This is a genomic window from Nocardioides lianchengensis, assembly GCF_900101465.1.
In the GTDB taxonomy this organism is placed as follows: Bacteria; Actinomycetota; Actinomycetes; order Propionibacteriales; family Nocardioidaceae; genus Nocardioides; species Nocardioides lianchengensis.
Map to the genome: position 1 here is coordinate 1 of NZ_FMZM01000012.1, position 55,516 is coordinate 55,516.

60 protein-coding genes and 2 pseudogenes (1 of these 62 cut by a window edge) are annotated in these 55,516 nt (G+C 69.8%); 17 read left to right on the forward strand and 45 right to left on the reverse strand.

The features are described 5' to 3' along the window. From BLT76_RS19760 to BLT76_RS19800, 9 genes are all read right to left on the reverse strand, one after another. On the reverse strand, nt 1-447 hold a 447-nt coding region (locus BLT76_RS19760; RefSeq protein WP_244509497.1), incomplete at its 3' end, for an AAA family ATPase. Between the two features lie 78 nt (nt 448-525). Continuing rightward, nucleotides 526-1,755, reverse strand: a complete 1,230-nt coding sequence (locus tag BLT76_RS19765; RefSeq protein ID WP_425287098.1) for an ABC transporter ATP-binding protein — start codon at nt 1,753-1,755, stop codon at nt 526-528. Further along, nucleotides 1,755-2,852 carry an ABC transporter ATP-binding protein gene (locus BLT76_RS19770; protein ID WP_090860031.1) on the reverse strand — a complete coding sequence of 366 codons (1,098 nt, stop codon included), beginning with the start codon at nt 2,850-2,852 and terminating at the stop codon, nt 1,755-1,757. The genes BLT76_RS19765 and BLT76_RS19770 overlap by 1 nt, the downstream gene beginning before the upstream one ends. After that, nucleotides 2,849-3,856 (reverse strand): ABC transporter permease, encoded by a 1,008-nt coding sequence (locus tag BLT76_RS19775; protein WP_244509498.1) that lies wholly within the window; start codon nt 3,854-3,856, stop codon nt 2,849-2,851. Before BLT76_RS19775 ends, BLT76_RS19770 begins: the two co-directional genes overlap by 4 nt. A gap of 99 nt (nt 3,857-3,955) precedes the next feature. Continuing rightward, a complete protein-coding gene (locus tag BLT76_RS19780; RefSeq protein ID WP_090860033.1) occupies nt 3,956-5,707 on the reverse strand; it encodes an ABC transporter substrate-binding protein in 1,752 nt (583 codons plus the stop codon). A 65-nt stretch (nt 5,708-5,772) separates the two neighbouring features. After that, complete coding sequence (locus BLT76_RS19785) at nt 5,773-6,798, reverse strand: ABC transporter permease (RefSeq protein ID WP_090860034.1); 1,026 nt, start codon at nt 6,796-6,798, stop codon at nt 5,773-5,775. 156 nt (nt 6,799-6,954) lie between these two features. Further along, nucleotides 6,955-8,733, reverse strand: a complete 1,779-nt coding sequence (aspS, locus tag BLT76_RS19790; RefSeq protein ID WP_090860035.1) for an aspartate--tRNA ligase — start codon at nt 8,731-8,733, stop codon at nt 6,955-6,957. Beyond that, nucleotides 8,730-10,085 (reverse strand): histidine--tRNA ligase, encoded by a 1,356-nt coding sequence (gene hisS, locus BLT76_RS19795; RefSeq protein ID WP_090860036.1) that lies wholly within the window; start codon nt 10,083-10,085, stop codon nt 8,730-8,732. Before hisS ends, aspS begins: the two co-directional genes overlap by 4 nt. A 16-nt stretch (nt 10,086-10,101) precedes the next feature. After that, nucleotides 10,102-10,812 (reverse strand): MBL fold metallo-hydrolase, encoded by a 711-nt coding sequence (locus BLT76_RS19800; RefSeq protein WP_090860037.1) that lies wholly within the window; start codon nt 10,810-10,812, stop codon nt 10,102-10,104. A gap of 148 nt (nt 10,813-10,960) precedes the next feature. Between BLT76_RS19800 and BLT76_RS19805 the strand changes: the two genes are divergently transcribed. Continuing rightward, a complete protein-coding gene (locus BLT76_RS19805; RefSeq protein WP_090860038.1) occupies nt 10,961-12,190 on the forward strand; it encodes a DUF349 domain-containing protein in 1,230 nt (409 codons plus the stop codon). A gap of 433 nt (nt 12,191-12,623) precedes the next feature. Here BLT76_RS19805 and BLT76_RS19810 read toward each other — a convergent pair whose 3' ends face one another. The 18 genes from BLT76_RS19810 to BLT76_RS19895 all read right to left on the reverse strand — a co-directional run bounded on the left by BLT76_RS19810 (nt 12,624) and on the right by BLT76_RS19895 (nt 28,293). Further along, nucleotides 12,624-14,972 (reverse strand): RelA/SpoT family protein, encoded by a 2,349-nt coding sequence (locus BLT76_RS19810; RefSeq protein WP_373366986.1) that lies wholly within the window; start codon nt 14,970-14,972, stop codon nt 12,624-12,626. Between the two features lie 20 nt (nt 14,973-14,992). Further along, nucleotides 14,993-15,553, reverse strand: coding sequence for an adenine phosphoribosyltransferase (locus BLT76_RS19815; protein WP_090860040.1), 561 nt, complete (start codon nt 15,551-15,553; stop codon nt 14,993-14,995). Continuing rightward, on the reverse strand, nt 15,550-16,791 hold the full coding sequence (secF, locus tag BLT76_RS19820; RefSeq protein ID WP_090860041.1) for a protein translocase subunit SecF: 1,242 nt from the start codon (nt 16,789-16,791) through the stop codon (nt 15,550-15,552). The genes BLT76_RS19815 and secF overlap by 4 nt, the downstream gene beginning before the upstream one ends. Next, the gene (gene secD / locus BLT76_RS19825; RefSeq protein WP_090860042.1) at nt 16,791-18,623 is read right to left on the reverse strand and encodes a protein translocase subunit SecD; all 1,833 of its coding nucleotides are present in this window, start codon (nt 18,621-18,623) and stop codon (nt 16,791-16,793) included. Before secD ends, secF begins: the two co-directional genes overlap by 1 nt. 1 nt (nt 18,624) lies before the next feature. Then, on the reverse strand, nt 18,625-18,912 hold the full coding sequence (yajC, locus tag BLT76_RS19830) for a preprotein translocase subunit YajC (RefSeq protein ID WP_244509499.1): 288 nt from the start codon (nt 18,910-18,912) through the stop codon (nt 18,625-18,627). 136 nt (nt 18,913-19,048) lie between these two features. Next, nucleotides 19,049-20,122: a Holliday junction branch migration DNA helicase RuvB gene (ruvB, locus tag BLT76_RS19835; RefSeq protein ID WP_090860043.1), complete on the reverse strand. Its 1,074-nt coding sequence runs from the start codon at nt 20,120-20,122 to the stop codon at nt 19,049-19,051. 3 nt (nt 20,123-20,125) lie between these two features. Beyond that, nucleotides 20,126-20,722 (reverse strand): Holliday junction branch migration protein RuvA, encoded by a 597-nt coding sequence (gene ruvA / locus BLT76_RS19840; protein ID WP_090860044.1) that lies wholly within the window; start codon nt 20,720-20,722, stop codon nt 20,126-20,128. Further along, on the reverse strand, nt 20,719-21,240 hold the full coding sequence (ruvC, locus tag BLT76_RS19845) for a crossover junction endodeoxyribonuclease RuvC (RefSeq protein WP_090860045.1): 522 nt from the start codon (nt 21,238-21,240) through the stop codon (nt 20,719-20,721). Before ruvC ends, ruvA begins: the two co-directional genes overlap by 4 nt. A 116-nt stretch (nt 21,241-21,356) precedes the next feature. After that, a complete protein-coding gene (locus BLT76_RS19850; protein WP_244509507.1) occupies nt 21,357-22,088 on the reverse strand; it encodes a YebC/PmpR family DNA-binding transcriptional regulator in 732 nt (243 codons plus the stop codon). After that, entirely contained in the window at nt 21,985-23,007 is a 1,023-nt protein-coding gene (locus BLT76_RS26450) for an acyltransferase family protein (RefSeq protein WP_139175705.1), read from the reverse strand. Before BLT76_RS26450 ends, BLT76_RS19850 begins: the two co-directional genes overlap by 104 nt. A gap of 36 nt (nt 23,008-23,043) precedes the next feature. Next, nucleotides 23,044-23,622 carry a pyridoxal 5'-phosphate synthase glutaminase subunit PdxT gene (pdxT, locus tag BLT76_RS19860; protein WP_090860048.1) on the reverse strand — a complete coding sequence of 193 codons (579 nt, stop codon included), beginning with the start codon at nt 23,620-23,622 and terminating at the stop codon, nt 23,044-23,046. A gap of 28 nt (nt 23,623-23,650) precedes the next feature. Next, on the reverse strand, nt 23,651-24,088 hold the full coding sequence (locus tag BLT76_RS19865) for a hypothetical protein (protein WP_090860049.1): 438 nt from the start codon (nt 24,086-24,088) through the stop codon (nt 23,651-23,653). After that, nucleotides 24,085-24,708: a TasA family protein gene (locus tag BLT76_RS19870; RefSeq protein ID WP_090860050.1), complete on the reverse strand. Its 624-nt coding sequence runs from the start codon at nt 24,706-24,708 to the stop codon at nt 24,085-24,087. The genes BLT76_RS19865 and BLT76_RS19870 overlap by 4 nt, the downstream gene beginning before the upstream one ends. After that, nucleotides 24,689-25,237: a signal peptidase I gene (locus BLT76_RS19875; protein WP_090860051.1), complete on the reverse strand. Its 549-nt coding sequence runs from the start codon at nt 25,235-25,237 to the stop codon at nt 24,689-24,691. The genes BLT76_RS19870 and BLT76_RS19875 overlap by 20 nt, the downstream gene beginning before the upstream one ends. Before the next feature lie 5 nt (nt 25,238-25,242). Next, entirely contained in the window at nt 25,243-25,761 is a 519-nt protein-coding gene (locus BLT76_RS19880; protein ID WP_090860052.1) for an alternate-type signal peptide domain-containing protein, read from the reverse strand. Nucleotides 25,762-25,965: 204 nt separating this feature from the next. Continuing rightward, on the reverse strand, nt 25,966-26,898 hold the full coding sequence (gene pdxS, locus BLT76_RS19885; protein WP_425287099.1) for a pyridoxal 5'-phosphate synthase lyase subunit PdxS: 933 nt from the start codon (nt 26,896-26,898) through the stop codon (nt 25,966-25,968). A 12-nt stretch (nt 26,899-26,910) separates the two neighbouring features. Next, a complete protein-coding gene (gene pgsA / locus BLT76_RS19890; protein ID WP_090860054.1) occupies nt 26,911-27,525 on the reverse strand; it encodes a phosphatidylinositol phosphate synthase in 615 nt (204 codons plus the stop codon). A gap of 12 nt (nt 27,526-27,537) precedes the next feature. Further along, nucleotides 27,538-28,293 (reverse strand): inositol monophosphatase family protein, encoded by a 756-nt coding sequence (locus BLT76_RS19895; protein WP_090860055.1) that lies wholly within the window; start codon nt 28,291-28,293, stop codon nt 27,538-27,540. Between the two features lie 94 nt (nt 28,294-28,387). Here BLT76_RS19895 and BLT76_RS26625 point away from each other — a divergent pair, with 94 nt between their 5' ends. Then, nucleotides 28,388-28,519 (forward strand): hypothetical protein, encoded by a 132-nt coding sequence (locus tag BLT76_RS26625; RefSeq protein ID WP_090860056.1) that lies wholly within the window; start codon nt 28,388-28,390, stop codon nt 28,517-28,519. Between the two features lie 10 nt (nt 28,520-28,529). Here BLT76_RS26625 and BLT76_RS19905 read toward each other — a convergent pair whose 3' ends face one another. Further along, nucleotides 28,530-29,078, reverse strand: a complete 549-nt coding sequence (locus tag BLT76_RS19905) for an HIT family protein (RefSeq protein ID WP_090860057.1) — start codon at nt 29,076-29,078, stop codon at nt 28,530-28,532. A 22-nt stretch (nt 29,079-29,100) separates the two neighbouring features. Between BLT76_RS19905 and BLT76_RS19910 the strand changes: the two genes are divergently transcribed. Continuing rightward, on the forward strand, nt 29,101-29,583 hold the full coding sequence (locus BLT76_RS19910) for a GNAT family N-acetyltransferase (protein ID WP_090860058.1): 483 nt from the start codon (nt 29,101-29,103) through the stop codon (nt 29,581-29,583). Nucleotides 29,584-29,586: 3 nt separating this feature from the next. Here the strand turns inward: BLT76_RS19910 and BLT76_RS19915 are convergent, their stop codons facing one another. The 15 genes and pseudogenes from BLT76_RS19915 to BLT76_RS19970 form a co-directional block, all read right to left on the reverse strand. Further along, a complete protein-coding gene (locus tag BLT76_RS19915; RefSeq protein ID WP_090860059.1) occupies nt 29,587-29,802 on the reverse strand; it encodes a hypothetical protein in 216 nt (71 codons plus the stop codon). Between the two features lie 9 nt (nt 29,803-29,811). Continuing rightward, nucleotides 29,812-29,967: a hypothetical protein gene (locus tag BLT76_RS25880; protein WP_170867165.1), complete on the reverse strand. Its 156-nt coding sequence runs from the start codon at nt 29,965-29,967 to the stop codon at nt 29,812-29,814. A 134-nt stretch (nt 29,968-30,101) separates the two neighbouring features. Continuing rightward, nucleotides 30,102-31,355 (reverse strand): HNH endonuclease, encoded by a 1,254-nt coding sequence (locus BLT76_RS19920; protein ID WP_090860060.1) that lies wholly within the window; start codon nt 31,353-31,355, stop codon nt 30,102-30,104. Nucleotides 31,356-31,702: 347 nt separating this feature from the next. Continuing rightward, nucleotides 31,703-32,137: a hypothetical protein gene (locus tag BLT76_RS19925; protein ID WP_090860061.1), complete on the reverse strand. Its 435-nt coding sequence runs from the start codon at nt 32,135-32,137 to the stop codon at nt 31,703-31,705. After that, nucleotides 32,134-32,844 carry a TIGR03943 family putative permease subunit gene (locus tag BLT76_RS19930; protein WP_211753093.1) on the reverse strand — a complete coding sequence of 237 codons (711 nt, stop codon included), beginning with the start codon at nt 32,842-32,844 and terminating at the stop codon, nt 32,134-32,136. The genes BLT76_RS19925 and BLT76_RS19930 overlap by 4 nt, the downstream gene beginning before the upstream one ends. Then, nucleotides 32,841-33,836: a permease gene (locus BLT76_RS19935; RefSeq protein ID WP_244509500.1), complete on the reverse strand. Its 996-nt coding sequence runs from the start codon at nt 33,834-33,836 to the stop codon at nt 32,841-32,843. Before BLT76_RS19935 ends, BLT76_RS19930 begins: the two co-directional genes overlap by 4 nt. 143 nt (nt 33,837-33,979) lie before the next feature. After that, a complete protein-coding gene (locus BLT76_RS19940; protein ID WP_090860064.1) occupies nt 33,980-35,092 on the reverse strand; it encodes a DNA glycosylase AlkZ-like family protein in 1,113 nt (370 codons plus the stop codon). After that, entirely contained in the window at nt 35,092-35,445 is a 354-nt protein-coding gene (locus BLT76_RS26215) for a hypothetical protein (protein ID WP_211753095.1), read from the reverse strand. Before BLT76_RS26215 ends, BLT76_RS19940 begins: the two co-directional genes overlap by 1 nt. A 72-nt stretch (nt 35,446-35,517) precedes the next feature. After that, a pseudogene (locus tag BLT76_RS26695) lies at nt 35,518-35,697 on the reverse strand (cation:proton antiporter); the annotation flags it as partial. A 161-nt stretch (nt 35,698-35,858) separates the two neighbouring features. Then, nucleotides 35,859-36,776 (reverse strand): annotated as a pseudogene (locus BLT76_RS19945) (cation:proton antiporter); the annotation flags it as partial. Nucleotides 36,777-36,794: 18 nt separating this feature from the next. Continuing rightward, nucleotides 36,795-37,739, reverse strand: coding sequence for a glycoside hydrolase family 25 domain-containing protein (locus tag BLT76_RS19950; RefSeq protein ID WP_244509501.1), 945 nt, complete (start codon nt 37,737-37,739; stop codon nt 36,795-36,797). A 131-nt stretch (nt 37,740-37,870) separates the two neighbouring features. Next, nucleotides 37,871-39,874: a threonine--tRNA ligase gene (thrS, locus tag BLT76_RS19955; protein WP_090860065.1), complete on the reverse strand. Its 2,004-nt coding sequence runs from the start codon at nt 39,872-39,874 to the stop codon at nt 37,871-37,873. A 74-nt stretch (nt 39,875-39,948) separates the two neighbouring features. Further along, nucleotides 39,949-40,641 carry an NADPH-dependent F420 reductase gene (locus tag BLT76_RS19960; protein ID WP_090860066.1) on the reverse strand — a complete coding sequence of 231 codons (693 nt, stop codon included), beginning with the start codon at nt 40,639-40,641 and terminating at the stop codon, nt 39,949-39,951. A 44-nt stretch (nt 40,642-40,685) separates the two neighbouring features. Then, on the reverse strand, nt 40,686-41,372 hold the full coding sequence (locus tag BLT76_RS19965) for a hypothetical protein (RefSeq protein ID WP_090860067.1): 687 nt from the start codon (nt 41,370-41,372) through the stop codon (nt 40,686-40,688). A gap of 65 nt (nt 41,373-41,437) precedes the next feature. After that, entirely contained in the window at nt 41,438-43,615 is a 2,178-nt protein-coding gene (locus tag BLT76_RS19970; RefSeq protein WP_090860068.1) for a glutamine synthetase III family protein, read from the reverse strand. A 279-nt stretch (nt 43,616-43,894) separates the two neighbouring features. Here BLT76_RS19970 and BLT76_RS19975 point away from each other — a divergent pair, with 279 nt between their 5' ends. Both BLT76_RS19975 and BLT76_RS19980 read left to right on the forward strand, forming a co-directional pair. Next, nucleotides 43,895-44,431, forward strand: coding sequence for a hypothetical protein (locus BLT76_RS19975; protein ID WP_090860069.1), 537 nt, complete (start codon nt 43,895-43,897; stop codon nt 44,429-44,431). Nucleotides 44,432-44,734: 303 nt separating this feature from the next. Next, on the forward strand, nt 44,735-45,880 hold the full coding sequence (locus BLT76_RS19980; RefSeq protein WP_211753099.1) for a tyrosine-type recombinase/integrase: 1,146 nt from the start codon (nt 44,735-44,737) through the stop codon (nt 45,878-45,880). On the opposite strand, the gene BLT76_RS19985 is transcribed toward BLT76_RS19980, so the two are convergent. After that, nucleotides 45,870-47,090 (reverse strand): AAA family ATPase, encoded by a 1,221-nt coding sequence (locus BLT76_RS19985; protein ID WP_090860070.1) that lies wholly within the window; start codon nt 47,088-47,090, stop codon nt 45,870-45,872. The two genes, BLT76_RS19980 and BLT76_RS19985, sit on opposite strands and share 11 nt — an antisense overlap. 387 nt (nt 47,091-47,477) lie before the next feature. Here BLT76_RS19985 and BLT76_RS19990 point away from each other — a divergent pair, with 387 nt between their 5' ends. The 11 genes from BLT76_RS19990 (at nt 47,478) to BLT76_RS25885 (ending at nt 54,300) form a co-directional block, all read left to right on the forward strand. Further along, entirely contained in the window at nt 47,478-47,693 is a 216-nt protein-coding gene (locus BLT76_RS19990; protein ID WP_090860071.1) for a helix-turn-helix domain-containing protein, read from the forward strand. Further along, nucleotides 47,690-47,983, forward strand: a complete 294-nt coding sequence (locus BLT76_RS19995; RefSeq protein WP_139175710.1) for a hypothetical protein — start codon at nt 47,690-47,692, stop codon at nt 47,981-47,983. The genes BLT76_RS19990 and BLT76_RS19995 overlap by 4 nt, the downstream gene beginning before the upstream one ends. Further along, the gene (locus tag BLT76_RS20000; RefSeq protein ID WP_090860073.1) at nt 47,977-48,291 is read left to right on the forward strand and encodes a hypothetical protein; all 315 of its coding nucleotides are present in this window, start codon (nt 47,977-47,979) and stop codon (nt 48,289-48,291) included. Before BLT76_RS19995 ends, BLT76_RS20000 begins: the two co-directional genes overlap by 7 nt. 11 nt (nt 48,292-48,302) lie before the next feature. Continuing rightward, entirely contained in the window at nt 48,303-48,884 is a 582-nt protein-coding gene (locus BLT76_RS20005; protein ID WP_090860074.1) for a helix-turn-helix domain-containing protein, read from the forward strand. Next, the gene (locus tag BLT76_RS20010; protein WP_090860075.1) at nt 48,881-49,105 is read left to right on the forward strand and encodes a hypothetical protein; all 225 of its coding nucleotides are present in this window, start codon (nt 48,881-48,883) and stop codon (nt 49,103-49,105) included. The genes BLT76_RS20005 and BLT76_RS20010 overlap by 4 nt, the downstream gene beginning before the upstream one ends. A 208-nt stretch (nt 49,106-49,313) precedes the next feature. Then, the gene (locus tag BLT76_RS20015) at nt 49,314-49,697 is read left to right on the forward strand and encodes a helix-turn-helix domain-containing protein (protein ID WP_090860076.1); all 384 of its coding nucleotides are present in this window, start codon (nt 49,314-49,316) and stop codon (nt 49,695-49,697) included. A 13-nt stretch (nt 49,698-49,710) separates the two neighbouring features. Next, entirely contained in the window at nt 49,711-50,313 is a 603-nt protein-coding gene (locus BLT76_RS20020) for a hypothetical protein (protein ID WP_090860077.1), read from the forward strand. Further along, on the forward strand, nt 50,313-50,609 hold the full coding sequence (locus tag BLT76_RS20025) for a hypothetical protein (protein WP_139175712.1): 297 nt from the start codon (nt 50,313-50,315) through the stop codon (nt 50,607-50,609). The genes BLT76_RS20020 and BLT76_RS20025 overlap by 1 nt, the downstream gene beginning before the upstream one ends. An 82-nt stretch (nt 50,610-50,691) precedes the next feature. Further along, nucleotides 50,692-53,394 carry a phage tail family protein gene (locus BLT76_RS20030; protein ID WP_090860079.1) on the forward strand — a complete coding sequence of 901 codons (2,703 nt, stop codon included), beginning with the start codon at nt 50,692-50,694 and terminating at the stop codon, nt 53,392-53,394. Between the two features lie 47 nt (nt 53,395-53,441). Continuing rightward, nucleotides 53,442-54,104 (forward strand): hypothetical protein, encoded by a 663-nt coding sequence (locus BLT76_RS20035; RefSeq protein WP_090860080.1) that lies wholly within the window; start codon nt 53,442-53,444, stop codon nt 54,102-54,104. Nucleotides 54,105-54,141: 37 nt separating this feature from the next. Next, on the forward strand, nt 54,142-54,300 hold the full coding sequence (locus BLT76_RS25885) for a hypothetical protein (RefSeq protein WP_170867167.1): 159 nt from the start codon (nt 54,142-54,144) through the stop codon (nt 54,298-54,300). 414 nt (nt 54,301-54,714) lie between these two features. Here the strand turns inward: BLT76_RS25885 and BLT76_RS20040 are convergent, their stop codons facing one another. Then, nucleotides 54,715-55,170, reverse strand: coding sequence for an Ltp family lipoprotein (locus BLT76_RS20040; RefSeq protein WP_090860081.1), 456 nt, complete (start codon nt 55,168-55,170; stop codon nt 54,715-54,717). 122 nt (nt 55,171-55,292) lie between these two features. On the opposite strand from BLT76_RS20040, the gene BLT76_RS20045 reads away from it, so the two are divergent. Then, on the forward strand, nt 55,293-55,516 hold the start of the coding sequence (locus BLT76_RS20045; protein WP_090860082.1) for a hypothetical protein. The gene runs 313 nt beyond the window's last position; 224 of the gene's 537 nt are visible here — the first part of the coding sequence; it begins with the start codon at nt 55,293-55,295; its stop codon lies beyond the right edge, outside the window.

Sequence of the window (55,516 nt, forward strand, 5' to 3'; positions counted from 1 at the left end):
GGTCACCCAGCGGTTCTCGACTCCGGGCAGCAGGGCGTCCTGCTGGGCCTTGCTGAACCGGTGCACCTCGTCGACGAAGAGCACCGTCTCGTTCCCGGTCGCCACCAGCTGGGCCCGGGCCGAGTCGATCGCCGCCCGGACCTCCTTGACCCCCGCCGAGACCGCCGAGACCTCGACGAAGCGCCGGTCGGTCTGCTGGCTGACGATCGAGGCGATGGTCGTCTTGCCGGTGCCCGGTGGGCCCCAGAGCAGCAGGGACATCGACTGGTCGTTCTCGATCAGCTGGCGCAGCGGCGCCCCGGGGGCCCGCAGCTGCTCCTGGCCGACCAGCTCGTCGAGCGTGCGCGGCCGCATCCGCACCGCGAGCGGCGCCGAGGCGTGCGTGTTCGCCGCGAGGGAGCCACCACCCCCGCCGCCGGGGCGGGGCACGTCGAAGAGTCCGTCCACGACCGGAACCCTACGGTGAGCCCGGAACCGTGACGACGCTGGTCGAGGTGCGAGCGGAGCGCGCCTCGAACCCGGCGATCAGCCGCTGACCACGGTACGGCTGCCGACGTCGAACCAGCGGTCCTCGTAGCCCGACCCGGTCATCAGCTCGACGTCGACCGGCTCCGTGGACGACGCGTCCGGGTTGCCCCGGTCGTCGACGCCGAGCAGTCCCGTCGTCACCGGACGCTCCGGTGCCTTCCCCAGCTCGCCGGCGAAGTGGCAGGCGACCTTGTGGCGCGGACCGATCTGCAGCAGCGGCGGCTCGACCTTGGCGCAGATGTCCTGCGCCAGGTGGCAACGGGTGCGGAACCGGCAGCCGGAGGGCGGGTTGACCGGGCTCGGGACGTCGCCCTGGAGCATGATCCGCTCGCGTCGGCCACCGACCGCCGCCTGCTTCACGTCAGGCACCGCGGACAGCAATGCCTGGGTGTAGGGGTGGTGCGGGGTCGCGTAGAGCGTCTCGCGGTCCGCGATCTCGACGATCTTGCCGAGGTACATCACCGCGATCTCCGGGCAGAAGTGCCGGACCACCGCCAGGTCGTGGGCGATGAAGAGGAACGCGATGTCGAACTCCTTCTGGAGGTCCTGGAGCAGGTTGATCACCTGCGCCTGGATGGACACGTCCAGAGCGGAGACCGGCTCGTCGGCGACGAGCAGGCGCGGGTTGAGCGTGAGGGCGCGCGCGATGCCGATGCGCTGGCGCTGACCGCCGGAGAACTCGTTCGGGTAGCGGTTGTAGTGCTCGGGGTTGAGGCCGACGACCTCCAGGAGCTCCTTGACCCGCGGCATGATCTGGTTCTTGGGCACGATGTCGTGCACGGCCAACGGCGCGCCCACGATCGAGCCGACCGTGTGCCGCGGGTTCAGCGAGGTGTAGGGGTCCTGGAAGATCATCTGTACGTCGCGACGCACCGGCTTCAGCTCGCGCTTGCTGAGCGTCGCGAGGTCCCGGCCACCGAACTGCATGGAGCCCGACGTCGGCTTGTAGAGCCGGGTGATCAGCCGACCGGTCGTGGACTTGCCGCAGCCGGACTCGCCCACCAGGCCGAGGGAGCCGCCCTCGGGCACCTGGAAGGAGATGCCGTCGACCGCCTGGACGTGGCCGACCGTGCGACGGACCAGGCCGGGCGCCTTGACCGGGAAGTACATCCGCAGGTCCTCGACGGTCAGCACGGGCTTGGCCCGGGGGTCGAGCTTGGCCGCGGTGTGGCCCTGTTCGGCCATCTCGTGGAACAGGTCGTCGGGGCTCGTCGTCTCGTCGCTCATCAGGCCTCCTCGACCAGGTCGGGGGCGATCTCGGGCAGCACTTCGCTCTGGTAGACCGCCTCGGGGTCGGCCAGGTGGCAGCGCTTGAGGTGCTTGCTGCCGGCGGCGAGCGGGAGCAGCTCGGGGAGCGTGGTGCGGCACAGGTCACCGGGCACCTTGTCCCGGTGCGCGCAGCGCGGGTTGAAGGAGCAGCCCGGCGGCGGGTCGAGCAGGCTCGGCGGGTTGCCGGGGATGGGAATCAGCCGGGCGTCGGTGTCGGCCTGCACGTCGGGCACGCTCGACAGGAGGCCCCAGGTGTAGGGCATGGCCGGCCGCGTGAGCATCTGCTTGGTGGCGCCGTACTCGACGGCGCGGCCGGCGTACATGACCAGGACGTCGTCGGCCATCTCGGCGATCACGCCGAGGTCGTGGGTGATGATCACGACGGCGGAGTTGAACTCGCGCTGCAGGTCCTGGAGCAGGTCGAGGATCTGCGCCTGCACGGTCACGTCGAGCGCGGTCGTCGGCTCGTCGGCGATCAGCAGGGACGGATCGTTGATCAGGCCCATCGCGATCATCGCGCGCTGCCGCATGCCGCCGGAGAACTGGTGCGGGAAGTCGTCGACGCGACCGTCCGGCTGCGGGATCCCGACCCGGTCGAGCATCTCGATGGCCCGCCGCCGGGCGTCGCGCTTGGACGCCTTCGGGTGGTGCACGAGGTAGGCCTCGGCCAGCTGGGCACCGACGCGGTAGAAGGGGTGCAGGGCCGCGAGTGCGTCCTGGAAGATCATCGCGACCTGGTTGCCGCGCAGCTTGCGCATGCCCGGCTCGGCCATGCCGACGATCTCCTGGCCGCCCACCCGGATCGAGCCGGCGACGGTGGAGCGCTTGGGGTCGTGAAGGCCCAGGACGGCCATGCTCGAGACGGACTTGCCGGAGCCGGACTCCCCCACGATGCCGAGGGTCTTGCCCAGCTCGAGGGTGTAGGAGACCCCGTTGACCGCGCGAACGGGGCCGTCCGGGGTCGGGAACTCGACCGAGAGGTCCTCGACGACGAGGAACGGGTCGCTGTCGGACACGGTGGTGCCGGACCTTTCGACGGAGGGCGTGGCGGTCATGCGAGTCGCACCCGCGGGTCGAGCGCGCTGTACATGACGTCCACGAGGATGTTGCTCAGGACCATGATGATCGCCGCGAACAAGACCGTGGCCGACACCACCGGGAGGTCCAGGCTGTACGTCGCGCTCAGGCCCCAGCGACCGATGCCCTGGATGTCGAAGATGTACTCGGTGAACAGGGTGCCGGCGAGCAGCACGCCCAGGTCGATGCCGAAGATCGTGATGACGGGCACCAGAGCCGCACGCAGTCCGTGACGGTAGACGACCTGCCGCGGCCCGAGCCCCTTGGCCGTGGCGGTGCGGATGTAGTCCTCGTTCAGGGCCTCGACCATCGCGCCTCGGGTGTAGCGGGTGTACTGGGTGCAGCCGAAGATGCCGAGGCAGATCCACGGCAGCAGGAGGCCGGTGAACCAGTCCCAGGGGCTCTCCCACGGTGGCGTGTAGCCGCTGCTGCCGAGAATGGGGACGTCCCAGATCAGCGTGAAGTAGAGCCACGCGAGCAGGGCGAAGAGGTAGTAGGGCACCGAGCTGATGAACAGGAAGCTGCTGACCAGCGCCTTGTCGGCGAAGCTGCCACGTCTTCGCGCGGCCGCGACCCCGATGGGCACGCCGAGCAGCAGGTAGAGCGCGGCGCCGCCGGCGGCGATGGAGACCGTCGCCGGGAGCCGTTCGATCAGCTCGTCCCAGACCAGGGCCCGGGAGCGCTGCGAGACACCCAGGCATGGGGCGTCACAGTCGATGGTGCTGTTGCCGATCTCGATGGTGCGACCGACGAAGACGCCCTTGACGTAGGCGCCGTACTCGGACCAGATCGGGTTGTTGTAACCCAGCTGCTCCTCGAAGTTCTCCAACCGCTCCGGGGTGCACCGGTTGCTGGTCTCCTGGTTGCAGATCGGCCGCGCCGGACTCGACGGGCCGTACCAGAACAGGGCGAAGATGGCCATCGACACCAAGACGATGGTGACGACGCCGATCAGGAGACGCTTGACGATGTAGGCGAACACGGGTGGGGACCTTCCGGGAGCACGGGGACGGCAGGAGGATGGGGGCCGGGCGAACCCGACCCCCATCCCGGTCGCGAGCGATCAGCTCGGGACCTCGGGTCACTGGGTGACGAAGAGGTCCTTGAAGTTGATCGAGCTCATCGCGCCGTCACCGTTGAAGTTGCCGATGGAGGCACCGGCGCCGTACAGCTCGTTGCGGTAGGCGAGCGGGATCAGCGGGAAGTACTCCGTGCCGATCATCTCGTCCAGGTCGCCCCAGGCCGTGGGCTGCTCCTCCGCCGGGAGGGTGGCGATGTCGTCGATGGCCTTCTGCACGTCGGGCTCGTCGAAGAACGCCGTGTTGTAGGGCTGACCGGCCTGGACCAGCGGCGGGATCATCGTGGACGCCGACGGCCAGTCCGAGCACCAGTTGACGTTACGAAGGTTCAGGCGCTTGTTGATGTCGCTGTCCTTGTCGTCGTAGAGGGCGTAGTAGTCCTCCTGGTACGGGATCATCTCGACCTTGAAGCCAGCGGCCTCGTAGCCCTTCTTCTCCGCCTCGGCGGCGGCCTTCAGGGTGGCGTCGGAGTCGTCGTAGACGTAGGTCAGCGTCATGCCGGTCTGACCGGCCTCCTCGAGGAGCTGCTTGGCCTTCTCGGGCTGGTAGGTGAACTGCTCACCGTCCGGGAAGTACTCCTTGCGGCCCGACATGCCGGGGGGCATCAGGGTGCTGGCCGGGATCCGGGTGACGCCGGGGATGTTGCCGCCGGCCAGGGTCACGTTGTCGAAGTCGTAGGCCCAGGCAATGGCCTTGCGGACGTTGATGTCGGTGATCTTGGTGTAGTCGGGCGCACGGTAGGACACGCACTGACCGGTCTGCTGGATGTAGTTGTCGCCCAGCTTGCTCTTCAGGTCGGTGGCGTTGGACGCGCCGAGCCGGTAGGAGATCGCCGTCGAGGACAGCTCGCTGTCGCTCAGCAGGATCTGGTCGGTCTTCTGCTGGTCCTGGTTGAACTTGAAGGTCCAGGAGTCGACGTACTGGTGACGCGCCGGGTCGGTGGCCGGGTCCCACTGGTCGTTCTTCACCAGGGTCAGCGACTCCGTCGGGCGGAACTCGGAGATCTTGTAGGGACCGTTGGAGAGCGGCTTGCGGCCGTAGGCCGGGAAGTCGGAGTTCTCCAGCGGGATCGGGCCGATCGCCATGAACGAGCCCCAGAAGTCCATGTCCGGGAACGGCTTCACCATCTTGATGGTGATGTCCTGACCCTCGACGGTGATGCCGGAGCAGTCGCCGTCGGCCGGGCCGGCGTAGCCGTCGCCGCAGTCGATGTTCTCGACGGAGTAGACCTGGCCGGGACCCGAGGTGAAGGTCTCGGAGTCGAAGCTCCGCTCGATGCCGTACTTGATCTCCTCGGGGGTGATCGGGTCGCCCGTCTCCCACTTGACGTCGTCACGGACGGTGAAGGTCCACTCCGTGAAGTCGTCGTTGGGCGTGCCGAGGTCGGTGGCGAGGTCGGGAACCAGCTCCATCTCCCCGGACTCGTCGTTCTTGCGGTACTGGGTGAGCGAGCGGTGGGTCAGGGCCTGCTGGATGGAGTTGCCGAGCACGGACCACCCGTTGGTCGGGTCAAGGTCCTCCGGTCCCTCGTCGAGCGGGACGTAGACCGTGACGTCGCCTCCGGTCGCGGCGCCCTCGATCTCGGGGGCCGGACCCTCGGCGTCGGCGACCTTCGCGAAGCCGGCACCGGCCTCCTCGAACTTCTGGTCGCTGGGGGTGCTCCCGCCGCCGCCCCCACCGTCGCCGCCACAGGCGGCCAGGGTGGAGATGAGCGCGACGCACGCAACAGCGGCAAGCGACTTGGTTCGCTTCATCGTGTTGTGCCTTTCCTCTTCATCCGTGCCACAGACCCAAGCCCGTGACCACAATTGAGTGCCCGTCAGCGACGGGTCTTGGGGTCCACCGCGTCGCGGATGGCGTCCCCGAGCAGGTTGAGCGCGACGACCAGCACCACGATGCCGATCAGCGGCTCCCACAGGTAGAGCGGGTAGGTCTTGAAGTACTTCGTCGCCTGACTGATGGTCTGGCCCCACGACTCGCCCTGGGTGATGCCGATGCCGAGGTAGGCCAGGGCGGCCTCGGCGGCGATGAACGCCGGCAGCATCAGGGAGACCGCGACGACGATCGGGGCCACCAGGTTGGGCAGCAGCTCACGAAGCATGATCCGACGCGTCGGCATGCCGATGACCTCGGCGGAGAGGATGAACTCCCGCTCACGCAGCGACAGCACCTCACCGCGGACCAGTCGGGCGACCGACATCCAGCCGAAGCCGGCGAGGATGGCGACCAGCGACCAGAGCTGGGCCTGCGGGTAGATGTCGGGCTTGAGCGCGAACCGCTCGTTGAGGATCGGCGCGATGATCAGCGCGATCAGGATGTAGGGCAGCGTCAGGAACAGGTCGGTGACGAATGAGATGATCCGGTCGGCGATGCCGCCGAGGAATCCGGCCAGCAGGCCCATGGTGACGCCGATCAGGGAGGCCACGATCGTCGACAGCGCCGCCACGGTGAGCGACGTGCGGCAGCCGTAGAGCCACTGCGCGAGGTTGTCCTCGGCCGTGCTCGGCGAGATGCCGAACGGGTGATTGGGGTCGAACCCGTAGTGCGGCGGGCCGTTGAGCGGCATGCCGTCACCGAGGTAGTCGAGCTCGGTGGCGGGGCTGCCGGGGCCGGTCTCGACGCCCACGGCGTTGGCGATGACCCCCGCGAAGATCGCGATCAGCACGAAGAACAACACGATGACCGCGCAGGCGACGGCGACCTTGTCGCGACGCAGCCGGCCGAAAGCGATCTGCAGCGGCGACTGGCTCTTGACCGGTCCCTTGCCCTTGCCCGCCTCCGGCGCCTGGGGCGCTTCGTCACTCAGGTGCCCGAGCGTCTCGGAGGAAACCGGCGGCAGCGACATGCTCTCCCCATCTGGTGATCGGGCCCGAAAAAAATGAGTTGCGGGCGGCGAACCTCTCGGCTCGCCGCCCGCGACTCTATGTGACCCGTACCCGGCCCGGCGATCACCCGCGAGTAACGATCTGGTCTCGACGGGTGGGACGGGCCGTCCGGTGGATCAGTCCTGTGCCGGGACTTCCTTCGCCGGTGAGGCGTCGACCCCGGCCTCCTTGCGCTGCTGGGCCGTGATCGGCGCAGGGGCCGCCGTGAGCGGGTCGAAGCCGCCGCCCGACTTCGGGAAGGCGATGACGTCGCGGATCGACTCCGCTCCGCCGAGGATCGCGCAGATCCTGTCCATGCCCACGGCGATGCCGCCGTGCGGCGGCGCGCCGTACTTGAAGGCGTCGAGGAGGAAGCCGAACTTCTCCTGGGCCTCGTCCTCCCCGATGCCCATCACCTCGAAGACCCGCTTCTGCACATCCTCGCGGTGGATCCGGATCGAGCCACCGCCGAGCTCGCTGCCGTTGCAGACGATGTCGTAGGCGTAGGCGAGCGCCGGGCCGGGGTCGGTGTCGAAGGTGTCCAGGAACTCCGGCTTGGGGCTCGTGAAGGCATGGTGGACGGCCGTCCAGGCGCCTGCGCCGACCGCGACGTCGCCGCTCGCGACGGCGTCCGAGGACGGCTCGAACAGCGGCGCGTCGACCACCCAGGTGAAGGCGAAGGCCGACTCGTCGATCAGGCCGCCGCGGCGACCGATCTCCAGGCGGGCAGCGCCGAGCAGCGCCCGGCTCGACTTGGTGGCGCCGGCGGCGAAGAACACGCAGTCGCCCGGCTGCGCTCCCACGTGCGCCGCCAGGCCGGCCTTCTCGGTGTCGGAGAGGTTCTTGGCCACCGGACCGCCGAGCTCGCCGTCCTCCTGCACCAGGACGTAGGCCAGTCCGCGGGCACCGCGCTGCTTGGCCCACTCCTGCCAGGCGTCGAGCTGCTTGCGCGGCTGGCTGGCGCCGCCGGGCATCACCACGGCGCCGACGTACTCGGCCTGGAAGACCCGGAACGGGGTCTCGGCGAAGTACTCGGTGCACTCGACGAGCTCCTGGCCCATCCGCAGGTCGGGCTTGTCGGAGCCGAAGCGACGCATCGCCTCGGCGTAGGTCATCCGCGGCACCGGGCGCGGGATCTCGTGGCCCTCGAGGGCCCAGATCTCGGCCAGCACCTCCTCCATCAGCGCCAGGACGTCCTCCTGGTCGACGAAGCTCATCTCGATGTCGAGCTGGGTGAACTCCGGCTGCCGGTCGGCGCGGAAGTCCTCGTCGCGGTAGCACCGGGCGATCTGGTAGTAGCGCTCCAGGCCGCCGACCATCAGCAGCTGCTTGAACAGCTGCGGGCTCTGCGGCAGGGCGTACCAGCTGCCGGGGTGCAGGCGTGCGGGCACCAGGAAGTCGCGAGCGCCCTCCGGGGTCGAGCGGGTCAGCGTGGGCGTCTCGGCCTCGACGAAGTCGTGGCGGTCCAGGACGTCGCGGGCCGCCTTGTTGATCCGGCTGCGCAGCCGGATCAGGCGGGCCGGCTCGTTGCGGCGCAGGTCGAGGTAGCGGTGCTTGAGACGCACCTCCTCCCCCACGTCCACGTGGTCCGAGATCGGGAACGGCAGCGGCGCCGCGGCGCTGAGGACCTCGACGTCGGTGGCCACGATCTCGATCTCGCCGGTGGCCAGGTTGGGGTTCTCGTTGCCCGCCTTGCGCGCGGTCACCTCGCCGGTGACCTTCAGGCAGTACTCCGCGCGCAGCTGGTGGGCGACCTCCTCGTCGCGGATCACGACCTGGACGATGCCGCTGGCCTCGCGCAGGTCGATGAAGGCCACGCCGCCGTGGTCGCGCCGGTTGGCGACCCACCCGGCGAGGGTGACGGTCTGGCCGACGTGCTCGGCGCGCAGGCTGCCGGCGTCATGGGTGCGGATCACTGGTGCTCCTTCGTGACGACCTGCGGTCGCAGGTCGTCGGTGGGTGGGGTCCAGGCGGCCGGGTCCGCGGCGACCTGCTCCCCCGATCGGATGTCCTTGACCTGGTGGGAGACTCCCCCGTCCGGATCGTCCTGGACGAACCAGACGAACGGGATGCCGCGACGCTCGGCGTACCTGATCTGCTTGCCGAACTTCTGGGCGGAGGCGGCCACCTCGCACGGCACGCGTCGAGCGCGCAGCGAGGCGGCCACGGCATCACTGGCTGCCCGGGAGTCCTCGTCGGTGACGGCGACCAGGACGGCGCTCGGCACCGGCCGGCTGCCCGCGAGGACGCCGTCGGCCAGCAGCGGGATGATGCTGCGGGAGACGCCGAAGGACACGCCGACCCCGGGGTACGTCGTACGGCCGTCGCTGGCCAGCGCGTCGTAGCGCCCGCCGCCGCCGACCGACTTCAGTCGCTCGTAGCCGGCCATGAAGATCTCGACGACCGTGCCGGTGTAGTAGTCCAGCCCGCGCGCGATGCGCAGGTTGGCCTCGACGGTGACGTGCCGCCGCTCCCCGGCCGAGCAGCCGGCGACGACCGCCTCGAGCTCGGCCAGGCCCTCGTCGAGCAGCGGGTGGCTGACCCCGAGGGCGCGGACCTGCTCGACGAACGACGTGTCGGCGACCCGGATGGTGGCCAGGTCCAGGCACTGCTGGGCCTGCTCCGGCGTGGCCCCCGCGTCGCTGACCAGCAGCTCGGCGACCTTCTCGGCGGGCAGCTTGTCGAGCTTGTCGATCACCCGGATCGCCGCGACGACGTCGGGCAGGCCGAGGCCGGCGTAGAAGCCCTGGATCAGCTTGCGGTTGTTGAACTGGAAGCTCAGCGCGGGGATCGGGAGCGCGTCGAGTGCCTCCACCATCACCCGCATCACCTCGACGTCGTGGTGGAACGGCAGCACGTCCTTGCCGACGATGTCCACGTCGGCCTGGGTGAACTGGCGGTAGCGACCCTCCTGCGGGCGCTCGCCGCGCCAGGCCGGCTGGACCTGGTAGCGGCGGAAGGGGAACTCCAGGTGACCGGCGTGCTCGAGGACGTAGCGGGCGAACGGGACGGTCAGGTCGAAGTGCAGCCCGACGCCGGCGTCCGACCCTCCCTGCTCCTTCTGCAGGCGCTCCAGGAGGTAGACCTCCTTGGAGGTCTCGCCCTTGCCGAGGAGGACGTCGACGGGTTCGACGGCGCGCGTCTCGATGTTGGCGAAGCCGTGCAGCTCGAAGGTGTCGGAGAGCGACGCGATGACCGCGCGCTCCACGGACCTGGCGGCAGGCAGCAGCTCGGGAAACCCGCTGAGCGGGCTGGTCTTGGTGGCCATGGGTGTCAGAGGCCTCTCAGTGACCCTGGGGGACTCGGCCCACCGGACCGTCGTCGAGAAGGTCCAGCAGGTAGGGATTGGTCGCGCGCTCGCGACCGATGGACGTCTGCTCACCGTGACCCGGGAGGACCACGATGTCGTCGGCGAGGGGCAGCACCTTGGTGGTGAGGCTGCGCAGCATGGTGGGGTGGTCGCCGCCCGGCAGGTCCGTGCGCCCGATCGAGCCCGCGAACAGCAGGTCACCGGAGAACATGACCTCGCTGACGTCCTGCTGGGCGTACGGCGTGCGGAAGGTGACCGACCCCTCGGTATGGCCCGGGGTGTGGTCGACCACGAAGCGCAGGCCGGCCAGCTCGAGCACCTGGTCGTCGGCCAGCTCGCGGACGTCGTCGGGCTCGGCCCACTCGTAGTTGCCGCCGAGCAGCATCTGGGTGGTCTCGCGCGACATGCCCGCCATCGGGTCGGCGAGCAGGTGCCGGTCGCTCGGGTGGATCCACGCGGTGGCGTCGTACGTGCCGGCGACGGGGGCGACGCACCACATGTGGTCGACGTGCCCGTGGGTGACCAGCACCGACACCGGCTTCAGACCGTGCTCGCGGACGACCTGGTCGACGCCCTCGGCCGAGTCCTTGCCGGGATCGATCACCACGCACTCGCTCCCGGCGCCGGTGGCGACGACGTAGCAGTTGGTGCCCCACGGACCCGCGGGAAAGCCGGCGATCAACACTCGCCCACACTACCGAGGGCGCCCCGGTGGTGTCGCACCGGTTCCGGGCCGTGACGACCTTCCTCACACCGGGCGCAGGCGTGACTAGAGTAGGCGCCTGCAACGTACCGCCCGCGTGCGACCCGAAGATGCGAAGAGGGATCAGCAAGTGACGAGCCATGAGTGGGGCCGCGTCGACGACGACGGCACCGTCTACGTCCGGACCGCCGACGGCGAGCGTTCGGTCGGGCAGTACCCCGAGGGGACTCCCGACGAGGCGCTCACCTTCTTCACCGAGCGGTACGCCGCCCTCGCCTTCGAGGTCGAGCTGCTCGAGCAACGGGTGAACTCGGGGGTGCTGTCCCCCGAGGAGGCCGCCGAGTCGGTGAAGACCGTCAAGGCGCAGGTGGTCGACGCCAACGCCGTCGGCGACCTGATCTCGCTGGCCGGCCGGCTCGACGCGCTCGGGCCGATCATCGCCCGGCAGCGCGACGCGCGCCGCGAGGAGCGGGCCCAGAAGTCCGCCGAGGCCAAGGCGGCCAAGGAGCAGCTGGTCGCGGACGCCGAGAAGATCGCCGAGAGCACCGACTGGCGACACGGTGCCAACCGGCTGCGCGACCTGCTTGAGCAGTGGAAGGCGCTCCCCCGCATCGACCGGGCCTCCGACGACGCGCTCTGGCGGCGCTTCTCGACCGCCCGCACGGCGTACACACGGCACCGCAAGGCGCACTTCGCCGAGCTCAACGAGCAGCGCGAGGGCGCCCGGGCCATCAAGGAGCGCCTGGCCACGGAGGCCGAGTCGCTCGCCGGGTCCACCGAGTGGGGCCCGACCGCCGGGCGCTACCGCGACCTCATGAAGCAGTGGAAGGCCGCCGGGCCGGCCCCCAAGGACGTCGACGACGCCCTCTGGAAGCGGTTCCGGGGCGCCCAGGACGCCTTCTTCGGCGCTCGCGACGCGGAGAACGCCGCCCTGGACCAGGAGTTCGCCGCCAACGCCGAGGTCAAGGAGGCGCTGCTCGTCGAGGCCGAGGCGCTGCTGCCGGTCGGGGACGTCGACGCCGCCAAGCGCACCTTCCGCGACATCGCGGACCGCTGGGACGCCGCCGGCAAGGTCCCGCGCGACCGGATCAAGGACCTCGAGGCCCGGATCCGCAAGGTCGAGCAGGCCATCCGCGCCGTCGAGGAGGAGGCCTGGGCCAAGTCCGACCCCGAGAAGTCGGCCCGCGCCGACGACATGGTCTCCAAGCTGGAGCAGGCCATCGCCAAGGTCGAGGCCGACCTCGAGAAGGCCCGTGCCGCCGGGAACGACAAGAAGATCAAGGACCTCGAGGAGAACCTCGAGTCCCGCCGGTCGTTCCTCGAGATGGCCAAGCGCGCCAGCGCGGACTTCTCGGGCTGAGCTCCGCTCAGCCCGACAAGTCCATCGGTGGTCGAGTAGCACGCCGCGACTGAGGAACGACGTCGCGACGGGCGTATCGAGACTCACCCCCGTGGCGCGAACCGTCCCGTCCGCGCGACCAGGAGGGGTCTCGATACGTCGCTCGCGCCCTCGCGAGCTCGGCCGCGACCGCCTACTCGACCACCGATGTCACGCAGTGAGCTCGCTGCGTGGCATCGGTGCGTGGCATCGGTGCGTGGCATCGGTGGTCGAGTAGCACGCCGCGACTGAGGAACGAAGTCGCGTCGGGCGTATCGAGACCCACTCTGCTCACGCGAACGGTCCGGTCCGCGTGACCTGGACGGGTCTCAATACGTCGTTCGCGACCTTCGCAAGCTCAGTCGCGAACGCCTACTCGACCACCGGTGTCACGCAGTGAGCTCGCTGCGCTCGCTCACTGCGTGACGCGATAGGCGTCGAAGACGCCGGGGACGCCGCGGACGGCGCGGATGACGTTGTCGAGGTGCTTGGCCTCGGCCATCTCGAAGGTGAAGCGGCTCTTGGCGACCCGGTCCCGGGTGGTCGAGAGGTTGGCGCTGAGGATGTTCACGTGGGCGTCCGAGAGGACCATCGTGATGTCGGAGAGCAGCCGGGCCCGGTCGAGGGCCTCGACCTGGATGTTGACCAGGAAGGTCGACTGCCCGGTGGGGGCCCACTCGACCTCGAGGAGCTTCTCGGGCTGGGCCTTCAGGTCGGCCGCGTTGGTGCAGTCCTGGCGGTGCACCGAGACGCCGCCGCCCTTGGTGACGAACCCGAGGATCTGGTCGGGCGGCACCGGGGTGCAGCACTTCGCGAGCTTGACCCACACGTCCGGGGCGCCCTTGACGATGACGCCCGAGTCACCACCCGAGCTGGCCTTGGCCCGACCACGGCGCCCGGTGATGGTGACCGCCTCGGCCAGGTCCTCCTGGGCGCTGTCACTCCCACCGTGCTCGTCGATGACCCGTCGTACGACGGCCTGCGCGGAGAGGTTGCCCTCGCCGACGGCGGCGTACATCGCCGAGACGTCCGCGTGGTTGAAGTGGCGCGCGGCCAGGGTCAGCGACTCGTGGGACATCAGTCGCTTGAGGGGCAGGCCCTCCTTGCGCATGAGCTTGGCGATCTGCTCCTTGCCCTGCTCGATGGCCTCCTCGCGCCGCTCCTTGGTGAACCACTGGCGGATCTTCGAGCGGGCCCGCGGCGACTTCACGAAGGTCAGCCAGTCGCGCGACGGCGCGGCGGTGGGCGACTTGGAGGTGAAGACCTCGACGACGTCGCCGTTCTCGAGCGTGGACTCCAGCGGCACCAGCCGGCCGTTGACGCGCGCGCCGATGGTGCGGTGGCCGACCTCGGTGTGCACGGCGTAGGCGAAGTCGACCGGCGTGGCGCCCGCCGGCAGCGCGATCACGTCGCCGCGCGGGGTGAAGACGTAGGTCTCGGCCCGGTTGATCTCGAAGCGCAGCGACTCCAGGAACTCGCCCGGATCCTCGACCTCGCTCTGCCAGTCGAGCAGCTGGCGGACCCAGGTCATGTCGTCCATGTCGCCCTGGCGGTCGGTGTCGACGCCGGCGCGGCCGTCCTCCTTGTACTTCCAGTGAGCGGCGACGCCGTACTCGGCGCGGCGGTGCATGGCGAAGGTCCGGATCTGCAGCTCGACCGGCTTGCCCTGCGGGCCGATCACGGTCGTGTGCAGCGACTGGTACATGTTGAACTTCGGCATCGCGACGTAGTCCTTGAACCGCCCGAGCACGGGGTTCCAGCGCGAGTGGAGCACGCCGAGGACGCTGTAGCAGTCGCGGTCGTCGTCGACCAGGATCCGGATGCCGACCAGGTCGTAGATGTCGGAGAACTCCCGGCCCCCGACGATCATCTTCTGGTAGATCGAGTAGTAGTGCTTCGGTCGGCCGGTGACGCGGCACTTGATCTTGGCCTCGCGCAGGTCGCCCTCGACCTGGCTGATCACCTCGGCGAGGAACTGGTCGCGCGAGGGCGCGCGCTCGGCCACCATCCGCACGATCTCGTCGTAGATCTTGGGGTGCAGGGTCGCGAACGCGAGGTCTTCGAGCTCCCACTTGAGGGTGTTCATGCCGAGCCGGTGGGCCAGCGGGGCATAGATGTCGAGGGTCTCGCGAGCCTTGCGCTCCTGCGTCTCCTGCTTGACGTAGCGCAGGGTCCGCATGTTGTGGAGTCGGTCGGCGAGCTTGATGACGAGGACCCGGATGTCGCGCGACATCGCGACGATCATCTTGCGGATCGTCTCGGCCTCGGCGGTCTCGCCGTACCGGACCTTGTCGAGCTTGGTCACGCCGTCGACCAGCCGGGCGACCTCCTCGCCGAAGTCGGCGCGCACCTGCTCCAGCGTGTACGGCGTGTCCTCCACCGTGTCGTGCAGCAGCGACGCGACCAGCGTCGGCTCGGTCATGCCGATGTCGGCGAGGATGGTGGTGACGGCGAGCGGGTGGGTGATGTAGGGGTCGCCGCTCTTGCGCATCTGCGTGCCGTGCATCTTCTCGGCCGTCAGGTAGGCGCGCTCGATGAGCGCCAGATCCGCCTTCGGATGGTTGGTCCGGACGGCGCGGAACAACGGCTCCAGCACCGGGTTGCCGGGCTGGCTGCGGGTGCCCATCCGGGCCAGCCGGGCCCGCATGCTGCGTCCCGGCGGGGCGGGGGCCTCCGGGCGCTCCCCCGGCGGTGGGCCGGGGCGCGGGGCCTGGCGCGGGGGCGGACCGGTCCGCCCGGGCGGGGCGGTGCGTTCCTCGGTCACCCTCTCAGCCTACGCGCCACTCAGAGCGTGACCAGGCTGCTGACCGGCAGGTCGCCGACGGTCTCGCGCCCGGGCAGGAAGGAGAGCTCCATCAGCACGGCGAGGCCGGTCACGATCCCGCCGCAGGCCTCGACCAGCTCCCGCGTGGCGCGGGCCGTGCCGCCGGTGGCCAGCACGTCGTCGACCAGCAGCACCCGGTCGCCGGGCGAGATCGCGTCGCGGTGCAGCTCGAGCGTCGCGTCGCCGTACTCGAGGGAGTAGGAGACGGCGTGGGTCTCGCGGGGCAGCTTGCCGGCCTTGCGGACCGGCACGAAGCCGGCGCCCAGGGCGAGGGCCACCGGCGCGGCCAGGATGAAGCCACGGGCCTCCATCCCGACCACCTTGTCGACCACCTGGCCGTCGTCGAGCCGGCCGTGCTCGGCCAGCGCCGCCACGACGGCCGTGAAGCCGTCGTGGTCGGCGAGGACCGGGGTGATGTCCTTGAAGACGACGCCGGGCTCGGGGAAGTCGGGGACGTCGACGACGAGGCGATCGAGCGCCTCGCGGGCGACCTCGGCCGGGCTCCCCGAGCCGTCTGTCACTTGGGGCCGCGCTTGGACTTGCTGGTGCGGGTCGGCTGGATCCGGCCCGCGGCACCGCTCGGGCGCACGTCGCCCTTCGCCTTGGGTACGACGCGACCGCGGCCCGAGGCCTCCTCGCCGCGGGGCGGGGCGGTGGGCCGGGAGACCGGCGCATCGTCCTCGTCGTCACCGAGGTCGCTGCCCGCGAAGCCGGGCTCGTCCTGGACCGGCAGGTCCTCGACGAAGGCCGGCACCGAGGCGTAGCGGTCGGCGTTGGCCTTGGCGCGCGACTTGGCGCGGCGGTCGGACTCCTGGATCGCGGACTCGCGGCCCTTGATGTGGACCAGGACGCGCGGCGCGAGCAGCACCGAGGAGTAGATGCCGACGGCCATGCCGACGAACTGCGCGAGCGCGAGGTCCTGCAGCGAGCTGGCACCGAGCTGGACGGCGCTGACGTAGAGGATCGCGCCGATCGGGATCAGCGCCACGATGCCGGTGTTGATCGAGCGCACCAGCGTCTGGTTGACGGCCAGGTTGGCCGCTTCGGCGTACGTCTGTCCGGACTTGCGGAGCTCGTGCGTGTTCTCGCGGACCTTGTCGAAGACGACGACGGTGTCGTAGAGCGAGAAGCCCAGGATGGCGAGTAGGCCGGTCACCGCCGAGGGCGTCACCGGGAAGCCCGAGAGGGCGTAGATGCCGACGGTGATGACGATGTCGTGCACGAGCGCGACCAGCGCCGCGATCGACATCTTCCACTCGCGGAAGTAGCCCCAGATGAAGAGCATGACCAGCACGAGGAAGACGGCGACGCCGATGATCGCCCGCTTGGCGACCTCGCGACCCCAGCTGGCGCCGATCTCGGTCGGCGACAGGTCGACGGTCTCGGGGACGGTCTCCTGGATGATCTCGCCGACCCGGTCACTGACCTCGTCGGTGACCTCACCGACCTCGACCACGATGGCCTTGTTGCCCTCCGTGGTCACCGAGGGTGAGTCAACGCCCTCCAGGTCGGCGTCCGCGATGGCGGTCCGGATGGAGTCCGCGTTCTCCTGGGTGACCTCCGCCGCGGGCATGGTGGCCCGGATCTGGGTGCCACCGGTGAACTCGACACCGAAGTTCATCCCCTTGAAGAAGATGATCGCGAGTGCGGCCAGCACCAGGACCGCGGTGATGGAGTACCACAGCGGCCGGCGACCGATGAAGTCGATCGACTTCCGACCGCCGTAGAGGTCGTTTCCGTAGCGCGAGAACTTGCCCATCAGGCCTTGCCTCCTGCCGGGGCCGCGTCCATGCCGAGCGTCTCCTTGCTCAGGCCGGACAGCTTCCCACCGCCGTTGAAGAACTTGTACTTCGCGAGGTACGACACCAGCGGCTTGGTGAACCAGAAGAGCACCGCGAGGTCGATCAGCGTGGACAGGCCGAGCGCGAAGCCGAAGCCCTTCACCACGCCGGTCGCGAAGATGTAGAGGACCGCTGCGGAGAGCAGCGACACCACGTTGGCCGCGAGTCGGGTGACCTTGGCGCGCTTCCAGCCGGTCTCGACCGCGACCCGCATCGACTTGCCCTCGCGCATCTCGTCGCGGATGCGTTCGAAGAACAGGATGAAGGAGTCGGCGGTGACACCTACCGCGATGATGAAGCCGGCGATACCGGGCAGGGTCAGCGTGAACCCGGCCGTCTTGCTGAGCAGCAGGACCAGCGCGTAGCTCATCGCCGCGGCGACGCCGAGCGAGCCGAAGACCACCAGGCCCAGGCCGCGGTAGTAGAGCAGGCAGTAGAGCATGACCAGACCGAGACCGAAGCCGCCAGCAACGAGGCCGGCGTTGAGCTGGTCCCCGGCCAGCGACGGGCCGATGTCCTCGACCGTCACGTCACGGTCGAAGGCGATCGGCAGGGCGCCGAAGCGGAGGCTGGTGGCCAGGCTGTCGGCCTCGCTCTCCTTGAAGTCACCGGAGATCTGCGCCTCGCCGTTCGGGATCACCCCGTCGAAGCCCAGCGCGGAGATGACCTGGCCGTCGAGCACGATCGCGAACCGCTGCTCGGTCGGCAGCAGGGCGCGAGAGACGGCCTCGAAGGCGCTCTCGCCCTTGCCGCCGATGGACAGGGTGACGACCCAGCCGGTGCCCTGCTGGGGCGTGCCGTACGACGCGTCCTTCAGGTCGGTGCCCTCGACGACGGCGGCCGACAGCAGCATCTTCTCGGCCGCGCCGGTGTCCTCGTCGACCTCGCACGAGACGATCGGGCGCTCGGGGTCGTCCACCAGGCTGACGGGGGTGCCGTCGGTCGGGCAGGTGAAGGCGTTGTAGGCGTCGATCGAGGCCTGGTCGGGAGCGTTCTGCCAGGCGAGCAGCTCCTCGGTCTGGCCGGCCTTCGGGCCGTCGTACTCGGCGACCTGGGGGGTGGCGCTGGCCGACGCCGAGGGGTCGGCCGGTGCGGACGGGTCGGCCGTGGTCGAGCCGCTGGGGCTCTCGGCCGGCGCCGACGGCGACGCGGCGTCCGTGGGAGCGTCACTCGGCGCGGGCGTCTCGTCGGTCCGGGCGAACCCGACCGGCGGGCGGTTGGCGCCCGACGGCGACGCGGCCGGCTCGGAGGGCGTGGCCGCAGGAGCGTCGGTGGGTGCGTCGGTCGCGGTGCCGTCTCCCGGGACCACCGTGGAGCCGTCGGGGAGGTCGAGGTTGGGATCCAGGCTCGGGTCGGTCGCCGCGCCCGTGCAGCCGCCACCGGACTCGGAGCAGGCGACCAGGCGGAACCGGAGCTGGGCCTGACGCTTGACCGTCTCCTCCAGCTGGCGGCGGTTCTCGACGTCGCCGGGGACCTCGACGACCACGAACTGTCCGCCCTGGACGGTCACGTCGGCCTCGGCGACACCGGAGCCGTTGACCCGCTGGTCGATGATCTGGCGGGCCTCCTCCAGGTTCTCGGCGCTGGGGTTGCCGTTGGCCTGCAGGGTGATCCGGGCGCCTCCCTCGAGGTCGAGGCCCAGCGAGGGCTTCCAGGTGCCGCCCAGGGCCACGAGGCCGTAGAGGATCGCCACGCCCAGGAAGAACACCACGAGGGTGCGTCCCGGACGGGCGGCGGTCGAGCGTGCCATGTCAGTTCTCCTCGGGCTCGTCGTCGACGAGCGGCTGCTGGATGATCGAGCCGACCGCACCGCGGGCGACCTTGATGGTCACTCCCTCGGCGATCTCGACCCGGAGGTGGTCGTCGGCGACCTCCGTGACGTGCGCGAAGACGCCCGAGGTCAGCATGACCTCGTCCCCGACCGACAACGACGACTGCATGCCCCGAAGTTCCCGTTGGCGCTTGCTCGCCGGGCGGATGATCAACAGCCAGAACAGCAGCGCGATCGCTGCGAACGGCAGCAAGCCGGCGAACTCCACGGAAAAGCCTCTCGAGCGATGACGGGTGGGTCTCCCAGCCACGAAGACAGCGGGCGGGCCGACCGACGCGCAAGCATAACGGTGGGTACCGGTGACGATCGCATCACGGTCGATCTGTCCGACCGGCGGGGGTGGCTCAGTCCTCGAAGAGGGTGCCGTCGACCGTCGGCAGCGCGGGCGGCGCGAGTCCGAGGTGCGCCCAGGCCGCCGGTGTGGCGATGCGTCCGCGCGGGGTGCGGGCCAGGAAGCCGAGCCGGACCAGGAAGGGCTCGGCGACCTCCTCGACGGTCTCGCGCTCCTCCCCCACGGCCACGGCCAGGGTGGAGACACCGACCGGCCCGCCCCCGAAGCGCCGACAGAGTACGTCGATGACCGCCCGGTCCAGGCGGTCGAGCCCGAGCTGGTCGACCTCGTAGAGGTCGAGCGCGGCCTCGGCGACCCCCAGCGTGACGACGCCGTCGGCCCGGACCTGGGCGTAGTCGCGGACCCGGCGCAGCAGCCGGTTGGCGATGCGCGGGGTGCCGCGGGACCGGCTGGCGATCTCGGCCGCGCCCTCGGCACGCAGCTCGACGCCGAGCAGGCCGGCGGAGCGGTGCACGATCAGGTCGAGCTCGTGCGGCTCGTAGAACTCCAGGTGGCCGGTGAAACCGAACCGGTCGCGCAGCGGGCCCGGCAGCAGGCCGGCTCGGGTGGTCGCGCCGACGAGGGTGAAGGGCGGGATCTCCAGCGGGATGGCGGTGGCCCCCGGGCCCTTGCCGATGACGACGTCGACCCGGAAGTCCTCCATCGCCATGTAGAGCATCTCCTCGGCGGGCCGCGACATCCGGTGGATCTCGTCGACGAAGAGGACGTCGCCCTCGTTCATGCCGGACAGGATCGCGGCCAGGTCGCCCGCGTGGGTGATCGCCGGGCCACTGGTGAGCCGCAGCGGGGTCGCCATCTCGGCGGCGATGATCATCGCCAGGGTCGTCTTGCCGAGTCCGGGAGGGCCGGACAGCAGCACGTGGTCGGGGGCGCGTCCGCGCTGGCGAGCGGCCTCCAGCACCAGTCCGAGCTGGGCGCGGACCCGCGCCTGCCCGACCACCTCGTCGAGGGTCTTGGGGCGCAGGGCGGCCTCGACCGCCCGCTCGTCGCCCTCGGCCTCCGCGGCGGTCAGCGAGCGCAGGTGACCGCTCTCGGCCGCCTCCAGCTCGTCCTCGTGGAACGGCATCGGCTACGCCCTGCTCAGGGTGCGCAGCGCCGCGCGCAGCAGCGCCGCGACGTCGGGGACGTCGCCGGCCTCGCCCGCCACCGCGTCGACCGCCTTGTCGGCGTCCTTCGCCGACCAGCCCAGGCCCACCAGTCCCTGCTGGACCTGGTCGCGCCAGGGCTCGGCCGAGACGGGACGCGGCCCGGCGGCCCCGGAGGTCGGGGCGCCGATCCGGTCCTTGAGCTCCAGGATGATCCGCTGGGCGCCCTTCTGACCGATGCCGGGCACCTTGGTCAGGGTCTTGACGTCGTCGGAGGCGATCGCCCGGCGCAGGTCGTCGGGGCTCAGCACCGCGACCATCGCCTGAGCGACCTTGGGCCCGACCCCGGACGCGGTCTGCACCAGTTCGAAGGTCTGCTTCTCGTCGTCGTCGACGAAGCCGAACAGGGTCAGCGAGTCCTCGCGCACCACCATCGACGTGGCCAGCGTGGCCTTCGAGCCGGTGCGCAGCGTGGCCAGGGTGCCCGGGGTGCACATCAGCTCCAGGCCGACTCCCCCGACCTCCAGCACGGCGCTGGACAGGGTCAGCGCGGCGACCTCGCCACGGACGAACGCGATCACGGACGACTCCTCGCTGCGGCGACCGCCGCGTCGATGCGGGCCTGGGCGCCGCCGCGCCAGATGTGGGTGATGGCCAGGGCCAGGGCGTCGGCGGCGTCCGCCGGCTTGGGAGGGGCGTCGAGCCGCAGGATGCGGGTCACCATGGCCCCGACCTGCTGCTTGTTCGCGCGTCCGTTGCCGGAGACGGCGGCCTTGACCTCGGACGGCGTGTGCAGTGCGATCGGAAGCCCTCGCCGGGCCGCGCAGACCATGGCGATGCCGCTGGCCTGGGCGGTGCCCATGACGGTGCTGACGTCGGACCGGGCGAAGACCCGCTCCACGGCCACGGCGTCCGGGGCGAACTCGTCGAGCCAGGCGTCGACGCCCTTCTCGATCGTCACCAGCCGGTGGGCCACCGGCACCTCGGCGGAGGTGCGGAGCACGTTGACGTCGACCAGCGTGAGCGGTCGGCCGACCGAGCCGTCGACCACGCCCATGCCGCAGCGGGTCAGGCCGGGGTCGATCCCGAGCACGCGCATGTCGTCGCCTTCCGTCCGAACAGGTGTTCGGAGGTCACGCTATCCCGCACCTGCCGGGTCGCCCCGGCCGACACGCGGGCACCGGGCGAGGTCTCGACGCGTCGGTCGCGTCCTCGCTACGCGTCGATGGACTCGAGGACCTCGTCGGAGATGTCGGCGTTGCTGAAGACGTTCTGGACGTCGTCGAGGTCGTCGACGGCGTCGACCAGGCGGAACACCTTGCCGGCGACCTCCGGCTCGGCGACCGGGATGTCCATGGTGGCGACGAAGAGGATGTCGGCGGAGTCGTAGTCGATCCCCGCGGCCTGCAGGGCGGTGCGGACGGCGACCAGGTCGCCGGGCTCCGACTGGACCTCGAAGCTCTCGCCCAGGTCGCTGACGTCCTCGGCACCGGCGTCGAGGGTCGCCTCCAGCACGTCGTCCTCGGAGATCTCGACCGCCGCGCCCCCGCGCTCCTGGCTCTTGCCGACGACGACGACGCCCTTGCGGGTGAACAGCCGCGAGACCGACCCGGGGTCGGCCATGGTGCCGCCGTTGCGGGTCACCGCGGTGCGGACCTCCATCGCGGCGCGGTTGCGGTTGTCGGTGAGGCACTCGACGAGCAGCGCGACGCCCTGCGGGCCGTAGACCTCGTACATGATCGTCTCGTAGTCGACGCCGCCGCCATCGAGCCCACCGCCGCGCTTGACCGCGGAGTCGATGTTCTTGTTGGGCACCGACTGCTTCTTGGCCTTCTGGACCGCGTCATAGAGCGTCGGGTTGCCGGAGAGGTCGGGGCCGCCCATCTTCGCCGCGATCTCGATGTTCTTGATCAGCTTGGCGAACAGCTTGCCGCGCTTGGCGTCGATCGCGGCCTTCTTGTGCTTCGTGGTCGCCCACTTGGAGTGGCCAGACATGCGTCCCTCTTCTACTCGCCCGGGCAGGCGCCCGTGTCGTCTGCGGTCCGAGGATCGATCCTACCCGTGGCCGGACGAAGAGCGCCGCGACCACCGGGTGGCCGCGCAGGCGGACCAACACCCCCGCCACCCCCAGCGGTACGACGACCGCCACGAGCAGCACCCCCGGAGCGGTCCCGAGCCCGAGCCCGACGGCCAGGTCCACGGCCGCCTGCATGACCAGCAGGTGGGTGGCGTAGTAGACGACCGACTCGCGGCCCACGGCCGCCAGCGGCCCCCAGCGGATGCGGTCGGCGAGCCGCCCGAGGACCGGCGGCAGCCGCGGGCCGACCTCCCGGGCGAGCGCGTCGCCGACCAGGAACCAGCCGAGCAGCACCACGAACTTGTGCGCCGACGCGTCGACGAGCTGCTCCCCCGCCACCACCAGCAGCGGCCCGGCCAGGGTGCGGGCCGGCGGCGGCAGCAGCATGCCCACCACGTGGAAGCAGAAGAGGTAGGCCAGGAACCATAGGTAGGTCTGCGGATCGTGGAGCAGCTGAGGCAGCAGCTCCCACGGCAGCGGCCGACCGTCGCGGTGCGCGTAGGCCAGGGCGCCGGCGACGTCGAGCGAGGCCCACACGACGTACGGCCAGAGGATCGTGTCGACCTTGCCGCGCAGGTGCCGACGCCGACCCTTGGCCAGCGACCGGGGCAGCAGCAGACCGGAGAGGAGCACGAGCAACGGCATCCGGACCGGGCCGACCAGCTCGTCGACCGCACGCAGGGGACCGGCCTCGAGGCCGAGGGCCCCGGCCGTCGCGAGGTCGGCGTGCATGAGCACGACCGCGAGGACGGCGAGCCCTCGCAGCCCGTCCATCCACCCGTGGCGCACACCGGGACGCTGACGCGTCCGGGTGTACGACGGGGCTCAGCCGCGGACCAGCTCGGTGAACATCCGGTGGAGTCGCACGTCGGAGCCCACCTCGGGATGGAACGAGGTCGCCAGCAGCGGGCCCTGGCGGACCGCGACCGGGTGGCCCGCGGCGCTCGCCAGCACCTCGACCTCCGGGCCGACCTGCTCGACCCACGGCGCCCGGATGAAGACGCCGTGCACCGGACTGTCGAGGCCCGCGACGTCGAGCGACCCCTCGAAGGAGTCGACCTGTCGGCCGAAGGCGTTGCGCCGCACGGTGATGTCGAGCCCGCCCACGGTCTCCTGGCCGGCGGCGCCGTCCAGGACCCGGTCGGCCAGCATGATCATCCCGGCGCAGGTGCCGAAGACCGGCAGCCCGGCGGCCACCCGCTTGCGGAGCGGGTCGAGCAGCTCGAAGATCCGGGCCAGCTTGGCCATCGTGGTCGACTCCCCGCCGGGGATGATCAGCCCGTCGCAGGCGTCCAGCTCGCCCGGCCGTCGTACGGCGACCGCCTGCACGTCGAGGGAGCCGAGGGCGGCGAGGTGCTCGCGGACGTCGCCCTGGAGGGCCAGCACGCCGACGGTGGGGGTCATCGCGCCAGTCTAGGAACGGCCGACGCGCTCAGGAGCACAGACCCACCAGGCCGGCGACGGCGGAGTAGTTGCGGACGTTCGAGGGTCCGGAGATCCAGGTGGTGGCGCCCCCGCCGTACGGGACCTTGGCGCGCACGCGAGCGGTGCCGCTGGTGATGAGGGCACCCGACGTGGCGGCGAAGCTGGTGCCGGTCGTGTCGTAGCTGGCGCTCGCCGTGCCGGTCGAGTCGATGAACGTGACGGTGTAGCCGGTCGCACCCGCCACCGCCGGCCAGTTGAACTGCACGGAGCCCAGCGAGAGACCGCCGCAGGCGAGGACCGGGGCGGGCACCGTGGCGGCGGTGATCGTGGTTCCCGTGACCGTGGCGGTGTCGGTCCAGTCGGCCACGGCCGGCGCGGCCACCAGGCAGAGGGCTCCGAGGAGCACTCCCCCGGCGACCAGGCCCAGGCGCGGCCGCGCCGTCACGACAGATCCGAGCTGCCCGTGAAGGACAGCGTCACGGCGGTGGTGCCGCCCTGCAGCGAGGAGGCGGCGTTGGTCGGCAACGTGACCTGCACGCAGACCTTCCAGGTGCTGCCCGCGGTCAGGGTCCGCGCCGGCAGCAGCGCCGCGTTAAGCGCGGTGCCGGAGCCGGCGATCGCCGTACCGGAGCAGGTGGCGGACGAGCCGCTGCCCGTGACGGCGGTGTCGGCGGTGGCCTTGACCTGAAGGGCGCCGGCCAGGTTCTTGGTGTCCGGGTTGGTGGCCGTCGAAGCGCCGGTGAAGCGCACCGGCGCCGTGCCGGAGTTGCCGATGGTGAGCACGGCGGCGGAGGTGTTGCCCGGCACCATCGCGCCCAGATTGAGCGCGGCGTAGCCGGTCACCTGGTCGACGGTGTTGACCTTCAGGTCGATCGTGCCGGCGGTGAGGCTGGCGCCGGTCACGGTCGCCTCGTCGGTCCAGTACGCCCAGGTGCCAGTGGTCGCGACGCCGCCCAGCAGGACCAGGCCGACCGCGGCCCGGAACCGACCGGTGCGCCAGAGGGCGCGCCGGGCAGGACGAGCGGCGCGGCGTCCGCCTCGGGGCTCAGCGCGGTGCTGCGACATGCGCACCCCCGGACCGGCGCGGACGCCGACGCGCGTGCCGGGACTCCCCGATCAGCCGCACCGCGGCGTAGCCGAGCAGCGCGATCCCCACCAGCGGCACCAGCATCCGGCGGAGGTCCTGGCCGACCAGGGTGCCGAGCCGGCCGACGTAGGGGACGGCGTACCAGCGCTCGCCGCGGATCTGCTCGGCCCGGACGGGCAGCGCATCGGCGACGTCGTTGGCGTCGCCCTGGGTGCGGAAGACCGGCTTGCCGGCGCCGTCGACGCCGATGCCGATCACCCGGTGGGTGACGACGGCGGCCTCGCCGGACTCCAGCTGGTAGGTCACGACCGAGCCGATCGTGATGTCCTCCGGGTCCACCGGCCGCGTCACGACGAGCGTGCCGGGAGGCATGTGAGGCTGCATCGACCCGGTGAGGATCGTGTACGGCGTCGCGCCGGCCACCCGGGGGATGACGACCGCCACGGTCAGCACGGCGAGGCCGGCGAGGAACACCACCCAGGAGGCGGCGCGGAGGACCCGGATCATCGCGATCAGGCCGCGTGCGACTGGGTGGCGGTGATGGTGATGTCGTCGAGGGCGCTGGAGATCGTCTGCGAGGCGTTGGTCGCGGCGGCACCGTCGAAGGTCACGGTGACCGTGGCGGTGATGACGTTGTTGTTCGCGACCGTGGCCGGGAAGGTCGTCACCGGGACGGCGCCGATCTGGTAGGCCGCGTCCACGACGAGCTCACTGGTGAGGGCGTCCGCCTCGTCCCAGGTGGGCGTGGAGACGTCGAAGGTCGCCGCCAGGTGGGTGCCCGCAGCGGTGACGGTGAAGGTGCACACCTGGCTGAGCGAGTCGCCCGGGACCAGCTTCTGGGTGGTGAAGGCGGTGCCGCCGTCGAGCTTCCAGCCGGCGCAGGTCCCGGCGCTGAGCGCGAGGGTGCCGGACTCGATGTCGGCGCCGCCGACCGTGCCCTCGTCGTTCCAGTAGGCGAGGCTGCCGGCACCGCCGAGGAGGAGGGCACCGCCCGAGATCGCGGCCAGTGCGCCCTTGATGCTGTTGTGCATTACCTGTGCTCCAGTGGGGGGAGGCGCGGGCACCACCATTGGTGCCCGATCACCGATGCAGAGGTTTTCCTACAGAGCCTGCTCTTGCCCACGAAACCGGTCAGTAATGACTCGAAGCAACCAGTCAGGGTGGTCTAGACACTTTGTCTGGACCACGCGGACTAGCCCGTTCGGACTATCCGGTCGCTGGCCGATCGGCCAGGTTCACCAGCCGCGCTCGGCCAGCCGGTGCGGTTGCGGGATGTCCTCGACGTTGATGCCGACCATCGCCTCGCCGAGGCCGCGCGACACCTTGGCGACCACGTCGGGGTCGTCGTAGAAGGTGGTCGCCTTGACGATCGCCTCGGCACGCTGCTGAGGATTCCCGGACTTGAAGATGCCCGAGCCGACGAAGACACCCTCGGCGCCGAGCTGCATCATCATGGCCGCGTCGGCCGGGGTGGCGATGCCGCCGGCGGTGAAGAGGACGACGGGGAGCTTGCCGCGGACGGCGACCTCCTCGACCAGCTCGTACGGCGCCTGCAGCTCCTTGGCGGCGACGTACAGCTCGTCGGGCTCCAGCGCGCCGAGGCGGCGGATCTCCTGGCGGATGGTGCGCATGTGCGTCACCGCGTTGGAGACGTCACCCGTGCCGGCCTCGCCCTTGGAGCGGATCATGGCGGCACCCTCGGTGATCCTGCGCAGCGCCTCGCCCAGGTTGGTCGCGCCGCACACGAACGGGACGGTGTAGGCCCACTTGTCGATGTGGTTCGCGTAGTCGGCCGGGGTCAGCACCTCCGACTCGTCGATGTAGTCGACGCCCAGCGACTGCAGCACCTGGGCCTCGGCGAAGTGGCCGATCCGGGCCTTGGCCATCACCGGGATCGACACCGTCGCGATGATCGAGTCGATCATGTCGGGGTCGCTCATCCGGGAGACCCCGCCCTGGGCGCGGATGTCGGCAGGCACCCGCTCGAGCGCCATGACGGCCACCGCGCCGGCGTCCTCGGCGATCTTCGCCTGCTCGGCCGTGACGACGTCCATGATCACGCCGCCCTTGAGCATCTCGGCCATGCCGCGCTTCACCCGCGACGTGCCGCGGATCTCGGTGGTCTCGGTGGTCTCCTGGGTGGTGCCGTTCTCAGCCATGAGCGGCATCGTAGGACGCGCTCAGGCCGTCGTCTCCGCGAGGGCCTGCTGGCGGACGACCCAGATCCGCTGGACGACGGTGATCGTGCTCGCGGCGGCCAGGGCCCACAGGACGACGTACAGCAGGATCGGCAGGTCGAAGATCGCACTGAGGCCGGTCATCACCAGGATCGCGACCAGCCGGTCGGCCCGCTCCGCGATGCCGACCTTGGCGGTGTAGCCGAGGCCCTCGGCCTTCGCGCGGGCGTACGACGTGACCGCGCCCATCAGCAGGCAGACCAGGCAGAGCACGAGGTAGAGGGTGCTGTCACCGGGGCCGGCGAAGTAGAGCGACAGCCCGATGAAGATCGCACCGTCGCCGATCCGGTCGAGCGTCGAGTCCAGGAACGCCCCGAACTTGCTGCTCTTGCCCTGCGAGCGGGCCATGTAGCCGTCGATGAGGTCGCTGAAGACGAAGGCGGTGGCGACCAGCACTCCGGTCAGCAGCATCCCCTGCGGGAAGAAGACGAGGGCGCCGGCGCTGAGGCCGATGGTCCCGACCAGCGTGACGACGTCGGCGCTGACGCCGAGCCGGATCAGCAGGTGGGCGATCGGGGAGATGACCTTCGTCCAGAAGGCGCGGAAACGTTCCATCATGACGGGAGCAGGCTATCGGGCCGTGAGCGCTGCGCAGACTTCGGCGACCGCGGTGGGCGCGCCGGCGACGTACCACTCCTGGCCGGCGGCGCTCACCCGACGCGTCGCGCCGCCCGCCCCGCGGATGATCGCGGCCCCCGGCAGCTCGTCCCACGGCGGCACCGAGTGCTGGCACAGGACGTGCAGCCGGCCCTGCGCGACCGCCATCGCGTCCATCGTCCCGGACCCCAGCATCCGCACCGTCGCCGCACCGTTGGCCATCCTCCCGAACGCGTCGCCGACCTCGTCGCCGTAGAACGGCGGGTGCAGGTAGGTCGTCAGGCACGACTCGGCCAGCGACCGGTCGACGATCGGCGCGAACGGCACCCCGTCGGCGGTCGGGACCAGGTCGGGACCGCCGACGTACGTCGTGGCGCTCGCAGGGTGGTGAACAGCGCCCAGCAGGACGTCGTACTCGTCGCGCAGGGCGAGCGCCGAGCACCACCAGTCGAGGCCGGCGACGAAGTTGTAGGTGCCGTCGACCGGGTCGATGACCCAGGTGCGGCCGCTGCTGCCGGCGTGGTTGGTGCCCTCCTCGCCGAAGATCGAGTCGTCGGGCCGCTCGGCCCGCAGCCGCTCGACGATCAGCGTCTCGGCCGCCCGGTCGGCGGCGGTGACCAGGTCGGCCACGTTGGACTTCTGCTCGGCGTCGATGCCCCCGGAGCGCATCCGCTGGGCGAGGCGACCGGCGTCGTGGACCAGCTGGGCGGCGAGCTCGGTGTCGTCCATGGTGCGGCCAGGCTAGCGGGGCTCCCGGGTGCTCGGTGCAGGCGTACTGTCGCAGGACGGAGCCACTCAGGCTTCCTTCTCAGAGAGTCCCACCATGAGCGACAAGTCGCCGCGCCAGGGCATGACCAAGAAGACCGGCAAGTCCATCAAGGAGAAGCGCGCCGAGAAGCGCGACAAGGCGGCGGGGGCGTCGCCGATGGACGACCTCAGCCCGAAGAAGCGCTGAGCAGCTCTGCTCAGGCGGGCCAGGCGTCCACGAGCAGCCGGCGGGTCTCGCCGAGCAGCTCGGGGAGCGTCTTGGTCCGGCCGATGATCGGCATGAAGTTCTGGTCGCCCGGCCAACGGGGTACAACGTGCTGGTGGAGGTGGGCCGCGATGCCCGCTCCCGCCACGTGGCCCTGGTTCATCCCGATGTTGAAGCCACCGGCGGCCGAGACCGTGCGGACCACGCGCATCGCGGTGCGGGTGAGGTCGGCGATCTCGGCCGCCTCCTCGTCCGTGGTCTCGGTGTAGTCGGCGATGTGCCGGTAGGGGCAGACCATCAGGTGGCCGGGCGCGTAGGGGTAGAGGTTCATCACCACGAAGGCCAGCGCGCCCCGGTGCACGACCAGGCCCTCGTCGTCCGCGAGCTTCGGGATCCGGCAGAACGGGCACTCCCCCGACGACGCGTCCGACGGCTTGTTCTCACCGCGGATGTAGGCCATCCGGTGGGGCGTCCAGAGCCGGTCGAGCTCGTCGGGGTCACCGATGCCGTCCTGGTGCAGCGGCTCGTCGGGCTGGCTCATGGGACCACCCTAGGGTGAGCGCATGAGCGCTCCCACGCTGCGCCTCGGCACGCCCGCAGACGCTGCCGCGGTCGCCGTCATCTGGCACGCGGGTTGGCACGACGGACACGCCGGCCACGTCCCCGACGGCCTCACGGCCGCCCGCACACTGGCCGCGTTCCACGAGCGCGCCCCCCTCCGGGTCGACGACACCACCGTCGCGGTGGTCGGGGGCGCCGTCGCCGGGTTCGCGATGGTGACCGGCGACGAGGTGGAGCAGGTGTTCGTCGACGCCGCCCACCGCGGCTCGGGGGTGGCCGCGCTGCTGCTCGCCGAGGCGGAGCAACGGGTCGCGGCCGGCGGCCACACCGAGGCCTGGCTCGCGGTCGTCGAGGGCAACGCGCGGGCGCGCCGGTTCTACGAGAAGCGCGGCTGGCGCGACGGCGGCCCGTTGCCGTACGAGGTCACGGCGGGCGGCTCGTCGTACGTCTCGCCGTGCCGGAGGTACGTCAAGCGGCTGGACTGACCGTCAGGCCGCGCGGCGCCTCTTGAGGACCCACATCGCGACCGTCCAGAGCGTCGCGACCACGATCGAGTTGTCGACGTTGTCGCGCAGCGCGGTCGTGAGGCTGTCGCCGAAGGCGACGTCCAGCAGGCTGGTGAGCACCAGGAAGCCGACCGCGAACAGCACCCCGGACACCAGCAGGACACCGAGGCTGGACCGGCCGGGTGCGTCGTCGCTCATGCGACCACCCTAGGACGTCGCAGGTCGGGCCCTCCGGCGGGCGCGCAGCTCGCTGAGGCCGAGGCTGAGGCTCCACACGAACGCGAAGCCGACGGCGACCGAGACGTTGCCCCCCGCCGCGGCCCCGAAGCCCTCGTCGAACAGCAGGACGTCGCCGAGCGTCACCACCAGAGCGAAGCCGGCCCCAGAAGGAGACCGACGAACGGGAGCCACGCGAGGCTCCTGCTCCCGCCACCGGACGTCATGGCAGCGACACTAGGGGAATCCGGGCGCGCCCATGGCCCTTCGGGCTGTGGCCGTCAGGGCTGCGGGGTGGTGCCGGTGTGGTCGCGTCTGAAGGTGAGTCCGTTCGGACTTCGCCAGATGAACGTGGTGTCGTCGACCTTGTCGTAGCGCCACCTGGTGTGCGTTTTCGCGCGGTGATGTCGTCGGCAGAGCGGTGCGATGTTGCAGTCGCACGTGCTGCCGCCGTTGGACGCTGGGTAGGTGTGGTCGTGGTCGCAGGATCTGGCGCGGCGTCGGCACCAGGGGAAGACGCAGGAGTGCTGGAGCAGGGCCTGGCGCTCCTTGAGCCGGTCGGGGACTTCGTAGGCATCGACGTGGACGTGACCGGCGAGGTCGATGACGGGCTTGATGACGACCTGGCTGTCGCCGTCCTGGCACCAGCCCTTGACCTGCTCCACCGAGATCAGGGTGCGGGTGTTCTCGACGCGGGCGATGGCGGCGTCGGCGAGGTGCACGTGCACGACGACCTGACGGGGCCGCTTCCGGTCGAAGTCCGGTTCGGCGTTGAGGTCGAGGGTGAGCTGGCGTCGGGCGAGGTCACCCACGGCGATGGACCGGCGGGCGTCGAGGGAGAGGTCGTTGGCGATGGTGGCGAGGTGGGTGGCGCCGCGGGTGATGGCGTCTTCGAGGTCGAGTGCGTCGACGAGGTCGAGGGTGCCGCGGACTTCGACGTGGCCGTCGTAGGAGACCTGCTGGGTCTCGATGTCGAAGTGCCGTACCTCGGCCGCGTCCCGGGCGCGCTGGGCGGCCGTCTCGGGGTCGAAGCGGATCCGGGCTTCTTCGATGGTGCGGTCGAGCTGGGCGATGGAGATCTTGTGCGCGGTCGCGGCGACGTGAAGGTCGACGAACTCGGCGCCGTCGAGTGGGAGGTCGATGGTCTCCGCGGCGATGCGTCGGGCCTTCCACACCGGCAGGTCGAGGGACTGGACCCGTTCGTAGATGCGTGGGAGGCGGTGGGCGAGCTCGACGGCGTGGCCGAGGTAGATCCGACCGGAGTCCGACGACAGGCCCAGTGCGGCGGAGAACTCCAGGACCGAGAACTCGGCGATGAGTGGCGCTCCGGGGCCGGCGATGGCCATCTCGTCCTCGCAGCCGGGGATCCAGACGGCTGCGGCGTCGTGGAGGGAGTCGGTGGAGTGCATGCCGGCCCAGGTGACGGCGGCGGCGAGTTGGTCGGCCTCGGCCCGGAGCTGGACAGAGCGTCGGGCGCGGACGAAGGCGAGCACCGCGGGTGTGGTGTCGTAGTCGTCGAGGTCCCGAGTGGCCATACCCCTATGATACTCGAACACATTGTCGAATGCGAGGGTTGTCAACAGCCTTGTTCGAACGGTCGACCCGAAGGGACCGAAAGCCAGAAGCAGCCTGGTGATGGCCCTTGATCACCGCGGACGGTGAGCCCCCTTCTTTCTGTAAATGTCTTCGAACCGGCCTGGTGCCCCGTGCAGACGCCACGGCAGAGGCCGACCTACCGGAGGTTGCTTGTTGGCTGCGGGGGTCTCGACGGGCGTTCAGGACTTCGTCCTTCACTGCTCGACCACCGGCGGGTCCACCGAAGGGCCCCCGGAGGCGGCAGGGGTCGACCCCACACGACGTCGCCTGCTGGCTGCGGCGGCGGCTACGACGTGCAGGAGGTGGCGGCGAAGTCGGTGAGGGCCTGGACGTTGGCGCTGTCGGCGACCGTCGAGCCGGCGTCGGCGGTGGTGATGTCGTCGACAGTGCTCGTCGGGCCGAGGGTCTGGACGAGCTCGTCCAGGTAGCCCATCCCCGCTCGGACCGCGGGCTCGACCGTAGCGAGCGTCATCGTCCCGGCTGCGGCGCTCGCCCGCTGCTGAAGGGTCCCGACCGCCTCCGCGGAGGGCTTCGTGGCGAGGGCGGCAAGTGCCTCCTGGAACGAGCGGTAGCCGGCGCACACGTCCTCGATCCCCGGAGGTTCCGGAACGGCCCGGGGCCCGGGGGCGTCGTCGCGGGAGGCGGCGGTGAGCAGGCCGACCGCGACCACGATCGCGGTGGCGATCGGGGCGGTGAGCCGTCGGCGCAGGGCGTCGTTCACTCGTAGGTCCCGTCGGGCGCGGCGGTGGGGGTGACGGCGGAGGCGGCGACGGCGGGCGGCGACTCCTCGGTCGCCCCAGTGCCGGGGACGTGTGTCCCCTCGACCTCGACCCATTGGTCGCGCGACGGGCGCGGAGAGTCCTGGACCTGCACCCGGAAGGGGCGGGCGTCCGCGGCGCAGCAGCCGATCGCCATCCGGGTCACGAACCAGTCGTCGCTGCCGTCGCCGTAGCTGACGAAGCCGGTCAGCTCGACCGGTTGGCCGTGGAGCGACGAGCCGCCGTCCTGGGCCCGCCAGATGAACTCGTCGAGCGGCACCGGGACCACCTGCGCGGCGTCCAGGGCGGTCATCTCGTCGGGACGGCTCACGACGGCGCTCTCGCCACCCTGTCGCTCGGCGAGGAACGAACCGAGCTCGGGCGGGCTCACGACGAACGCGACGACCACCGGGAGCGCGAGGAACCAGGTCACGCGCGGTACGCCGTGCCCGCCATGGTCGTGCCCGTCGTGGTCGTGCCCCTCGTCGTCCTCCGGCTCGTGGGCCGCGAGCAGCGGACCCAGGGCCATGGCGAGGAGCAACACCCCGCAGACCACCAGCGGCCAGCGCATCCATCCGGTGACGTAGCGCAGGTGGTCGCCGCTGAGCGCCAGCTGGAGCAGCACGGTGCCGAGCAGCGCGAGCAGCAGGCCCTGGGTCCCCCGCCTCACAGCAGCCACCAGCCGACGAGGGCGGCGCAGGCGACGGCCGTCGCCACCACCACCGGGACGAACTGACGGGCGAACGCCGAACCGAAGGCGCCGACCTCCATCGAGGCGAGCTTGACGTCCATCGCCGGGCCGACGACGAGGAAGGCGAGCTTGGCGGTGTCGGAGAACGCGGTGAAGCTGGCCGCGACGAAGGCGTCGGACTCCGAGCACAGCGCCACCACGAAGGCGAACAGCGCGAGCGTGAGGACCCCGACCACGGCCTGGCCGGCGACGGTGTCGACGATCGAGCGCGGCACGAAGGTGTTGACGGCGGCGGCGATGCCCGCGCCGATCACCAGGAAGCCGGATGCGTGCAGGAAGTCGTGACGAGCGGTCGCGAGGAACCGCTGGCCGGTGCCCAGTCCCTCGCCGAGTCCCTGGCGCCGGATGGTCATCGGGAGCCGGCTACCGCGGGCCAGGCACCACCAACCGACCAGGACGGCGGTCAGCAGCGAGGCGACGAACCGCGCCACCACCATGCTCGGCTGCCCGGGGAACGCCACCGCGGTGGAGACCAGGACCGCGGGGTTCACCGCGGGCGCGGCGAGCAGGAAGGTGAGCGCGACGGCGGGCGCAACTCCGCGGCGCATCAGGCTTGCCGTGATCGGCACCGCCGCGCACTCGCAGCCGGGGAGTCCGATCCCCGCGACGCCGGCGACCGGGACGGCGAGGACCGAGCGCTGCGGGAGGACCCGGGCCAGCACTCGCTCCGAGAGCAGGATCGAGATGGCGGCCGAGAGCAGGACGCCGAGCACGAGGAACGGGGTCGACTGCACGACGATCGCCAGGAAGACGGTGCTCCACGTCGCCAGCTGAGGGCCGTCCAGGGCGGGCGCCAGCCAGGTGCCGGCGACGAAGAGGGCCACCAGGGCGCCCGCCACCAGCTCGACCTGGTGGTCGCGACCGGCTCGCCGCATCCGGTCGCGCGGACGCGCAGCAGTCGTCGTGGCCACGTGGCCCCTCCCTCTCACGGACAACGGGCGTCATCATCCCGTCCGCGGTCACCGCCTGTCCCGGTGGTCGTGCGCTTGAGACCAACCTCACCGGCGGGAACGACTCACCCCAGGTGGGGTCGACGCCACCACGTGCTGCAGGCCTACCGGCGCGGGCTGACCCGCGGTCGGTAGACCTCCAGGCCCAACCAGCCCGCCAGCTCCTCGATCTCGGCGTCGACCGCCTCTCGGACGGGTGCCGGGAACGGCTCGTCCTCGTGGACCGCGTCGACGCGGAGCACGCCCTGGTCACGCTCGGCCGTGGCGTCCAGCTTCCCGACGAGTCGGTCGCCGTACAGGATCGGGAGCGCCCAGTAGCCCCACCTCCGCTTGGCGGCCGGCTTGAACATCTCCAGCTGGTAGTCGAACTCGAACAGCTCGGTGGTGCGCCGCCGGTCGATGACCAGCCGGTCGAGCGGCGAGAGGAGGGCGCAGCGACCCGTGAACGCCCGGTCGAGGTACGACGGGTCGACCCGCCACTCCCCCTTCACGCCCTCGACCACGGCAGGCTCCCCCGCGGCGCCGACGTCGTTCGGCTCGACCGGGTGCACCGGCGCCTTGGCCCGGGCGATGCCGAGCCCCGCGAGCCGCCGCCGGTCCCGCTCGGCGCGTGCGTCGTCGGCGGACGGGACCGGCTCGTCGGGATAGATCCGCGAGGCGAGGTCCCAGAGCACGTCGCGCCCGTCCCGGCCGGCCCGGGCGACCTCGCCGCGCTCGACCATCAGCCCGACGAGCATCTTGACGTTCTTGTCGTTGTTCCAGCCGCTGGAGCGCCACGGCACCTCGCAGGTGTCGGGCAGGTCGCGCAGCGGGAGCGGCCCGTCCTGACGCAGCAGCTCGAGGACGTCGCGGCGACAGCCGTCGTTGGCCGCGACCCAGTCGCGCAGGCCCTCCTGCCAGTCCTCCAGCGTCCCGGTGCCGGGCCACTGCGCCATCTCCGCCCGGAACAGCGCGAGGTCCGCGGCGGGGCGGGCCAGCCCATACAGGTCCAGCAGGGTCAGGTCCTCCAGCGCCTCCACCAGCTCGCCCGGTCGGTACGACGACCCGAGCCGGCTCCACAGCACCAGGTCGGCGCTCGGGACGACCGGCGCCGCCGGGTCGAGCTGGACGAAGGTCAGGTGGCGCACGACGTCCACGAGGTCGGTCGGCCGGGGCAGGTCAAGCAGCTGCGCCCGTACGGCGACCCGGCGCGCGTCCGTCCGCGAGAGCCGGTGCATCAGCGCCGTCCCCGCAGCTCGATGCTGATCTGCTCGGCGTCGAGCACGGCCAGCGCGGACTCGAGGGCCTCGCTGGAGTAGAGCCCGTCCGAGCGGGCCCGGAGCAGCTCCTCGCGCATCGCGACCAGGACGGCGATGCGCAGCTCGCGGTGCTGGTCGAGGGCGTCGGGGGTCGCGTCCTGGGCGGCGACCGGCTGCGCGGCGGCCCAGCCCTGCATCCGCTCCAGCAGCGCGGCGTCGTACGGCGTGCCGTCGGGGCGGACCAGCGCCGGGTCGCGGAGCAGGCGGTCGCCGGCGGCGGCCAGCTCGCGGATCAGCTCGTCGCGGTCGTCGTCGGGCTCCGGGCCGGACACCAGCCCGAGCCGTCGTACGACGAGGGGCAGCGTGCCACCCTGCACCACGAGCGTCCCCGCGGCGACGACGAACGCCACCAGGACCAGCAGCGACCGCTCGGGGGTGTCGGCGGGCAGGGTCTGGGCGGCCGCGAGCGTGACGACGCCGCGCATCCCGGCCCACACCAGCACCGTGCCCTCGCGCCACCCGACCGGCGAGCCGGCCAGGTAGTCGATGTCGGCGAGCCCGCGCCGCAGCCGGGTCCGGAACATCTCCGTACGGCGCTCGGAGGCCTGGAGTCGGGGTGGTCGATGCGCCCCTGGATCTGGGCGATCCGCTCGCGCACGGCCTCCCCGCGCCCGGCTCGACGGCCCAGCGCCACCAGCAGGGGTACGACGTACGCCGCCCGGACGGCCACCACGATCGCGGCCGCGACCGCCCCGACCCACACCGCGGTCCCGAGCCCGCCACCCGACTCGTCGAGGTCCTCGACGAGCCCGTAGAGCTCCAGGCCCATCAGCAGGAAGACGCCGCCCTCCAGGAGCAGCTCGACGGTGCGCCAGTTCTGCTCCTCGGCCCGACGGTGCGCGGGCTCCAGGTAGCGCGGCGCGGAGTGGCCGGTGTGCAGCCCCGCGGCGACGGCGGCGACCAGGCCGGAGCCGCCGAGGTGCTCGACGGGCAGGTACGCCGCGAACGGGACCACGAACGAGATCGCCGTGTTGACCGCCGGGTCGGTGACCCGCGCCCGCACCAGCAGGTTGAGGCGGCCGACCAGCAGGCCGACCAGGACGGCGATCGCGACGGCGTACACGAAGTCGCCGACGACGCCCCACACGGACACCGAGACCGACGTGGCCGCGATGGCCGAGCGCAGCAGGACCAGCGCGGTCGCGTCGTTGAGCAGGCTCTCGCCCTCGAGCACGGTGACCACCCGGGACGGGGCGCCGAGCCGCTTGACGATCGAGGTCGCGACGGCGTCGGTCGGACTGATGATCGCGCCGAGCGCGATGCCGGTGGCCAGCTCGACGCCGGGGACGACGGCCGCGATGAACAGCCCGACCAGCAGCGAGCTGATCACCACCAGCACGACTGACAGGGACCCGATGGTCCCGAAGTCGCGCCGGAAGTCCATCGCCGGCATCGACACCGACGCGGAGTACAGCAGCGGCGGCAGCACCCCCATCAGGATCCACTCGGGGTCGATCTCGACCGGCGGCACGAACGGCAGCAGGCTGACGACCACGCCGGTGGCGACCAGCAGCAGGGGCGCGGCCACCCCGAGGCGCGCGGCGACGGCGCTGACGCCGGCGATGGCCAGCACCGCCAGCAGTCCGATCACGGCGACGTCCACGGGAGCTCCCTTCGAGGCTCAGTACTGGTGGAACCAGCGGCCCAGGTCGGTCTCGATGCCCGGGCAGGTGACGTTCTGGTCGCGCCCGGCCTCCACCCACTGGCCGAGCACCGGCGCCCCACCCTGGATCGACCAGTCCGGGCCGCAACGGTCCAGCGCCTCCGCGCGCGACGTCTGGCCGGCGGCACGCCACTCGGGCAGGCCGAGCGCGAGGTCACCGACGACGCCCTTCCACAACGCCGGCGTCGAGTAGACGCCGACCTCGTAGCCGGCGTCGGCATAGGCGCGTACGGCGCCCTCGACGACCGCGCCGTTGGCCTCGAGGTCGCTCCCCCAGTCGAAGTCCGGCACCGGCTCGACGTCGACCCACACGACGGGCGACCCGAGGCCCGCACGACGTATGGTCGCGACGTTGGCGATCGCCTGCTGGTAGCCCGCGTTGGCGAGCGCGCCGAGGTCGGTGCCGCCGTCGTACGGGCCGTCGGTGCCGTGCTCGGCGACCTGGGCGGCGTCCGGCAGGCTCGCCACGGCGTACGCCGCCGCCAGCAGGCCGCGCTCGCGCACCCAGGCGACCTGGTCGGCCAGGCACGGGTTCTCGGTGAAGCCGGGACCGTTGGTGAGGCCGAGGATCACGTACTCGGCCTCCGGGAGCGGCATCGGCGAGCCCTGGGTGGGGCGCTCGGGGATGCCCATGCCCTTCGGGCACTGCGGCCAGCTGGCGTCGGCGCCCAGCACCGGCTCCCCCGCCGCCCGCGCCGTCGGGGTCGCACTCGCGGACGGGAGCGCCGCGGCCTGCTGCTCGGCCAGCTCGGCGAGCGCCCGCAGCCGCGACGTCTGCTCGTCCTGGACCGGCTCGACGACCGAGGTCGGCCGAGCCGACGGCGGTACGACGGCCTCCGGGGCCGACGAGGACGACGACCCGTCGGACGCGCAGCCCGCGAGCAGCAGCGCAGCCACGGTCACGAGGACCTCAGCGCTCCGCGCACGCGGATGATGTCTCGACACGCTCACGCGACCTCGTGCCTCGGTCGCGTCGCTCGCTCGACCTGACCGAGCCCACGCGGGCCGTTCGTGCCTCACGGCCCGCTGCTCGATCAGACCTGCTCGCGCGAGGCGACCGCGTCGACGACCCGCTGGATCGCCTCGGCGACCGGGACGCCGTTGTCCTGGCGGCCGTCGCGGTAGCGGAACGACACCGCCCCGGCCTCGACGTCCTCGCCGCCGGCGATCAGCATGAACGGCACCTTCTGCAGCTGCGCGTTGCGGATCTTCTTCTGCATCCGGTCGTCGGAGTCGTCGACCTCGACCCGCAGGCCGGCGGCGCGCATCTGCTTCGCGACGTCGTACAGGTAGTCGGAGAAGGTGTCGGCGACCGGGATCGCCTGCACCTGGACCGGCGCGAGCCACGGAGGGAAGGCGCCGGCGTAGTGCTCGACGAGGACGCCGAAGAACCGCTCCAGCGAGCCGAACTTGGCCGAGTGGATCATCACCGGCTGGTGCTTCTGGCCGTCGGCGCCGTTGTACTCGAGCTCGAAGCCCTTGGGCTGGTTGAAGTCGTACTGGATGGTCGACATCTGCCACGTCCGGCCGATGGCGTCCTTGGCCTGCACCGAGATCTTCGGACCGTAGAACGCCGCCCCGCCCGGGTCGGGGACCAGGTCGAGGCCGGACGCGACCGCCACGTCCTCCAGCACCTTGGTCGCGACCGCCCAGTCCTCGTCGGAGCCGACGAACTTGTCGGGCTTCGAGTCGTCGCGGGTCGACAGCTCCAGGTAGAAGTCGTCGATCCCGAAGTCGCGGAGCAGGCCCAGCACGAAGTCGAGCAGGTGCTGGATCTCGCCGGGCGCCTGCTCGGGGGTGACGTAGGAGTGCGAGTCGTCCTGGGTCAGGCCGCGCACGCGGGTCAGGCCGTGCACCACGCCGGACTTCTCGTAGCGGTAGACCGAGCCGAACTCGAACAGCCGCAGCGGCAGCTCCCGGTAGGAGCGCCCGCGCGAGCGGTAGATCAGGTTGTGCATCGGGCAGTTCATCGGCTTGATCATGTAGTTCGAGCCTTCGAACTCCATGGGCGGGAACATGGTGTCCGCGTAGTACGGCAGGTGCCCCGAGGTGTAGAAGAGCTGGTCCTTGGTGATGTGGGGCGTGCCGACGTAGGAGAAGCCCTCCTCGATGTGGCGCTGACGGACGTAGTCCTCCATGACCCGCTTGATCACGCCGCCCTTGGGGTGGAAGACCACCAGGCCGGAGCCGATCTCGTCGGGGAAGCTGAACAGGTCGAGCTCGCGGCCCAGCTTGCGGTGGTCGCGCCGCTCGGCCTCCTCGATCCGGTGCAGGTGCTCCTCGAGCGCCTCCTTGGACTCCCACGCGGTGCCGTAGATGCGCTGCAGCATCTTGTTCTTCTCGTCACCACGCCAGTACGCCGCGGCGCTCCGCATCAGCTTGAACGCCGGGATCCGCTTGGTGGTCGGCAGGTGCGGGCCGCGGCACAGGTCGCTCCACGCGACGTCGCCGTTGCGGCGGACGTTGTCGTAGATGGTCAGCTCGCCGGCCCCGACCTCGACGCTCGCGCCCTCGGTGTTGTCGGCGCCCGCGCCGCCCTTGAGACCGATCAGCTCGATCTTGTAGGGCTCGTCCTGCAGCTCGTCGATCGCGTCGGCGTCGGTGGTGACCCGGCGCTCGAAGCGCTGGCCCTCCTTGATGATCTTCCGCATCGCGGTCTCGATCTTCGCGAGGTCCTCGGGCACGAACGGGGTCTCGACGTCGAAGTCGTAGTAGAAGCCGTCGGTGACCGGCGGGCCGATGCCGAGCTTGGCCTCCGGGAACAGCTGCTGGACGGCCTGCGCCATCACGTGCGCGGTCGAGTGCCGCAGGATGTCGTGGCCGTCCTTGCTGGCCATCTCGACGCCCTCGACGACGTCGCCGTCGGCCAGGACGTACGACAGGTCCTTCAGGGAACTCTCGCCGGTCGAGCCTGTCGAGACCCGGGCCGCGATGACGTCCGCGTTGTCGGCGAAGAGCTCCCAGGCCTTGGTGCCCGTCGTGGTCGCCCGGTCCTCACGCGCGTCTGCGGTGACGATGACGACCTTGATGTCGGACACGAGGAGCTCCTTGGTGGAACGGAAAAGCGGACCCACCGATCGTATCGGTGGGTCCGCCCTCGTCTCGCCCCGGTTTAGGCGCGGGCGCCCTTCGCCTGCGCCAGCGCCTCGCGGAACGCCTCCGCCCCCGCGGGCTTGCCCGCCTTGGGCGGCCAGGTCCCGTCGGAGTCCTCGACGTACGGACCGCCGTACGCCGGCTGGTCGCGCTCGAAGCGCCAGCTGTCCGCGAGCGGGCCCGCGTCGTACGCGTCGAAGCCGATCTCGTCGACCAGGGTGGACACCGTCTGCTTGGCCCCGTCGTCGTCGCCGGCGATCAGGAGCACGCTGCGCTCGGCGTCGCCGGCCGGGCGGGCCAGGCTGGCGATGAAGTCGGAGTAGATGTTGTTGAACGCCTTGACGACCTTCGACTCGGGCAGGTGCGCCTGCAGGAGCTCGGAGGTCGTGGTCCGCTCCTCGTCCAGCTCGGCGATGCGACCGTCGCGCTCGAAGTAGTAGTTGTTGGTGTCGATCACGACCTTGCCGCGCAGCGGCTCGACCGGCACCTGCCGGTAGTTCTTCAGCGGGATCGTCACGACGACGATCTCACCGGCCTCCGCCGCCTCCGCCGCGGTGGCCGCCCGGGCCCGCGGGCCGAGCTCCCCCACCAGGTCCTGCAGGGTCTCCGGGCCCCGACTGTTGCTGAGCACGACGTCGTGCCCCGCCGTGGTCAGAGCGCGCGCGAGCGCGCCGCCGATGTTGCCGCTTCCGATCAGTCCGATGGTGGTCATGACCGGTCCAACCCGGAGACGGTCTCCGGTGTTCCCGGGTCGGGTCAGAGCCGCTGGATGCGGACCCGGCCGACCCGGCCGAGCGGGGACGCGCAGGCGTCCTCCCAGGTGGCTACCACTCCCCCGCTGCAGGCGCGGTAGCCGTTCTCGTAGCCGCGCGGGCGGCCGCGGAAGCGCAGGTAGCAGTCGTCCTCGCAGGTGATCCCCCGGATGACGAAGCGGCCCTGCTTATCCGTGACGTCGATGTCGGCGGGGCTCAGACCCTGGGTGCCGCCGGCCACCCGCACACCGCGGACCGGCCGCTTCGTCCGTGCGTCGACCAGCACCCCGCGCAGGTACGCCGGGTTGGCCCGCACCTTGCCCAGCTTCGTGCTCGGCCCCCAGGTCTGGGCGAGCTCGCTGGTCGGCTGGACGTAGCGGGGCGAGCCGCCGACGTACCCGCCCTGGTGACTGCCCGCGGCGACCTGGACGTAGTACTCGTCCTGCGGCGCCGCGCCGGCGTCGAGAGAGAAGGAGCCGTCGGCGGACGTCGTACCGGTATCGACGACGGCGCCCGGCTCCCCCGCGACGACCCGGCGCAGCCGCACCGTCATCCCGGCCACGCCGCCGCCCCCGTCGGTGGAGACCAGGCGGCCGGTCAACGGGTCCGCCGCCCGGCCGGGTGGCGCGACGGCGAGCACGAGGCCGAGGGCGGTGAGGAGGGCGAGCACGGAGCCGAGGAAGCGACGCATGGACCCATCGGACACGGCGAAGGGCCCGGGGCGACATGGTCACCCCGGGCCCTTCCCCATCAGCGTCAGAGGATGTAGAGCATCTCCTGGTACGTCGGCAGCGGCCACAGGTCGTCGGCCACGACGCCCTCGAGGCTGTCGGCGGCCGCCCGGACCTTGGCCATCGCCGGGATGACCGCGTCGCGGGTGAAGGTGGCCGCCTCCAGCGGGTCCTCCGGGTGGTCGTGCGCGACGGCGGAGCCGAGCTCGGCCAGGCCGGCCCGGAGCTCGCCGATCAGCGCGGTGACCGTCTCGAGGCTGGAGGCGTCGGCCTCGACGCCGGCCGCCTTCAGGGCGACGACGTTCTGGGCCAGCTCGGTCTGGTAGCGCAGCGCCGCCGGGAGGATCGTCGTGGTGCCGATCTCGAGCGAGAGGTTGGCCTCGACCGCGACGGCGAGGATGTACTGCTCGGCGCCGATCTCGAAGCGGCTGTGCGCCTCGTGCTCGGTGAAGACGCCGTACTTGCCGAAGAGCTCGATGGCCTCGGGCGAGATCAGCTCGGGCAGCGCGTCGACCGTCGTACGCAGGTTCTTCAGCCCGCGCTGCTCGGCCTCGACCGGCCACTCGTCGGAGTAGCCGTTGCCGTTGAAGATGACCGCGCCGTGGTCGGCGACGATCTCGGACAGCAGCGACTGCACGGCCTCGTTGAAGTCCGTGCCGGCCGCCACGGCCGACTCGAGGTACGACGCGCAGTGGTCGAGCGCCTCGGCCATGATCGTGTTGAGGATGACCATCGGGGCCGCGACGGTCTGGTTGGAGCCCGGGGCGCGGAACTCGAAGCGGTTGCCGGTGAAGGCGAACGGCGAGGTCCGGTTGCGGTCGCCGGCGTCCTTGGTGAGGTTCGGCAGGGTGTCGACGCCGATGGTCAGCGTCCCCTTCTCCTTGGAGCGGGTCGCGCCGCCCTTGGCGATCTGGTCGAAGACGTCGGCCAGCTGGTCGCCGAGGAAGATCGAGATGATCGCCGGCGGGGCCTCGTTGGCGCCGAGGCGGTGGTCGTTGGACGCAGAGGCGACCGAGACGCGCAGCAGGCCGCCGTACTTGTGCACGGCGCGGATGACCGCGGCGCAGAAGACGAGGAACTGGGCGTTGTCGTGCGGGGTGTCGCCGGGCACGAGCAGGCTGCCGAACTCGGAGTTGCCGAGCGAGAAGTTCACGTGCTTGCCGGAGCCGTTGACGCCGTCGAAGGGCTTCTCGTGGAAGAGGCACTCCATGCCGTGCTTCTTGGCGACGGCCTTGAAGGTCGTCATCAGCAGCTGCTGGTGGTCGGAGGCCTCGTTGGCCCGCTCGAACATCGGCGCGACCTCGAACTGGCCGGGGGCCACCTCGTTGTGCCGGGTCTTGGCCGGGATGCCGAGCTTGAAGAGCTCCCGCTCGGTGTCCATCATGAAGCCGAGCACGCGCTCGGGGATGGCGCCGAAGTAGTGGTCGTCGAACTCCTGGCCCTTCGGCGGCTTGGCGCCGAAGAGGGTACGACCGGCGTTCAGCAGGTCGGGCCGGGCCAGGAAGAAGTGGCTGTCGACCAGGAAGTACTCCTGCTCGGGGCCGCAGTAGGCCACCACGTTCTCGGGGTCGGTGTGACCGAAGAGGTTCAGCACCCGCTTGGCGTGCACGGCCATCGCCTGCTGCGAGCGCAGCACCGGCGTCTTGTGGTCGAGCGCCTCACCGGTCATCGAGATGAAGATGGTGGGGATGCAGAGGGTGTTGCCGTTGGGGTTCTCGAGGATGTACGCCGGGCTCATGACGTCCCAGCCGGTGTAGCCGCGGGCCTCGAAGGTGTTGCGCAGGCCGCCGTTGGGGAACGACGAGGCGTCCGGCTCGCCCTGGACCAGGGTCTTGCCCGAGAACGACGCGAGCGCCGTACCGTCGCCGACCGGGTCGAGGAAGCTGTCGTGCTTCTCGGCGGTCAGGCCGGTCAGCGGGTAGAAGACGTGCGCGTAGTGGGTCGCGCCCTTCTCCAGGGCCCAGTCCTTCATCGCGGAGGCGATGGCGTCGGCCACGTCGGGGTCGAGCGGGGTGGACTTCTCGATCGTGGAGAGCACCGACTTGTAGACGCTCTTAGGGAGGCGCTTCTGCATCACGGTGAGGCTGAAGACGTTCTGACCGAAGATCGAGCCGGGCTCCTCGCCCGGATCGAAGCTGACGGCGGGGGGCGTGTAGGCCTCGACGTCCTTGATCGCCTGCAGTCGAACAGCGTTTCCACTCATGGGCAGTTCCCCTACGTTGCGAGCCACATCTTCTCCGCGGCTGGTGGAGCCGAGACGAAGCGGAACCTAGCGAGCCGATGAGACGTCGTGGGTCGCCCGTGTTTCGCGCGTGTTAACTCCGGGCCGTGTGATGCAGGTCCCCCACCACAACGTCTGTGCTGACCGGGGTGCCGTCGCCGTGCGTTTCCACGTCGCCGACGTGGGTCACCATCCCGAGATGTTTCCCAAGAACGAGATCCCTCCGATGAGTTCGCCGAGCGAGCGTCGCGGGAGCGACGCATGAGCCGGCCGGTCGCCGAGCAGTTCGCCGCGGCCGTCGCGCGAGCCGCGGACGGCACGCCCTACGAGGTGACCCCGACCGCGACGGGCTTCGACGTCGGCGTGAACATCGTCGACGAGCAGTGGTACGGCGTCCTGAGCAAGTCCGGGCTGCGCAAGACGTTCGTCCACCACGTCGAGGTCCGCGACTCGGACCGGAGCTACTCCATCACCGACGAGTCACGAACCATCCGCTGGGTCGCGGGAGTCCCCCAGCTGACCGGGTCGGTCCAGATGCAGAAGGGCCGGATCATCGAGTTCGGTGCCGAGAAGGTGTGGGCGTTCGACGAGCACGGCAACTTCGGCGTTCAGGCCGACTATCGGTTCGGGTCACAGGAAGGCCGCGACCTGATCGAGGGTGTCGCGAAGCAGCTGGGCCTCGGCTCGCGTCGCGGGATGCACGAGAAGATCGGGATAGGCATGGCTCTGACCGTCGCGGTCGGCATCGTCGTCATGGGGGTCATCGGCGTCGCGCTGTGGTCGCTCGGCTATCGGTAGCAGGTTCCTGCGGCACGTCAGCCACGGATGGCCAGCGGAGGGGAATGCCTTTGGCCTTTGAAAAGACGCCCTTAACGACCTAGTACGAGAAGGCCGAACCGCTTATCACTAGTCAGCGGATTATCGGTGGCGATACTGGGTTCGAACCAGTACGACGTGTCCCTGACGGAACTGCGTGCTCACCTGCAATAATGGGCTCTCACCTGCGAATATGCAGAACAGTAGCGGGTTGCATGGTGGTGCACAAGTAATCACAGATGTACCTTCATTGGACACGTATTGGACACGAACGGTGGAGACGCAGTGCCAGAGAAGCGCTCGTTCGGGCAGATGACAAAGTTGCCCAGCGGCAGGATCCGGGCCCGCTACCTGGGCCCGGACGGGGTCAGGCACTCCGCGCCCTACACCTTCGAGACCAAGGCCGACGCCGAGGCCTGGCTGGTCGACGAGCGCCGGCTGCTCGCTACAGGCGCATGGCAGCCGCCCAAGGTCCGGGCCAAGGCAGCCAGCACCAAGTTGACCTTCGAGGTTTACGCCGAGAGCTGGCTGCGCGACCGGCCGCTGAAGCCGCTCAGTCGTCAGCACTACGGCCAGCTGCTGAACCGCTACCTCTACCCCACGTTCGGCCACCTCGGGTTGAAGGAGATCACTCCCGACTCTGTCCGAGCCTGGTACGCGCTGACCGGCACCAACACTCCGACCATTCGGGCCCACGCCTATGGCCTGATGCGCACCATCCTGGGGACCGCCGAACGGGACGAGCTCATCCCCCGCAACCCCTGCTACATCCGCGGCGCCGGCAACGCGACGCGCGTGCGCAAGGTCAAGCCCCTGACGCTTGCCGAGCTCGAGACTCTCGTCGCCGAGATGCCCGAGCAGCGGCAGCTCATGACCCTTCTGGCCGCCTGGTGTGCCATGCGATTCGGAGAGCTCGCCGAGTTACGACGAAAGGACATTGCCCTGTCCGACCAGATCGTCCGGGTGCGCCGCGCCGTCGTCCGCGTCGGGGGCGAGCACATAGTGCAGACTCCAAAGTCGGCTGCAGGGATTCGCGATATCGCGATCCCGCCCCACCTCATGCCCCTTGTGCGCGAGCACCTGAAGAAGCACGTCGGCACCGGCAAGGACGCCCTTCTCTTCCCAGGCGGAGAAGACGGAGGCCACCTCAACCCCTCGACTCTCTACGGCAAGGGGCCGGGCAAACGATCCAAGGGCTACGGCTTCTACGGTGCGCGCGCCGCCGCAGGCCGTGAAGACCTGCGCTGGCACGACCTCCGACATACCGGCGCCGTGCTCGCTGCCCAGACAGGCGCCACGCTGGCCGAGCTTATGGGCCGGCTTGGGCACTCAACCCCGGGTGCGGCCCTGAGGTACCAGCACGCAGCTCAGGGGCGTGACATGGAAATCGCCAAGCGACTCTCGGCGCTCATTCAGCCGGCTACTTCCTGAACTGCTCCAGGAGCTTGCCGATCAGGGTGATCTGCTCGCTCGAGAGGGTCGGGTCTTCCTTCGTGCCCCCGTTCGGGAAGATGTCGCGAAGGAAGATCGACTCGACCACCTTCTCGCGAGCCTCGATCTGCTTGACCTCGCTGAGATCGCGGACGAATGGGCCAAACGCAACGATGTTCAGTTCCAGATGGCGCGCCGTTTCTTCACGGCGCCTATGACGCGATGATTGGCTCGCCGCGTAGGTGGCGACTCCCCCGAACGCGACGCTGATGGCGAGTTTGCCAACGACCAGTTCCCATGCAGGGTCGTTGCTGTTTCCGAAGAACAGACTCAGTGCTGCAAGGCCAGCAAGGATGCCGAGCGCGATGGCAGCGCGACGCCAAGTATTAGCGGCCTTTGCTTGGTCCTTCGCTTCCTGACTGAAGGCGTTGGCGGTGCCAGCAGCCGCGAACGCCGCCGTTAGATCTTTCGCTTCGTCGACCTGCTGTTCGATCTGGGCGATCGCGCTCTCAGCGTCCTCGCGGCGAGCTTGGAAATCAACCTCTGCCTGCTCTACAAGGTCTCCCGACAACTCCCGGAATTCGATCGATCTCTTCTCTTGGGCCTCAGCGAACTGCTGCTGCTGCGAGCTGATCGCTTGACCCGCCCGGTCGATGGACTTGTTGAGTTGGTCATCGACGGTGGCGCGCTGGCGGTCTAATGCCGAAATTTCGGCGCCAAGGGTCGCGATTGCGGCCTCGAGCTCGCCGGTTCGCTCGCGAATAACCGCTTGGTGGTCGGAGTCCGCCACGTCGACCTGAAGGCGAAGCTCTTCGATGGCTTCCTTCGCCCGGTCAAGTTCCTGACTTAGCTGCGTGAGCTGCTGTCCGAAGGAGCGACGATAGGTGGACGCGGCTTGGGTTACCGCCTCGCGCCAGTCGCTGCCTTCGGTTCGAGGCCACTGGGCGAGTTGGTCCGCGACTTCATCGGCGGCCGCCGTGATGGCGTCCACGATCGTCATCGCGATCGATCCGGGGTTGTAGCCAACCCCGTCCTGCAGGGCGATCGATAGCCGCTCGATCGCGGCTTCGAGCAGCTTTGTGCGCGAGAGGGGAAGCAACCGGGCGTCGGCGGTACTGGTGATGGTGAGCGTGTGATCCAGCAACGCATAGACGCGATCGACGATGCCGTCATCGTTCTCGTCGATTGCTTGGAGGTTCTCGGGTGCCATCGAAACTAGGATGGCGCGCGCGCTTGCCACCCTCGTAGGGAAGTCAACCGCGCTTACGAGATCTGAGTAGTACACGGATGCCCCTGCGCCCCTCTCTAGGTCTGGCGAGTGCCCGAGCGCGAGTGTAGGACCACGCCGCGCGGCCGGTGGGTGATTTACATGATTTCGCGAGGGTCTACTCTTGTATTCACAAGAGAACACCGAGTCAGCATTCCGGTTGAGCGATGCAGGTGCGTGAGGCCCGATCGCGTTAGGTCACCGGAACTTCGAACGAACGTAAGCCGCGTGAGGTGGCTGCGGGCGCGGACGGCGTGAGGCCGAGCAGGACAGTCACTCCCAGATGGAGTCTGTCTTAGCTCGGCGTTTGTGTTTCTAGGAGCACGCGCCATGCGTAAAACCGCCACTCCCCCGCCTCCGACCCGTCGTCTCGTCGGCATCAACCAAGCGTCGGAGTACGCCGACGTCCATCCCATCACCATCCGCAGATGGGTCGCTGCCGGCCGCGTTCCCGCATATCGAGCCGGCCCGAGACTGCTCAAGATCGACCTGAACGAACTCGACGCCATGCTGCGTCCAATCCCGACCGCAGGCTGCGACGCATGAGCCGCCCCGTGCTCGAAGTCGAGTTTTGCGGTCCCGGCAGCCTAGTCCGCGGCTACGGCTCGCGCGCCCTTGTCGAGGCGGTCGCCGGCAAGCCGCCCGTCTGGATCTCACGCCTCCGTGGCTGGAGCTGCCAGGAGAAGACCGCTCGTAACGTCGTCGCGCTCGCCGAGACTCAGGGCTACGACGTGCTCATCACAGCCCAGCGGACCCGTAAGGCGCACCTGTTCGCAGTGCTGAGCGCCGCACCGCCGCCGCGTGCGCCGGTCAATCGGGACGGTGGCCTGTGGTGATCGAGTACGCAGACGCCGAGCTGGTGTCGTTCGTCGAGCACTTCCAGCACCGGGTTCTGCAGGACGCTCTCTCGCAGGCGACCGCTGGCCACTGGATCCGTCGCGCCGAGGAGTTCGAGGGCGCCAAGCCGGTTCTGGGCGGCACCCATGGGGATGCAACGCCGGCCGAGCTTGGAGCGAAGTGGCGGGAGCTCGACGCGATCGCCCGGGCCTGTCGAGGTCGCGCTCAGGTCTCGCTACTCGGTGGAGCGCTCGAGGTCACGGACGACGTTCAGCAGGCTCTCGACATCGCTCGGGTGGTCGCATGAGGCGGCGCACTGTGGAGGACTGGCGCCGCGAGGTGTTCCGGTCCCGGACGCTGAAGGACCACGCCAAGGTCGTCCTGCTCGACCTGGCGGATCAGATGCGCGCTGATCTGCGCGTGAGCGTCCCGCGGGAGACGATCGCCAAGAGGGTCGGGAAGTCTGAGCGGGGCGTCACGCGCAGCATTAGCGACGCTCATGAGGCTGGCTTCCTGGACACGGTGGTGAGTGGTCGCAAGTACGTGACAGCTGTCTATGCCGCGACGTTCCCCAGCGATCTCAGGGCGACACACGGTGTCCCGCTGAGAACCGAGGAAGAGGCCGCGGATGGCGTTCTCAGCGGGACGTTTTTTAGCCCGCTGAGAACAACCACAAGTGTCCCGCTGAGAACGCCGATTCAGGCGCTCAGCGGGACACACGCTGTCCCACCAATAGAAGAGCGGACCTGTCCGGTGGGTCCCACCGACCGCAACGTCGGCAGCAAGGAGAGGGCCGAGGGACACGTCGTCCGCTTCCCGGCTACCGGCTGTAGGTGGCACGAGCACCTGTGCCCCGACGACTGCGCTGACCACCCGGACAACCGAGAGGCGAGCGCATGATCGCCCCCGTCATCTCCCTTGCTGCCCGTCGGTCTCGACCCGAGCAGACCTGCACCTGCGTGCAGCACCGACTCTGGGATCTCTCGGACCGCGTGCGCGAGGCGTTGGCCGTCACCGAGGGTGAGTTGCTGGTGTCCCGCGAGACGCAAGCAGGCGTGCTCGAAGACGTGCTGGCCACGCTTGCCGAGGCGGTTTCCACCAGGACGGAGGCCGAGCGATGAGCCGACCCCGGGCCATGACCCCACCCGTTGATTGCAAGCCCTCTCTCGGCATAGGGCTCTTTCACACACAGAGCTCTCAGGGTCCCGGGGGAGGACCCCGAGACGTCGTCAGAGCCCTCTCTCGACATAGGGCTGGATCTCTCTCCGGACGTTTTTCCGCCATGCCCGCACGTGCTGCGCAGGGCGGTCTGGTGGGAGTGGTGGCCCGATGATCGTCGGCAACGACGGTCCGGCCGTCGTCATCAGCGCTCGCACCGCCGCGTGGCTGGAGCGGAACGCGAACCTTTCGGCACTTCGAGTGCGCGTTCGCGGGACCGACCCGGAGACCTCGGCACACCTCGAACAGATCCGCTATGCGGCCCTGTCATGGCGTGGTTCCGCTACCGGAACCGAGGCAGCGACGGAAGCGGAACCAGCCTCAGAGTCGGACATGTGGCTGAGCACGGTGGAGGCCGCCGACCTCGCTGGGATCACCTCGCGAGCCATCCGGAAGGCAATCGCCGAAGGACGGCTCGCATCGGTGGAGGTCGGCGGCCGACACCGAATCAGTCGCGAGGACCTCGAGCACTACAAGGCCGCACGAGCGGCGTGAAGGAGCACAAGACATGCCCGACATCCCGCAGAACATCCAGAACCAGGCGGCCCTGATCCAGGACCGGTTCAACGCGACCGTCACCGAGACCCGCGAAGACCCGGACCTGACGACCGACGCGAAGATGCGCCGGCTTGCCGGTGCCTGGGTGGATGCCGAGGCTCGGATGGGCACTCTGCGTCAGTCCTTCGAGGGCGGCTCGCAGCAGAGCGTCGAGAGCCTGACGAAGCAGGCGTTCGGTGCCACCGGAGCGTCGGGGGCGGACGCCATCAGCGTGCGGGACGCAGACGATCGCGCCTCCCGTCTCGAAGACGCCGATGAGGCGCTGAAGCTCCTTCGCCGGGCCGAGGGCAACGGCGACACCGTCCTCTCACGAGCTATCGCCCAGCATGCCTTCGGCCGACGAAACGACTTCTTCGGCGGTGACTGGGCAGGCGTCGTCGATGCCTACTCCGAGGCGCACCCGCAGGTCGCGTCGAAGATCTCCGAGCTCGCGAACCTGCGGAGCGAGAGCATCAAGAGCGGCTTCGCTGCCGCCTTCGTCTTCTCGATCCACAAGCCGAGCGAGCTGGATCGGATGGGGCTGCATGCGGCGCAGGCGATGGCGTCGAAGTGATGGCGATCGAAGATGCCGCCACGAACGGCATCGCCGCGGCCACTACTGCCATCGTGGCGCTTGCCGAAGGCCGAGACACGGACGCAGTCAACGTCCTGAACGCCTGCTCGCACGCCGATGCGGTCTGGGCCTCCGCCTACCTCTTGCAGTGCCTGAAGGAGTCCGTAGGCGCCAGCGTCGGTCATGACCCGCGGCGCATCGAGCTCGCTCTGAAGACCGCCGTCACCGGATCCGCCGAGGACGCGGTCATGACCACCGTCGACCTGATCGTGCACGAGGAGCATCGCCGCCTCTAACCGCCCTGCTCACCCCCTCACAACCTGACATCTCTCATTCGCTGGCACCGCGCGCCCAGCACCTCCGGAAGGCGCGCGACCCATGGCAGAGATTGCCTCCGCACTCGTCTCACTCATCCCGTCAGCACGGGGCTTCGGCCCCAAGATGGAACGCGAGATCGGCGGCGAGACCAAGACCGCCGGCAAGAAGCTCGGCATCGGCTTCGGTAAGACCTTCGCCGCAGCCGGCGGACTTCTGGCGGCTGCCGGCATTGGCTCCTTCCTGAAGGACTCGATCGGCGAGGCGCGCGAGGCTCAGAAGGTCGGCGCGCTCACCGAGTCGATCATCAAGTCGACCGGCGGGGCTGCGAAGATCAGCGCCGCCCAGGTCGGCGAGCTCGCGGGTGCGATCAGCGCCAAGACGGGTGTTGACGACGAAGCGATCCAGTCCGGCGCGAACCTACTGCTGACGTTCAAGAACGTCCGCAACGAGGTCGGCGAGGGCAGCAAGATCTTCAACCGCGCCACCCGCGCAGCATCCGACCTCTCGGCGGCTGGGTTCGGCGACCTGAATGGCGCCAGCAAGCAGCTCGGCAAGGCGCTCAATGACCCCTTGAAGGGCATCACTGCTCTCTCTCGGTCGGGCGTTACCTTCACCGAGCAGCAGAAGGAGCAGATCAAGACCCTCGTCGAGTCCGGCGACACCTTGAAGGCCCAGAAGATCATCCTCGGCGAGGTCGAGTCGCAGGTCGGCGGCGCTGCTGCAGCGTCTGCGACGGCCGGCGAGAAGGCTGGGGTCGCGTTCGGCAACCTGAAGGAGCAGCTCGGCACTGCGCTCCTCCCTGCCGTCGATGCGGTCGCGAATGCCTTCCTAGGCTTCGCGCCTGCTCTTTCGCGCGGAATTGAGCAGATTGGGCCGTTGTTCAAGAGTCTTACTCGTTCGGCGATGCCCTTGATTGCGGCCTTGCGAGACAGTCTTCAGCCAGCCATCGAACAGGTCTTCGGCTTCTTCCGCGCAAACCCGAAGGTCTTGGCTGTGGTGGCTGGCGGGCTGCTCGCGCTGGTGTCTCCGGTGGCCGCCGTGGCGGTCGGGCTCGCTCTGCTGTACGCAAAGTCCGAGACCTTTCGGGAGGTCTTCGCCAAGGTCATCTCTGGCCTGCAGGCCTTCGGCACTCAGGCCGCTCCAGCTGTTGGCAAGTTCCTGACGGGATTGAAGGACGCGCTTCTGCCCGTCCTGCGCACTGTTGGAACGACCTTCCAGTCGGTCATTCTGCCGGCGATCGTCTCATTCGCCGCCTACGTGACGTCCTCCCTACTGCCGGTCATGGCCCAGGTCTGGCAGGTCATCTCCAGCCGCGTACTGCCGATTGCGTCGTCGTTGGCCCAATTCTTCGTCGGCACTCTGGTTCCGGCCGTAGCTCGCATCGCGGGAGCGGTCGCCAGCAACCTGAAGCCGGTGTTTGACCAGCTGGTCGCGACGTTCCAGGCGAAGGTTCTGCCGGCCATCAGCAAGCTCCTGGCAACCTTCCAGAAGTACCAGCCGACCATCCAGAAGGTCATCGGCGTAGTTGTTCGCGTCATCGGCAAGGTGCTCGAGTTCGCCGCAGCGATCCTCGGCAAGGTCCTCCCCCCGGCCATCCGCTTCGCCGGGTTCCTGAGCGGCACGATCATCAGCGCTGTAGCCGGCGCCATCAGCGTCATCGCCAAGATCATCAGCACCGTCATCAACTTCGGGAAGACCGTCATCGACGGCGCCCGCAGGGTCGGCGAGTTCGCCAAGCGAGTAGGAAGCGGCGTCGAGAAGGTCGTCAGGTTCTTCATCGACCTTCCCGGCAAGGTGCTGAGGGCCATCGGCGAGCTCGCGACCAAGCTCTACAACGCCGGCACCGAGTTGATGTCCAAGCTCGCGCAGGGCATCAAGGACAAGGTCGAGGACGTTCTGAAGCCCGTCAGAGACGTGGCCGGCAAGATCAAGGACCTGTTCCCCGGCTCGCCTGTCAAGGAAGGGCCCCTTCGCTCGTTCAACGGCGGTCACGCTGGCCGCGAGCTGATGAACATGCTCGCGCGCGGCATCAGCTCGGGGGCGAATGTCGTAGCGCGAGAGTCGACGAAGGTCGCCGCTTCGATCCGCCGACTGTTGAGCAAGGGTGCGGACAGGGGCTTCATCAAGAAGCTGTCGGACGACCTGGTCATCGACTGGGCCAAGGTCGTTGGCCTGAAGGGCAAGAAGGCTGACAAGGCGTTCGACCAGATCCGCGATCGCCTCGAGCGGGCACTTGGTCGCCTGAAGGACTCTCTACAGAGAAAGATCGACTCGGTCCAGAAGACGCTCGATGACATGACATCGTTCGCGGCGTCGGTGTCGTCGGCTTTCAAGGTCGACCTGTTCTCAGGTTCACTCACAGACCTCTTCCGCAACGGTTTCGCGAACAACGCGACCCTGAAGGCCGTCATTGCTGGCTTCAAGAAGCTGGTGGGTGCCGGCTACGACAAGGGCTTTCTGTCTCAGTTGATCCAGTCGGGCAATGGGGCTCTGATCATCGAGCTCGCGAATGCCGACCCGAAGACCGTCGCGCAGGCCCAGGATGTCTTCGGGCAGCAGAGCCAGTTGACGAGTCAATTGGGCACGTTCGCCGCCGAGTTCAACTCTGGCCGCTCCTTCAAGGGCGTCGAGGACCGGCTGGACACGCTCAACGCACAGATGCGTGACCTGCCCAAGAACATCGGCCAGGTGGTCGGCAAGTCGCTCCGCAATGAGGTCGTCAAGGGCAAGCGCAACCAGCGGAAGGGGGGCAAGGCAGCGTGATTGCGAGGAAGCCTGCGAAGGTCGGTAAAGGGCGACATCATGGTCGGATGCGACGCGGCAGCGAGATGATCTTCTACCTGCTCGTCCCCTTGGTGGTCGGCTTCGTGTTTATTCTAGGGCTAGCACTGGGATGGATCGCAGGAGCGGACGCCGGATCGTTCGCGGATTGGCTAGCCGCTGTCTCGACCCTGGCGGCCTTCGCAGCAGCGGTCATTGCAGCTCGGTACGCCCATCGCGTGTGGCAACTGGAATTCGCCCGCGACGAACGATGGATCGCGCAGCAGCGCAGCGCGCAGGCATCACTAATTGCCGCATGGCCGGGGAGCGCAAGCTTCGGGCAGGGCCCCTGGATCGAACGCAGCGGCACCAGGGCCATAACTGGCATGGAGCACGTCCAGGTCTTCGTCCGTAACGCCTCACAGGTTCCCGTAACACGTGTGGAGGTGGAAGTGGTCATGATGCTCTCAAAGCCGTCGGGACCCCCGTTGCTGGTCGAGTTTGGGAGTGACGAGGTAGCGCGTGTGCTCGAACCCAAAGATCAGGCGCAGGCCCACTGGATCGAGGCGACCCACGGGAACCCGATCAACCTGGACACTCTGGTTCCGGGGGTTGAGGAGCACGACTATTGGTTCGAGGTCACCCTGACCTTCAAGGACTCTGGTGGTCAGAACTGGGTTCGCCTCCCCGACGGACAGCTTGTCCTCGCATGACTTAGCGATCGAACAAGTGTTCGACTAGCATCGGGCCATGCTCATGCGTGCGACGACCCGCCCCATCGACGACTCGAACGAATCCGGCACGGTCTACGACGTCGAGCGCCCCGACTACGACGCCTGCATCGCCGTCGTCCGCGCCGAGGTCCCCGCGGGCCACCGACTCCTCAGCGTCCAGGTCGACCGGGACTGACGATGCCGCGCCGCCACCCCGACCCGGACGGCATCACCAAGGCGCGGCTAAACGGGACAGCCACCCGCCATGTGCACTGGAACTCGCCGGTCGACGTCGCTGTGGCCGAGCTCCTCGAGATCGCCACCGAGCGGTCCAAGGGGTGTGCGTCGGTCCTCCGCGTTGACCTTCTCTCGGAGGTCGCTGGCTCGATGCTCGGCGCCTGGCAGGCTGACCCGATTAGGGCGTGGGCCGGCGAAGCTGCATCGAGGCTCTTGGTCGCGGCGGCCGGCGGCATCGATGCGGAGGTGGGCCAAGCCGCCGCGGCGGGAGGTCGTCGGGCGGATGGGCGGGCCTCAGCAGTAGGTACGGGTGGTACAGCCGCGGCTGCACCACCCGTTTCACCTGAAGTGGGCGGCTACCACTAACGCGATCTCAGAGACCGTTCTGGTCGGCGCCGTACTCAGCCTGCTTCTGGCTAAACCCCTCGAAGACCAGCTGGTCGATCAGGCCCGAGCGAGAGAAGGAACTCATCGACAGGTAGTTCTCGCCGGACGCCGCAGCCTGCTTCTTCCAGTTGGCCTTCTGAGCATCGACGCCGTACTTGGCGTCGGCGGCCGAGTAGCCCTCGAACTTCAGTTGCTTGATGAGACCAGAGCGCGAGAACGCGGACAGGTCGAGATAACTCTCGGCAGCTCGGCGCGCGTTCTCCTGCCCCTTGGTCTCCTTGGGCTTATCGCTCTTCTTCTTCTCCTTGGCCGGCTTCTCGGCCTTGGTGTTCACCTCGGCACTGTCGGCAGCGGTCGCGCTGTCGTCCTCAGGGATCTCGCAGGCAGTGACGCCAAGGGACAGGGTGGTTGCGAGCGCCAGGGCTCCGAACGTCGTTCTCATGAGCGAGACGGTAGGGGCGTGAGGAATTCCTTGACGGCGGTTCAGATGAAACTGGTTCTACTGGGTGAGACGAACCACCCGATAGGAGGATGGCGGTTCATTCGTCTGGGCATGATCGCGCCGTGAGCGACGACTCGGACTGGCTGACCTGGCCGCAAGCCGCGGAGCTCGTCGGCTGCCCTGTCCCCACCGTCGAGCACTACGCGCGGTCCGGCCGGATCGTCCGCCGGTCCGGCCAGGGGCGCCACGACGGCAGCCTCCAGCGACCTTCGGTCGAGGAGTTCGCCGTCTGGTGGCGTGAAAGGACCGAGGGGCTAGAGCGGCGCCGGCAGCAGCGCGAGGACCG

Bases quoted from the DNA above. Each gene is read 5' to 3' on its own strand.
- BLT76_RS19765 (WP_425287098.1), bottom strand. From the start codon at position 1,755: ATGAGCGACGAGACGACGAGCCCCGACGACCTGTTCCACGAGATGGCC.
- BLT76_RS19770 (WP_090860031.1), bottom strand. From the start codon at position 2,852: ATGACCGCCACGCCCTCCGTCGAAAGGTCCGGCACCACCGTGTCCGAC.
- BLT76_RS19780 (WP_090860033.1), bottom strand. From the start codon at position 5,707: ATGAAGCGAACCAAGTCGCTTGCCGCTGTTGCGTGCGTCGCGCTCATC.
- BLT76_RS19785 (WP_090860034.1), bottom strand. From the start codon at position 6,798: ATGTCGCTGCCGCCGGTTTCCTCCGAGACGCTCGGGCACCTGAGTGAC.
- hisS (WP_090860036.1), bottom strand. From the start codon at position 10,085: ATGGCCACCAAGACCAGCCCGCTCAGCGGGTTTCCCGAGCTGCTGCCT.
- secF (WP_090860041.1), bottom strand. From the start codon at position 16,791: ATGGGCAAGTTCTCGCGCTACGGAAACGACCTCTACGGCGGTCGGAAG.
- secD (WP_090860042.1), bottom strand. From the start codon at position 18,623: ATGGCACGCTCGACCGCCGCCCGTCCGGGACGCACCCTCGTGGTGTTC.
- ruvB (WP_090860043.1), bottom strand. From the start codon at position 20,122: ATGCCGTTCCACGAGGACGAGCTGGAGGCGGCCGAGAGCGGTCACCTG.
- ruvC (WP_090860045.1), bottom strand. From the start codon at position 21,240: ATGCGCGTGCTCGGGATCGACCCCGGCCTGACCCGCTGCGGCATGGGC.
- pdxT (WP_090860048.1), bottom strand. From the start codon at position 23,622: ATGACCCCCACCGTCGGCGTGCTGGCCCTCCAGGGCGACGTCCGCGAG.
- BLT76_RS19870 (WP_090860050.1), bottom strand. From the start codon at position 24,708: ATGTCGCAGCACCGCGCTGAGCCCCGAGGCGGACGCCGCGCCGCTCGT.
- BLT76_RS19875 (WP_090860051.1), bottom strand. From the start codon at position 25,237: ATGATCCGGGTCCTCCGCGCCGCCTCCTGGGTGGTGTTCCTCGCCGGC.
- BLT76_RS19880 (WP_090860052.1), bottom strand. From the start codon at position 25,761: ATGCACAACAGCATCAAGGGCGCACTGGCCGCGATCTCGGGCGGTGCC.
- pdxS (WP_425287099.1), bottom strand. From the start codon at position 26,898: ATGCCGCTCATGGCTGAGAACGGCACCACCCAGGAGACCACCGAGACC.
- pgsA (WP_090860054.1), bottom strand. From the start codon at position 27,525: ATGATGGAACGTTTCCGCGCCTTCTGGACGAAGGTCATCTCCCCGATC.
- BLT76_RS19895 (WP_090860055.1), bottom strand. From the start codon at position 28,293: ATGGACGACACCGAGCTCGCCGCCCAGCTGGTCCACGACGCCGGTCGC.
- BLT76_RS26625 (WP_090860056.1), top strand. From the start codon at position 28,388: ATGAGCGACAAGTCGCCGCGCCAGGGCATGACCAAGAAGACCGGCAAG.
- BLT76_RS19905 (WP_090860057.1), bottom strand. From the start codon at position 29,078: ATGAGCCAGCCCGACGAGCCGCTGCACCAGGACGGCATCGGTGACCCC.
- BLT76_RS19910 (WP_090860058.1), top strand. From the start codon at position 29,101: ATGAGCGCTCCCACGCTGCGCCTCGGCACGCCCGCAGACGCTGCCGCG.
- BLT76_RS19915 (WP_090860059.1), bottom strand. From the start codon at position 29,802: ATGAGCGACGACGCACCCGGCCGGTCCAGCCTCGGTGTCCTGCTGGTG.
- BLT76_RS19920 (WP_090860060.1), bottom strand. From the start codon at position 31,355: ATGGCCACTCGGGACCTCGACGACTACGACACCACACCCGCGGTGCTC.
- BLT76_RS19940 (WP_090860064.1), bottom strand. From the start codon at position 35,092: ATGCACCGGCTCTCGCGGACGGACGCGCGCCGGGTCGCCGTACGGGCG.
- BLT76_RS19960 (WP_090860066.1), bottom strand. From the start codon at position 40,641: ATGACCACCATCGGACTGATCGGAAGCGGCAACATCGGCGGCGCGCTC.
- BLT76_RS19965 (WP_090860067.1), bottom strand. From the start codon at position 41,372: ATGCGTCGCTTCCTCGGCTCCGTGCTCGCCCTCCTCACCGCCCTCGGC.
- BLT76_RS19970 (WP_090860068.1), bottom strand. From the start codon at position 43,615: ATGAGTGGAAACGCTGTTCGACTGCAGGCGATCAAGGACGTCGAGGCC.
- BLT76_RS19975 (WP_090860069.1), top strand. From the start codon at position 43,895: ATGAGCCGGCCGGTCGCCGAGCAGTTCGCCGCGGCCGTCGCGCGAGCC.
- BLT76_RS19985 (WP_090860070.1), bottom strand. From the start codon at position 47,090: ATGGCACCCGAGAACCTCCAAGCAATCGACGAGAACGATGACGGCATC.
- BLT76_RS19990 (WP_090860071.1), top strand. From the start codon at position 47,478: ATGCGTAAAACCGCCACTCCCCCGCCTCCGACCCGTCGTCTCGTCGGC.
- BLT76_RS19995 (WP_139175710.1), top strand. From the start codon at position 47,690: ATGAGCCGCCCCGTGCTCGAAGTCGAGTTTTGCGGTCCCGGCAGCCTA.
- BLT76_RS20010 (WP_090860075.1), top strand. From the start codon at position 48,881: ATGATCGCCCCCGTCATCTCCCTTGCTGCCCGTCGGTCTCGACCCGAG.
- BLT76_RS20015 (WP_090860076.1), top strand. From the start codon at position 49,314: ATGATCGTCGGCAACGACGGTCCGGCCGTCGTCATCAGCGCTCGCACC.
- BLT76_RS20020 (WP_090860077.1), top strand. From the start codon at position 49,711: ATGCCCGACATCCCGCAGAACATCCAGAACCAGGCGGCCCTGATCCAG.
- BLT76_RS20025 (WP_139175712.1), top strand. From the start codon at position 50,313: ATGGCGATCGAAGATGCCGCCACGAACGGCATCGCCGCGGCCACTACT.
- BLT76_RS20030 (WP_090860079.1), top strand. From the start codon at position 50,692: ATGGCAGAGATTGCCTCCGCACTCGTCTCACTCATCCCGTCAGCACGG.
- BLT76_RS20035 (WP_090860080.1), top strand. From the start codon at position 53,442: ATGCGACGCGGCAGCGAGATGATCTTCTACCTGCTCGTCCCCTTGGTG.
- BLT76_RS25885 (WP_170867167.1), top strand. From the start codon at position 54,142: ATGCTCATGCGTGCGACGACCCGCCCCATCGACGACTCGAACGAATCC.
- BLT76_RS20040 (WP_090860081.1), bottom strand. From the start codon at position 55,170: ATGAGAACGACGTTCGGAGCCCTGGCGCTCGCAACCACCCTGTCCCTT.